Raw genomic sequence first — 57,671 nt, 5'->3', positions numbered from 1 at the left:
TGACCGGAGGTGAGCTAACACAAAGGTGTACCTCCTTGGCCCCCGAATCCCTCAGCATGGCCACGATCTTTTGACTGGTTGTGCCACGAACAATTGAGTCATCCACCATGACTACCCTTTTGCCTTCTAGCACTTCCCGAACCGGGTTTAGCTTAAGTCGAACACCGATTTCACGCATTTGCTGGGTTGGCTGGATGAAGGTCCTGCCAATATAGCGATTTTTCATTAGGCCTTCCTCAAAGGGTATGCCTGACTCCTCGGCATAGCCCCGGGCAGCGGCAGTTCCCGAATCCGGCACCGGGATAACAATATCCGCCTCCACCGGAAACTCCCTGGCCAGTTGTCTTCCCATTTCCCGCCTAACCTTATTGACATTAAAGCTATCCATGGTGCTGTCGGGCCGGGCAAAGTAGATATACTCAAAGATACAGTGGGCAGGGTTACAGGCCCTTAGGCCCTGACTGGAGGTGATACCGTTTTTGTCAAAACGTATAATTTCACCCGGTTCCACATCTCTCACAAAGGTAGCTCCTACGGTGGTCAAGGCACAGGATTCAGAGGCTACCACATAGCCATCACCCAGGCGCCCGATACAAAGGGGTCTAAAGCCGTGGGGGTCCCGGGCAGCATACATGCTATTCTCAGTAATAATTAAAAGGGAGTAGGCTCCCTTGACGTCGATCATACATTTCATCAAAGCCTCTTCCACCGTATTGGTATTATATCTGGCTATCAGGTTAACCAATACCTCACTGTCTGTGGAAGATTGAAATACCGATCCTGTTGCAGATAACTGGCTTCTTAATTCTGTTATATTCGTCAAATTGCCATTATGGGCCAATCCCAGCATTCCTCTGGCATAGCGGAACACAAGTGGTTGGGCATTCAAGGGTTGACTTGCCCCGGTTGTGGAATAACGCACATGGCCTATGGCCACATGTCCGGCAAAATTATCAAGGCTATGTCCGGTAAACACCTCGGGCACTAATCCCATGCCCTTGTGAAGTTGTACCTGCTTGCCATCGGCCACCGCAATGCCGGCACTCTCTTGTCCCCGGTGTTGTAAGGCATAAAGGCCATAATAGGTTAATCTGGCCACATCCAGACCCTGACCATACACACCGAAAACTCCACATTCCTCAACTGGTTTATCCGGTAGTACAAAAGGTGTTATTTCGTTAAACATTCAATCGCCCCCCGCCAGGTTTCTTTCATTTTAGATACGGGTAGATTAACCAAATTCCCGCCGCAACCTGTGCAGCCGGGGTTAACTACGTTAATAATCAAAGCACTGCCCGACACTTTACCCAATTGGGTAAAGGGAATTTCTCCCTCCACCAGCTTTTTAACCAGTTCTACCCCCTGCTTACTGTCCACTGAGACAACTATCCGGGACTGGGTTTCTCCAAAGAGCAGTGTATCTCCCCTGAACCTGCGGACCATAGTAATATCCGCACCAATATCCCCGGCAATACAGCTTTCGGCCAGGGCTGCCCCCAGACCACCCAGGCAACAGGGCTGAGCAGATTTAATCAATTCATTGCTTATTTCTTTAAGCACAAAAGCCTGCACTCGCTTCTCCAATAACAGATTCAGTGCAGGTGGTTTTCCCACTTCTAGGCCAAAGTGCAATTTAAGGTACTCACTGCCACCAAGTTCAGGCAGATTGTCTCCCAAAAGGAAGATAAGATCCCCCTCGTCTTTAAAACCTGGTCCAGTATAACTATTTAATGTATTAGCAAGGCCTGCCATTCCAATAACCGGCACCGGGTAAGCATGGCTTTCTTCCACAGCCTGCCGGCTAACGGCTGATATGCCTAAAGATTGCCTGGCTTCCTCAAGACCTTGCTTGCATTGTTCCAGAGACCAATGGGACTCCGGAGTATCCATAATACCATTATTCAGGCAAATACCGGCATTAACAGGCTGAAGCCCCGCACATACAAGCCTGCGGGCCATCCCTGCCATTGCTATAGCAGCACCTCTCCTTGGGTCAAGGAAGCAATAGCGGGGGAAACTGCCTAAGGTTAGGCCCACATTGTTAAAAGCTTCTATTTTAATCACTGCTACTGAAGACCAGTTTGTCACCGATTCTCCAAGGTCATTTCGGCCAATTATTTGTTGAAACAAGGCTCCCTTACCGGCAATATTTGGTGATGCCAGCAACTTTAACAGCAGTTCATTATAATCATCAGGAAAATTTAATGTATCAAGATTGTAGTTCCAGGTACTTTGCAGATTAGCAGGTGGGGTTGGCAATAGTTCAGCTTCATCAAGGATAATATTATTAGTCAAGTCTTCATCAGCCTTGTCACTCATGCCCACCAGCATAACATTTACGATAGCCCTTTCATGGAGACTATTAGAAAATCCCACTTCTCCAGCCACAGGTAAATCTAACCGACCGGCCAAATTTGCAACTTGGTCCGCTGCTTCATTAATTTTAAGATATGTCTCTGGACTAGTGGGCTTATCAAAAAAGAAACCGGCCAGGAGGGCCAGGGGTGTGGCCCTCCTGTAATTATCTTGCAGGTTTTTTTCAAATTCACCCTTTTCCTTTGATAAAGGCTTGATACTTATAATCATGACCATCCCTTTTCCGGCAAATCTTTCGCCTGCTATTCTCCGGTCAATCTCCGCAGTACTTCCTGGTATGCACCTTCCACATTGCCCAGGTCACGGCGGAAGCGGTCCTTATCAAGCTTTTCACCTGTATTCTTATCCCAGAAGCGGCAGGTGTCCGGCGAAATTTCATCACCTAGTATAACCTGACCCTTGTGAATGCCAAACTCAAGCTTATAGTCAATGAGATCGATATTAACAGGAGCCAGATATTCCCTCATAATGTCGTTAACCTTTAGGGCAGTTGTCCTGATAAATTCCATTTGCTCGGGAGTAGCTAAGTCTAGGGCTGCTATATGGGAGGCATTAATCAAGGGGTCACCCAGGGCGTCATCTTTGTAGTAGTATTCCAATACAGTTTTGGCCATTACAGTACCCTCTGCCAAGCCCAATCTTTTAGCCAGAGAGCCTGCAGCAATATTCCTTACCACTACTTCTACCTTAATAATTTCCAGAGCCTTAACAATCATCTCACGATCATTGACCAGTTCAACAAAGTGGGTAGGTATGCCTTTACTTTCCAGCATTTTGAAGAATACAGCGGAAACCTTGTTGTTTACTACACCCTTATTGTCAATGGTTCCCTTCTTCTCACCGTTAAAGGCTGTGGCATCATCCTTATATTCCACCCAAAAGAAGTCCGGGCTGTCGGTACGGTAAACCTTTTTAGCCTTACCTTCATAAATCATCTCTAATTTATTCATCTTAATATCCTCTCCCTACGATTTATAATCCAAACCGGGCATAAATATCATCAACATGCTTCAGGTGGTAATTATAGTCAAAGAGTCCGGCCAAGTCTTCCTGGTTCAAATGCTCCATAACTTCAGCATCCCCTTCCAGAAGTTCCTGAAATTTAGAGCCTGTACGCCAGGCCTCCATGGCATTACGCTGTACTAGCTCATAGGCCTTTTCCCTCACCAGCCCCTTATCCACCAGGGCCAGCAGGACACGCTGTGAAAAGACCAGACCAAGGGTTTTCTCCAGGTTGCGCATCATGTTTTCCGGATAAACCAAAAGTTTTTCCATAATGCCTGTAAACTTATAGAGCATGAAGTCAAGGGCGGTGGTGCTGTCAGGAAGTACCACCCTTTCTGCCGATGAGTGGGATATATCCCGCTCATGCCACAGGGGTACATTATCCAGACCCACCAAGGCATTGGCCCTAACCACCCGGGCAAGGCCGGAAACATTCTCAGCAGTAATAGGATTACGCTTGTGGGGCATAGCTGAAGAACCCTTTTGGCCCTTATTAAAGTATTCCTCCGCCTCCAAAATATCGGTTCTTTGTAAATTTCGTATTTCAGTGGCGAACTTATCCAGGGAGGATGCAATAATTGCCAGGGTGCAAAGGTACTCAGCATGTCGATCCCTTTGGAGGATTTGGGTTGATACCCTGGCCGGTTTTAAACCAAGCTTCTGGCACACGTGGGCCTCGATGGCCGGCTCGATATTGGCATAGGTGCCCACCGCTCCGGAAATGGCCCCAACACTCACGGTTTTAATGGCCTTTTGTAGCCTTTCCATATTTCTCTCTGTCTCAGCAACCCAAAGCAGCATTTTGAGCCCGAAGGTCATGGGCTCTGCATGGATACCATGGGTACGGCCAATCATTAAGGTTCCCCTATGTTCTACCGCCTTCTCCAGTAAAACCTGGCGCAGTCTTTCCAAGCGCTTAAGGAGAAGTTCCCCTGCCTCCTTCATACGGACACACTGGGCAGTATCCACCACATCCGAGGATGTCAGACCCATGTGTATATACTTAGAGTCCTCTCCCACATTCTCTGCCACACAGGTTAAAAAGGCTATAACATCATGGCGGGTAACAGCCTCAATCTCCAGTATACGTTCTACTGAAAAAGCAGCCTTTGCCTTGATATTCTTCAGGGCCTGCTCCGGGATTTGGCCCAGCTTAACCATTGCTTCACAGGCAGCAACTTCAACGTCCAACCATTTTTGAAACTTGTTCTCATCAGACCAAATTTGCTTCATTTCCGGCAGTGAATAACGCTCAATCATTTAACAGAACATCCTCCAATCATAAGTGCAAAACTATTTAAACGGCTAGATAACCCTCCACACCCAGTTCCTTCACTTTGGCGTCCTTTGCTTCAACTTCCTGGACCATTTCTTCTTTATACTGGTAGAGTTTTTCCTTAATAGAGTTGTCGGTGGTGGCAATGATTTGGGCAGCGAGAATGGCAGCATTCTTGGCCCCGTTGATGGCTACCGATGCCACTGGGATTCCAGGGGGCATCTGGGCTATGGAATATAGGGCATCAACTCCGTCCAGCGCACCGGATTTTACAGGCACTCCAATTACAGGCAGCACTGTGTGGGCAGCAATAACTCCAGGCAGATGAGCAGCCAGGCCTGCTGCGGCGATGATGACTTTCATCCCCCTGGACTCGGCAGCCCTTGCATAATGGGCAGTCTTATCCGGGGCCCGGTGGGCAGAGGAAATATTCATTTCATAGGTGATACCAAACTTTTCTAATACCTTTACTGCATCCTTCATCATCGGCAAATCGGAGTCGCTGCCTAGTACAATACCTACCATAGCTGTCATTCTAATAAATACCTCCTATATCTTTTATTCGCCGCCCAGGAAGAGATAGCGGCTTACCACTAACACAAAAAGTATATACATCATCCAGTGAACTTCTCTGGCTTTACCAGACAAAACCTTGAGGGCAGTATAAAAAACAATGCCCGCCGCAATACCATTGGCAATACTAAAGGTGAAGGGCATCAATGTAATTGTCATAAAGGCCGGAAAGCCCTCGCTAAAATCATCAAAATCAATTTCCCGCACCGCTGATACCATCAGCACCCCTACGATAATAAGGGCCGGGGATGTGGCGGCACCCGGTATAAGCAGTGCCAAGGGCGCTAAACCCAGGGCCAGTAGAAACATCAGGCCTGTGGTAACCGCAGTTAAACCGGTACGTCCGCCCTCACCAATACCTGCGGCACTTTCTACATAGGCAGTGATGGTGCTGGTTCCCATAAGGGCACCAAAGGAAACCCCCATGGCGTCAACCATCATAGCTTTGCCGATTTTAGGTGATTGTCCATTCTTGTCCAACAATCCAGCCTTATCTGCAGTACCCACCAGGGTGCCAAAGGTATCGAATAGCTCAACAAAGGTAAAGGTAAATACCACCGTCCAGATACCTAGATTTATTGCTCCCATGATGTCAAGCTCAAACACATGTAGGTTCTCAAAATCAGGCAAGGCAAAGGGAGAGAACTGCTCAGGTATTACCGTTACTCCCATTGGGATACCTATCAAGGTGGATGCCAATATACCTATCAAAAGGGAACCTTTCACCCGATTAGCCATTAATATTGCAGTAATGGCCAAGCCTATCAGGGTAAGTAAAGCATTGGGGTTATGAAAGGAACCCATTAGGGTATTCCACTCAAAGGACTGTAATGTAGCTACCCCGTCAGTTTCTAGGGCTTGTAAAGTTGGTGGAATCACAGGGCCAATCTTTACAACAGTCAGTTCAGCCATTTTTAGTCCTATAATGGTAATAAATAAACCTATACCAACTGTAATAGCCCGCTTAAGGGAATTAGGTACTGCTTCTACTAAAATCTGCCTAACCTTGGTTACTGTAAGAATTACAAATATTACACCGGAAATAAATACTGCACCCAGGGCTACTTGCCAGGGAATTCCTACCCCCTGTACTGCCACCGCCGCGAAGAAGGCATTTAGTCCCATGCCTGGTGCTAAGGCTATGGGGAAATTTACAAATAGACCCATGGCTATAGTAACAACACCGGCGGCCACTGCCGTGGCAAAAAATACTGCATTTTTATCCATCCCGGTAGCGGAAAGAATGTTGGGGTTAAGGAAGAGAATATAGGCCATGGTCATAAATGTTGTGAGGCCCGCAATAATCTCTGTCCTTACGGTGGTTTTGTTCGCTTTTAATTTGAAAAGTTGTTCCAGCACCTGGCAAGTCCTCCTAGCAAAAAGTCTGTTGCCAAGTATTATTACCTGCTGGAAAATAGTAATGCATTAACAGGAAGGGTGTGCCCTTCAGTATCAGGAAAATCAGCTATAAGTACAAAAAAGCCCAGAACGATAAGTTTCATTCTCAGCGAGTGAAACCTACCGCCTGGGCTTTTATCCCTCTGGTGTAGCGCAAATGCGCCTGTACCGCTTGGACCGAACCAACTCCCTATGGAGCTGTGGAACCCTAGGTACACTTTCCCTCCCGTACTCAATACCGGTACACCCCCGGAAATATACGGAATATAGATTAAATTGTACAATCACATACTAGCAAGCCAGTCAAAGTTTGTCAACTGAGCAAAGGCAAATTAAATCAAAACTTGACAAGATTTTAACGCAACTTAATATATATTTAAATTTGCCACTTAAATATTAATTTAAATAAAGTAACCAACTCCTTTCCGCAGCCAAAATATTATTTCTGAGGATAAAATTAAATATATTTTGGTTCTAAAAAGCAAGAACTTTCATATTAATAATATGTAGTCTTTGTAAATGACTAAAAGGAAAATCATTCCTTAGTTGTAGACACGTAGTATTTTTTATGATATTATGATATACTATCTTAGTAAAGGAGGGATGAGTGTGACGAAGGAATTAATTAATAAGATTCTTGAAGAAATCGGGTTAGAAGTAATACCCAAAGAAAACACAAACACAGAGTAAAAAAGCCGGAGGCTAGACTGAAGAGTTACGCCTTCGGCTTCTGTGTTTTTATTATTCCTCCTCAACCGTCCATTCTTCATCCCAGTTCATTATTTTACTGATTTTCTTTGAGTTATGATTAATAAACCTGGTTGCAAACCTATCAGCATCCTCTTCGGATTTTTCATCATCATTTCTTAAATAGTTATTTACCAGTTGATACCTATGCCTTAGTTCATGGGCTAAAGCGTGCAAGGAATATAGCTGCTTACTATGCAGGTCATCGCCGTCATCAGTCTGGGCAAAAATAAAAATATATACTATATCCAGGCTTTCATCATAACAACCTTCCAGCTCACCCCTAAGCTCCTCCAAAGAAAAGTTAAAGCATTTGGAATAAAACCTGAGAATGTCTAGTTTCGTTTCATAAATAACGATTTTTCTAGGTTTATAATCCTGACCCATTAATTTGATAATATCTTCCAGCTGTTTATTTGTAATATAATTTTGGTTGTTTAATATTTTCATGACTTTATGATGCCATTTTCCAATAATAAATACAATGGAGTAAATAATAAAACCTCCAAGAATTGCTTTACTGCCTATTTATATTGCATTTATTATTTACAATTGATAATTCATTAGTACTTTAGTGGATTTTCAGCGTTCCATGTCACTGAAATCAGCAAAAAAATCAGGCTTCTAAAAATATTAGTTTTTAGTACGCCTGATTTACTTATAACTATATTATTTTTATTGTCAACTTCAGTTATTTTAGCTGCTTTGTTACATCCATCTTAGCATACAAAATTCTGTGGATTTCAACAATTTGTTCCTTCACAATATAAAAGACCAGATACTTATCAATCACCATTCGCCTGTAACGAAAGCCCATGACTTCAATCGGATATTCTCCACACATAAAAGGAAATTCCTTTAATGTGTTAATTTTGCCAATCACCCTGTCATACTGCTTCAGAGATGTTTCTGGACTGTATTCAGACAGGTAATCAATCATATAGCCCAAATCAATCCGAGCAGCAGGAAGCATCTTGATTTTATAACTTTTCAAGAAGTTTATTCCTCATTTCGGATGCCACTTCATCAAAATCATACCGAACATCAGTCGTTTGGGCTTCAACTGCCGCTTGCTTCAGCTTATCATAAATCATAACTTCTAACTGCATCTTTTCATAGGCTTCAATGCTCATGACAACCATATCACCATATCCGTTCTTGGTCAAAAACACAGGTTCAGCGGTTTCATGCACCAATTTGGAAATATCAGCAAAATTATTCCTCAAATCAGATACTGGTCTTATATGTGGCATACGCTCACCCCTTCATTAATTTATCATAATTTTATCATAATCACGATAAACGAACAATCATGCCTCCTGCGGAACTCTTATGTTTTGGGCAACTGTATAAATCTTCTGTTAGAATTCTTCTAGTGAACTTCTAAGTACTCAAACCTTATCGGATACAGTTACTTTATTTCGTAAGGGTTAATATTCAGGTGCACTGATGTAGATTTGTAAATTAAAATGGTACAAAATAGGCATTTTTTTCTCAAATGGAAGATTTTGGCCCAGTCGGCTGTCATACCGTCGTGGCTGTATACGCTGCTTTCTTTTCTTCCCTTGATTTTTATTAACCTAAATTCTTTTAACTCTTTCACTATATACCTGACTGGTAACTACCAAATTAATTTGAGAATCAACAGCTAATCTGCCACATTGATAACATGCAATCCTTTTCGCCTTGCATATCTCACTGTTCGATCTGTACCGCTAAGTGTATGCAACAAAGCACAAATGCAATAAGCTGAGCAATCAACGATATAGCGATTACGTTTTTTCATACAGCCATTATGGTATTCTTCCAATACATAAATAATCTCATCAGCTTCTGCCAATAGATTATTATAGAGTTCCCTTTGCTCTGCACTCCAAAGTTTATCCTGTTTTGCAAAAATTAGCCTAACACCTCTCCCCATTTCTTTCTTGGCAATAATTAGTGAAGCTGCAACTTGCTCAAACCCAAAAGACCCACCGGAAATAAAATTTGTTACGCCTTTACTTATGAGGTTATCTATCTCATGGTTGAGGCGCTTTATTATGTGTTCAATTTTCTCTTTTGGTAGCTTGCGGTGTCCGGTGAAGCAGCAGGTATTTAATTTGTTCACTTCATTCTACTCCTCCACAAAATATTGTGCACTTAATTTTAGTGCATATGCTAATACTATCATAAAATGCACTTAGAATAAATGTGTAATTAGTGCATTATTAGTTGGTGAGGTTGATTGAATTGAATAAAAATAAGCACATCAGTATTAGAATCGATGAAAAAGTATTGCAAAAATTTCATTATGTCGCAAAATACGAAGACCGTTCCGCAAGTGGTCAGATCATGTTTCTTATCAACAACTGCATCCGAGAATTTGAAGAAAAACACGGAAAAATTGAAATACACGATAAGAGATAATTTGGCAAATTAATTTATAGGAGCATAAAACCCGTAATAACTTATAAAAATCTAAATATGCTTACAAACCAGTATCCAGAAAACTGAGAGTGCCTTAACCTTCGTATCAGGTTGTTATCAACAGATAAAAAAAGACCCCGAAATCCTTGATTTACCGAGGTTTTCGGGGTCTTTTTTTTATTCCACTCAATGGTGCCAGGAGGCTTGAAGGTGATGTCATAAACCACCCTGCTTATTTCTTTAACCAGTACTAAGTGTTTTTACGCTGGTAATCCTCCTCCAACCACTGATAAAAGGAAAATTCAATTCAATTTTGATAAACTTTAATATACCTTTGAAGAAAAACATGGACGCAGTTTTTATAGGACTAATTTCCTATTAAAAATTAAAGTAACTATTTAGATCTATTTAGATTAACCGAATATATAGTAAAAAATATTGCTTGGGAGTATGCAATGAGAATAGTACATAATGTGCTAGCACTTAACTCAGTCAACAAATTAAAAAATATTAATAAAAATCTATCCAAATCAGTTGAGAGGTTGTCTACTGGACTTCGGATAAACAAAGCCGCTGATGATGCAGCAGGATTATCTATTTCTGAAAAGATGAAGGCACAGATTAGGGGACTTCAGCAGGCACAAAGAAATATTCAGGATGGTATTTCTCTTATTCAAACTGCTGAAGGAGGGCTTGCAAATATACTTGAACCACCCCTTCAACGAATGAGGGAACTTGCTATTCAAGCAGCAAATGATACATTATCCTTCGAAGATAGACAAGCAATACAGAAAGAAATATCACAAATGATTTCTGCAATAGATGGTATTGCAGATAATACTGAATTTAATGGCATTAAGTTATTAAATGGTAATGTCTCCGATGAGCCGGCAAGATGTAGGTTTAGCGGATATATTTCACACGCTTCAGCAACAGAAAATACTCCTACTGGTGAATATATGGTTGATTTTACAGCAAAGGCGACAAATGCAATAATTACTGGAGATTATATTGATGTTGCTACTGGTATTTTAAACGATCAAAAAATAGCCGTTAATGGAATTGAGATTGACTTAGAAGCCGGAATGACATTGGCAGAAGTTGCTGTTAAAATAAATAGCGTTGCATCTATATCTAAAGTCCATGCAAATATACATGTTAATGGTACAGCACAAAACTTAATCCTGGAATCAGTTACTCCCGGTTCAAAAGGACAAATTAATGTAGAAAGTAAAACCATAGGAATAACCCTGGATAATATCGGTTTAGGAGCTTTAATGACTAGAACTGAGGATGTGCAAGGTATTGACATTGCGGGTAATATAAATGGTGAAGCTGCCATTGGTGACGGGTTAACTTTAAAACTTCACAATGGTCTGGAAGTTACAACGTATAGTGTAGGTACTACCGGGTATATTCTATTTCTTCTTGGTAATGACTTGGATTATATTAATTCTAATGCCGTTACAAAGGATGGTATAGTGTACTTAAATGGTGTTTCCGTTGCTGTTGAGGAATCTGACAATATAAATGATTTAGTTAATAAATTTAACGCAGTAGGTTCTCAAGCAGGCGCAAAGGCGACCTTTAGATTTGACACTTTACTTAATCAATATGTATTTGAATTTACAGCCTTTTTTTCAAGTCAGGGAGATAATAGCTACATTGAAGTAAAAAGTGATGGGGAAGCAAAAATAATTAATGATATAGCTATAAATAGTAGTGGTCATGGTCAAAGTCACCTAGACTTTTCACCTGGAACCACTGATGGGGTAGTAGTTGTTGAAAATCCTAATCCAGTTTTTTTACAAGTAGGTCCTAATACTGGCAACATCATAAAAATCGGTATAAACGATATGAAAACAAATGCTCTAGATATTGAAGATATTAATGTGTTAACTCAAATTGCAGCTGAAAATGCAATTAGTAAACTTGATAACGCAATTAAAATCGTATCAGGGGAACGTTCAAGGTTAGGGGCATATGAAAATAGACTCAATCATATTAGTAAGAATGCCTCTAACTACGAAATTTGTTTAACTGCTTCAAATTCAAAAATTACTGATACAGACATGGCTAAAGAAATGATAGAAATGGTCAAAGGAAATATTCTCTCTCAAGCTGCACAAACCATGTTAGCACAAGCAAATCAATTTCAACAAACTGTCCTTCAATTGTTAAAATAAAATCTATGGATTTTTATAAACAGACATAAAAATATCCCCGCAAACCTTAATTTCCCAAGGTTTGCGGGGTTCCTTTTTTATTCCCACTCAATGGTTCCTGGGGGCTTGGAGGTGATGTCGTAGACCACCCTGTTGATTTCTTTGACCTCATTTACCAGGCGGGTCGAGATATTGCCCAGTATTTCGTGGGGGATTTTGGCCCAGTCGGCTGTCATGCCGTCGTGGCTGTATACCGCCCGTACAACGGCAGCATAGGCGTAGGTACGCCCGTCTCCCATTACACCCACACTCTTCATATTGGGGAGGACGGCAAAGTACTGCCAGATTTCCCTGGCTAAGCCGGCTCTTTTAATCTCATCGGTAACTACAAAATCTGCTTCCCTCAGTATTTCTAGCTTATCTCTGGTTATCTCACCTAAAATTCTAACGGCCAGTCCTGGCCCGGGGAAAGGCTGACGCCAGACAATATCCTCAGGCAGGCCCAGTTCCTCCCCTAATCTACGAACTTCATCCTTAAATAACCAGCGTAATGGCTCCACCAGCTTAAACTTCATATCCTCGGGTAAGCCACCTACATTATGGTGGGATTTAATTACAGCTGCCGTGGCGGTACCGCTTTCCACAACGTCTGGATAAAGGGTTCCCTGAACCAGAAAATCAATTTCTCCAAGCTTTCCTGCTTCCTCTTCAAAGACTCGTATAAATTCCGTTCCTATTATTTTTCTTTTTTCTTCCGGGTCAGTAACACCCTTCAGCTTTCCTAAAAAACGGTCCGAAGCATCCACATGAATCAGCTTTATATTAAACAGATTTCTAAAGGTATCCACTACCTGCTGGGCCTCATTCTTTCGCAGCAGACCGTGGTCTACAAAAACACAGGTCAGCTTGTCACCAACGGCTCTGTGAACCAGCACTGCCGCAACGGATGAATCTACTCCACCGCTCAAGGCGCATAAAACCTTTTTATCGCCAACCCTTTGACGAATATCGACCACAGCCTCTTCCAGGAATGAGCCCATATTCCAGGTACCTGAGCAGCCGCAAATATCAAAAAGAAAACTCTTTAATACTTCCATTCCTTTAGGTGTATGCACCACTTCTGGGTGAAACTGAACTGCATAAAGCTTATGTTCCTCATTAGCCATAGCTGCAACAGGGGCTAATTCCGTTTTAGCTGTAACCACAAACCCTGGGGGAACCTCCTCTACCCGGTCACCGTGGCTCATCCAGCACTGCTCATCGGGTCCTAGCCCTTTTAATAGGTTGTCACACTGCATTACCCTCAGATTTGTACGACCATACTCAGCCTGCTCGGCAGACACAACTTTACCCTTAAGCTGGTGGGTCATCAACTGCATGCCATAGCAAATACCTAACACAGGAATACCTAGTTCATACACTGCCGGATCAACGGAAGGGGCTTTCTCCCCATAAACACTGGATGGTCCTCCGGAAAAAACAATACCCAGTGGATTTTTTTCCTTTATTTTCTCAATGGATGCATTGTGTGGCTCAATTTCACAATATACGTTGCAATCCCTAATTCTCCGGGCAATCAGTTGAGTATACTGGCCACCAAAATCAAGAACCAGTATCAGTTCCTGCTCAGCTAAAGACATTTCCCTTCACCCTTTCAAAGGATATATTGTTAAACTTGATATATCTCAGGTTTTAGCACAGCGATATAGGGTAGATTCCTATACTTTTCACCGTAATCCAAACCATAGCCTACAACAAATTCGTCAGGTATGCTAAAACCATTGTAGTCAATCTGTACATCCACTTTACGGCGGCTTGGCTTGTCCAGGAGTGTACAAATCTTAAGACTGGCAGGACCCCGGGACTTCATGTTTTCCACCAAGTATTGCAGGGTTAAGCCTGTATCTACAATGTCTTCAACGATTATTACATGTCTGCCTTCGATGCTTTTGTCCAAGTCCTTTAGAATCCTTACAGCACCGGAAGAGACTGTACCTGCTCCATAGCTGGAAACTGCCATAAAGTCAAAGTAAGTGGTTACATCAATGTTGCGAACCAAATCCGCCAGGAATATCATTGCTCCCTTTAGAATACCTACCATCAAAATACTTTCGCCCTTGTAATCCTGGCTTATTTGCTGGCCCAGTTGAAGGACCCGTTCTTTTATCTGGGCTTCATCTAATAATATTTTTTCCACATGGGGATGCATTATCTTCACTCCTTGCCAATAATTGCCCACCATAAGAGCATAACAAATATATTGTTTTTTCGTCAATAGCTGATATTTTTACTTATATTAGACTCTCCTAGAATACCATAAAAAATGCCGCCATTTAACCGGCGACATTTTTTCACTATTAAATTAAGTTCCCACTACTGGGGGATATCTATTTTAAGATTCCTATTATAATCCCACATTTTAATAAATATTTCTAACCCATTAACATCTCCTAGTGTCTTATTTGCCCGTATGGTTGCCTGTCGGATGGTTTTACCTTTAGGATCCACCCAGACCTTATAAAAGAAATCATTAAACTGCTCTTCTAAGAAAATATTTTCCACATTGGGCCTTAGTTCATAGGCCAGGAGTGTCTCCCCATTGATCTGTTCTTCCCCTCGATAGGACAGTTCTGGAATATCCTTAAAGTTGAAATTGGATAAAGGATTTAACTCGGTAACAAATAATTCAGCCTGGGACATTCTTACATCGTTAAGGGTAATCCATTTTCCAGAAAAGGGGTCCCTCATGTATGTGTTATTCTGAATCTGGGTGAATTCAACGGGTGTTTTAAGAATAGTACCTTTAATATGAACTTTATCCGGCATTACCCTTTCCCCTTCAACCTTGCTATAAAATTCGTTTTCCCCTAACAGTTTGGACTCCACTGTAAAACGAAAGCTTTTACTGGCAAAGGTATTATAAAGGGCTGTATCAAAGGTTTTTTGAGCATCAATTTGACTTCTGCTTGAAAAAAACATTCCCCCTAATACAAGCACAAAAATCAATACCCCAAGCACAACCGCTATGGGTCCTATTCGATGCCTGTTTAACATTAACCATCTAGGTGTAAGCACAAAAACCCCCCCAGACTAATTTCTTTTCTAATAAATACTGACTTGGGTTACACTTTATACCAATAACTTTCCCTTTATGGCATATCCCAGCTGTTTATGGTATTAAAAAGTACCCGGGGGTAACAATAACAGGCATAAAATGGTATAATTACCCTGAAGTTCTTACCGGGAGGGATATTGTGAGCCTAAAGGATATGCAAAGTGATGTCCATGAGTGGATAAGTCAATTTGAAGAGGGGTACTGGCACCCACTGTCCATGTTAGCCAGATTAACAGAAGAAGTGGGCGAGCTGGCGCGGGAAGTCAACCACTTGTATGGGCAAAAACCTAAAAAAGAAGGAGAGCCTGAGGGAAACCTGGCCCTAGAAATGGCAGATATATTGTTTATCATGGGCTGCTTTGCAAACTCAATGAATATTGACTTGGACAAGGCCTTCAAAGAAATGATGGAAAAATATAGACAGCGTGACAGCGATCGCTGGACTCGCATTAAAGTTGATCCAGAAAAACAGTAACATCTGGGAGGGAGCATATATGAACAAAGTAGTGCTGCTGAAAAAAGCCAGCTTACACCCGCTATCCCTTGTGGGCCGCTTGGCAGCTGATTTTATTCAGGAAGACTTTATACTTTCCCGGGGAAACAGTAATGTTGAAATATTAATGAAGAGAATGCAAGCCCTGTCGGAGGGAAAGAGCGGCATCAAACTACCTGTATTTGCTATTTATGCCGGGGGAGATTGTGTGTTTATCCAAACTCTGAAGGAAGGAAGTCCTTTAATTACTTCTTTGAATAATAAACTGGAATCAACTGCGCGGGACTTTGAACTGTTAAAGAGAGAAGTTTTGCCAGCTGTACTTGGTCTTAATCCTGAACAGTTAGCGGATAGCTTAGATGTAAGTTCAGATCTTGCCCAGGCACTGGTGGCTGTTGACGAAGACCAATACCAGTATTTGTTTCTATTAAATTAAGTAGCTGGAAGACTCAAAGGAATCGACCCTTGATGTTAGAAAGAGGTTAGAAGTAAGTAGTCCAAAGCACTCACTTCTAACCTCTTTTATGATCCAAGCCGTTTGATTCTCTCTATAGGGCTGATAATATTGGTCAAGCGCACACCGAAGTTTTCATTTACCACCACTACCTCTCCGGTGGCCACTAGAGTACCATTGACTAGTACTTCTACCGGCTCATTGGCAAGGGTATTAAGCTCAACCACTGTACCAGGAGCAATTTTTAGAACATCCTTAATAGGACGCTTTGTTCTCCCCAGGACTACACTTACCTTAAGGGGGATATCAAGAATGAGCTCGAGATTTCTTTGTTCAAGGCTCCCAAGGGACGGGGCCTTGGCAGCAGGCTGTTGTACGTTAAGGGTCTCGTTATTAACCATAGGGGATGGACTAGTATAGAGTGGCTCCTGGGTAGTTATTTCATCCGGCACATCTATAGCCAGTTCCTCTAGCTGTTCGGGAAATTCTTGCTCTGGTATTGCCGATTCCGTTATTTGTACCTGTTCAGGAGGCCCACCAACCAAATCCATCAACAAAAGGCTAGCCTCTTCCTTAGCTGTTTCAACTGACATAATTTGCATTATTTCAGTGTCCACCAAGTCACCAATTGTCATATTGAAGGATACAACTACAATGGTATCCTCAATTTTCTCTGGCGGGCTAGCTAAAGGGTCATCCTTCGTTCTTAATAGTGTGCTTTCTGGTGGAGAAATATTAATTGGTCGATGGAACATCTGGGAAAGGGAGGTTGCCGAGGTCCCTATCATCATGTTCATTGCCTCGGACGCAGCACTGATTTCCATTTCTGATATTTCCTCGGACATGGGAGTACCATCTCCACCCATCATCAGGCTGGCCATGGTTGCCGCATCTTCAAGACGGATAATCAGTAAATTATAGCCATTAATACCTTCACTAAAGTCAACTTTAATAACAAGATAGGGTACAACAAAGGAGTCAAACAACTCAGCCTTTGTTATAATTTTTACCTTTGGACTGGTTATGTTAACTTTTTGACTTAGTATCTCTGACAATGTTGTAGATGCAGAGCCCATTGAAATATTTCCCACTTCACCCAAAGCATCTATTTCTTCAAGAGTCATCAACTGTACTAGGTTCGGACTAGCATCCTCATTAATGGCCTCTGCAGAAGAACCCGCCTCAACACCTGGTAAGACCAACTCTTCAGAACTACCTGGGTTATCCCCAGTTGCCTGGGCATTCATTAGAGCATCTATTTCTTCCTGGCTTAATAGTCTAGACAATTTCCCATGCCTCCTCAGCCAATGAGGTCACCTGAATTGCCAAGGTCTGGCCAACAGTTCCCACTTGAGCTTTGTACTTTAGTTCATCATTTATGTAGACATCCAGATCCTGATTGAAATTCCTATTCAAAGGAAGGACATCTCCCACCTGAAGTTGTAAGAAATCTTTTACACTTATTTCATTCTGACCAACGTTAACAGCTAATTCCACATCAGCTTCTCCCAACCAAAACTCCAGAGCTTTAATATCTGTTTCATTTTGTTCGTTATCTCTCATAAACTGATTGGTAGCTGAAAAACGGGATAATACAGGATCTAAAAAATTAAAAGGCAGACAAAGGTTAATTAAACCTCTTACTTCCTCCCCCACACCGGTAGAAAAAGTGATAACCGCAACAATATCATTAGGTGACATTAGCTGGTGTAGGTGAGGATTCGCGTCAATAGACTCTATCCTTGGGGTTACTGCAGCAATATCCTTCCAGGATATTGTCAGATGGTCAAGAAGTCTTTTAATAATGCGGTTACATACAGACAACTCAATGTCGGTTAGTTCACGCACCTTAAGGGGCATTTCACCAGGGCCTCCAAATTGAAGATCAATAATTGGAAAAAGAAACTGGGGATTTGTTTCCATTAAGGCGTTCCCTTTAAGGGGTGAAAGACTGAAAATTGTCATTACAGTCGGACTGGGAACCGAATTAACAAATTCCTCATAAGTAAATTGACCTATTGAGGCCACTTCTATAGATATATTAGTTCTAAGGTAGCCAGATAAAAAATTAGAAAGCAACCTTGCATAACCTTCATGCAATACCTGCAGGGTGCGAAGCTGTTCCTTGGTAAACTTGTTTGGTCTGCGGAAATCATATACCTTTAATTTTTTATTTTCCTTGATTTCCACAGGCTCTTCCTCAGGAACTGAACCTGATAAAAGGGCAGCTAATAACGAATCTATTTCTCCCTGGCTTAATACTTCCTTGGACAACTTTACACCCCCTTTAACCAGAGATATTCACTATCCTAGGCCCTTGAAAGTACTCGTTCAATGGCCTGGAGTATACGATCTTGCTGAAACGGTTTAACAACAAAATCCTTAGCACCAGCCTGAATTGCTTCCATAACCATAGATTGTTGTCCCATAGCGCTGCACATAATAATGTTAGCATTAGGATCTTCTCCCCGAATAGCCTTAACACCTTGAATACCATCCATTTCAGGCATTGTGATATCCATGGTTACTAAATCTGGTTTAAGTTCCTTATACAGTTGCAGAGCAACTGCACCATTCTCTGCCTCCCCAGCAACATCGTAACCGTTTTTAGTTAAAATGTTTTTAATCATCATGCGCATAAAGGCTGCATCATCAACAACAAGAATCCTCTTACCCATTTCTAATCCCCCTATGATTAAATTGATAGTCCTAAAGAATTAAATAAAGTGTTTAGTGCATGTTGCTCGGTAATTAAGAAAAAGTGTCCTTTGATCTGTTCATTATCTTCAAATAAAAGGGTTTCAATCATTAAAATGTGCTCTTCTACGTATCCTCCAGCCACCAGGGAGGCACTAAGTACTGCCCCCAGCATATCGATTGCAAACATGGGAACAGTGGGAATCATGTTCAGGCCGGTCATGGTGCCTATAGCACTGACAAAGGATCCTGTCAAAACATTACCTACCTCTTTTACTACTGATTCACCCATTTCATCCATTATGTTGGTTGTACCTTTCTCCATACCCATCAACATATCAACAAGGTTATAAGTGCTTTCTAAATTGAATAAAAATAATATCTGACCGGGTACATCTCCGTCCAGCCGGAGATTTACACAGCATACAACTTCCTCCAAGCCACCCACCAATTCCATTACCTCTTCTAATGAAAGAAACCTGCTCTGGGGAACGGCCATATCAATTTTCTTATTAACCATGGTAGCTAGGGCGGTTGCCGCATTGCCAAGTCCAATATTGCCTATCTCTTTAAGTACATCTAAATGAGTATCTGTTAGCCCCCGGTTTTCGATCAATTTTATCCCATCCTTTCGGCTACCAGTTAACTGGTTACTTTTTACGGTAAAAACAAGGGGATACCTTTTCGAAACCTAAGTCTAAATAATTGAAAATAGTTTCACTACCTCCTATGAATAAGAATCCACCTTTATTAAGGGATTGGGCAAACCTTGAGTTAACCTTATCCTGTGCCTCCCTAGTGAAATATATTGTTACATTTCTACAAACAATAAGATCATAGCCTATGGGATAGTTATCGGACAAAAGATTATGTTGCTTGAAGGTAACTTTCCCTTTTATTTGCTGGCAAACATTGTATTTGCCGTTGTCTAAAGTGAAGTACTTACTTAACCTGTCTTTATGGATATTACGTACCGAATCTGCTGTATAGGAGCCGGCCAAAGCAGCCTGCAGAATTGTTTTGTCCAAATCTGTAGCATCTATTTGGTGTCTTTTCCCCATTGATATCTCATTTAATATGATAGCAATTGTGTATGGTTCACAACCATTTGAGCAAGCAGCACTCCAGATTTTTAAATTACTTTTTGTTTTTAATAATTCTGGAAAAATATTTGTTTCAAGTGACTGAAACATTTTAACATCTCGAAAAAATTCGGAAACATTTATAGTTAAATAATCAAGAAATTCAGGCCATGCCTTTTTTTCAAGCTTAAGGTGGTTAAAAAAAGACTGGTAATCAGAAAAATTCTTACGGCTAAGCATACTGTCCAAACGTCTTTTCAGTTGGTTTTCTTTATAACTATTAAGGTCCAAGCCAAAGCTATTATATACCATTTCTTTAAAGCGAAGAAATTCTGACATATTATATCACCTTTAGCGGGGTCCCAATAGTTCTTATAGTAACCTGTCCATTTGTTGTGTCAAAAATCATTGTCCTCCCCCTGTTCCCCCCTAGTTCTTGAGCTAAAACAGGGATGCTTAGTTTAGCAAGAACTTGTTTAACCATGGCTGAATTTCGCTGACCTATATTTAAAACAAATTTTTCATCTAGGCCGGAAAACATTTGGGCCCCTCCCGCCAGCTTTGCAGTTAAACGGCTAGGATTACCTCCAAGCTTTCTTATTTCCTGTATCATAAGAGGTATGCCTAAATCGGCAAATTTTGCGGGCTTATTAACATTGCTAAACTGTGTACTATCAGGAAGCATAATGTGTAAAAGCCCCCCTACCCTTGAATTGGAATCATATAGAGCCACCCCAACACAAGAACCCAAACCCAGGGTTATCAATCGTTTGGGGGAAACAGCAACCTTGTAATCGGCTATCCCAACCTGGATTTCTACTACTCCCTTTGCCAGTTCCATGCCTGCCTCCCTTTAGGCTAATTTTTATTATTACTTACGCAAATTATTGGCCTGGCTCCACATCTGGTCAGCCGTCTGAATAGTTCTGGCATTTAATGAATAAGCCCTCTGGGCTTCAATCATACTCACCATTTCTTGGGTCAGATCCACATTGGAGTTCTCTAAGAAGCCTTGCCTAATAAAGCCAACTCCTTCTTCCCCGGCTTCACTAGAAACTGCTTCTCCACTAAATTCGTTCTCCGAAAATAAATTATTCCCCTCAGATAAGAGAGCTGCAGGCGCAGGGAAAGTATACAATTCTATGATTCCCACTTCTTGTTCAGTCCCATCGCTTTCAATAACCCTGACCACTCCTTTGGGGTCAACCGAAAAGGATCTAATTCCTTCTTCCAGAATAAAATCAGTTTCTAAGCGATAACCACCACTTGTAACGATTTCTCCTTCATTATTGATATTGAAGGAACCATCCCTGGTATAATACTCTCTGTCATCTGATGAGATTACCTTAAAATAACCAACACCGTCAATAGATAGGTCCAGGGGACGATTGGTTTCCAATAGGTCCCCTTGATTTAGCACTCTATGTACAGATATAACTTGAACACCGCTACCCTCCGCAGGCCGGGGATTATCAGCTGCAGGGATCCCCTGATCGCCAATGGCCTGCCTAACTACTTCCGAAAAGTTTGCTTTGCTCCTTTTATAACCAACAGTTTGAACATTTGCAATATTATTACCTATAATATCCATTTTAAACTGCTGAGCCCTCATTCCTGAAACTCCATTGGATAAAGTTTTAATCATTTTATCACCCTGCTTTTTTAATAGGATATTTAGATCTATTACTTAACTCGTCCTACTTGATTGATAGACTTGTCCAACAACTCATCATTAATTTGTACTAACTTGTGACTAGACTCATATATCCTAGCTGTAGCAATCATACTAGAAATTTCCTTAACCATATCTACATTTGACTTTTCTAAGCTTCTCTGGGAAACTCTAGTATTCTCTGCTTCCGTTCCAGTATTGTCAGGATCTGTAAAATAATTGCCGTCTACCTTTCTCAATAATGAAGTATCTTCAAACTCTACAATTCTTAGCCTGTCTATCTCCTGGGCATCCTCGCCTTCACCTTCTATAATTGTACCATCTTCCTTGACGTAAAAACTATTTGGCTCACTTATTATGATGGGTCCTCCCTCACCTATTACATAATAGCCCTCACTATTTAACAAATAGCCATCCCTATCCAGTTGGAAAGAGCCATCCCGGGTATAAAATTCTTCTCCTGTAGGAGATTCCAGTGTAAAATATCCCTGCCCTTGAAGACCAAAATCCGTAATTACACCGGTATCAGTTAATATCCCCTGGGAATTTATAATTACTTCCTTGGATACCATGTTACCTAGGTTGGCAAAACCCAATATTTCTCTCCGCTCAGCAGATCCCTTTTCCAAGGCAAGCTTAAGGGCGTGGGGAAAGTTGCCGACTTCTATATCATTCTTCTTGTAGCCCGGTGTATCAGCATTGGCCAAGTTATTTGAAACGGTATTTATTTTAGCCTGCTGAACATTAAGACTGTTCATGGAAATATATAAGCCTCTTAACATTTTCTTTCCTCCTTAGTTAACTGGCTAGCATTTCAATCAAACTTTTTCTCAACCTCTTCATAGCTTGACTATGAAGCTGACATACCCTTGACTCAGTAACTTCTAAAACCTGGCCGATCTCCTTTAAGGTCAAATTATTAGTATAATATAATGAAAGTATCAGCCTGTCCCTCTCTCCCAAATTATTAATGGCCTGGGACAATAACCTTCGTGTTTCCTTTTCTTCCACAATACTTAAGGGATCAGGGCTGTTCGTATCCTCTACCAAATCAAGTTTGCGAACCTGACTGCCATCACCGCCAACAACTTCCTCATCCAAGGATGCTAAATACATTTTGTTAGCATTAGACTGAACTTGATTTAATTCTTCTATATCAATTCCCATTTCTTTAGCCAAAATATCCTCTGTTACTGTCCGGCCCAGTTCTCCCTCTAAACGTTCCTTGGTACTCTTTAACTGTTGAAATTTCTGCCATGCAGTCCTAGGCATCCAGTTCTGCCGACGAACCTCATCCAGCATGGCACCACGGATCCGGTGATAAGCGTAGGAATCAAAGCTGTTCCCAAGGGTATGGTCATACTTATCCAGGGCTTCCATCAGCCCGATAACTCCATACCCCTCTAGATCTTCCCGTTGAATAAAGGTAGGAAGCTTTACGGCGACACGTCCTGCCAGGTGTTTAACCAGTGGCAGATGATGTAATACCAGCTTCTTTCTACTTTCTTCATCGCGGCAATTTATAAATTTTTCCCATGCCAGTTCAATAGACATATTTTCACTTCCAGTTACTTACGGCGTTTTATTTCAATCATGCGTTCGAATACATAGGCCATTATTGCATCTTGCTGCTGCGGTGTTATATCTAAAAATTTTATCCCAATATGGTATGTACCCATGTCCTGATCTACCAATTCACATCGGATAACCTGCCCCCGGGTTGATATAACCTGCTGCTTCTTTTTTGCCTTATACGCTATCGTAAAACAAAGCAGAAGTTTTTGCCCCCGGTTAAATGGTTTTTTAATAGCTAATTTTATACCCCCGCCACTCAAATCTACCGTAAAGACTTTTTCAAATACCGCTGGTTCATCTTTTTCAGGAGGTAAGGCATATTCTACTTCAAGCATTATAGGAACCCTTGCAAATTCTCTAAGCTGAAACCTGGTTATTTCTGTATCAAGTGGATATCTAAATATGTACATGGGTAGTTTGTCCTTTTCATTCACCCTGCCAATGGCCTGGGTGCGAAACATAAACCCACCGTTCTCAGTCATATATTTAACCTGAATCTCCTGCTCCCGTGTAAGTATCAAGGGTTGAGAATTAGCAAAGGGTATGGGAACATAAATCCCCTTATCGTCCATATCATAAACGGAGCTTATGTATTGTTCCTCTCTGTCCAGAGGAATCACAAAGATTTTTTGCCCAATTCTTAGCTTTTCTATAGCCACACACTCATCTCCCTAACTAAATAAACGCATAAGCTTGCCAAAAAATCCTTTGACACCAGATTGTTCACTATCTTTTCCAGTAACTAAAAGCTGGGCTACTTTTGCCATACTTTTTGCTACTTTTGAAGATGGACTCATCAATGTATAGGGAAGCTGGTTTTTTACGGCTTTAACCACTGAACTGTCCTCTGGTAAATAGCCTAAGTTGACTAACTTAATATCAAGAAAGCGGTTGGCTGCAGTTTCTAGCCTTTGATAAGTGCCTTTGGCTTCCCTTTCGTCCTCTGCTCGGTTAATAACCACCATAACTTCATTATGAATATTGTACTTTGATAGGACTTTGATAAGACCATAAGCATCAGTTAATGAGGTAGGTTCAGGCGTAACCACCACAATAACTTCGTCTGCCGAGGCAACAAAGCCAAGCACTGTTTTGGATATACCGGCACCAGTATCCACCAATACATAATCGTATTTATTATCTAACTCCAATAAACCTTGCCCCAACCTCTTTCTTGACTTCGGATCAAGATTCGCCAATTCAACAAGGCCAGAGCCCCCAGAAATCACTTGAATGCCTTGAGGTGACGTTGACATTATTTCTTCTATGGTATTCCCATTAAACAGGTAATCATAAAGGGTATATTTAGGTACAATACCAAGAAGTACTTCCACATTTGCCATACCTAAGTCGGCATCGAAAACAGCAACCCTATTCCCCTGCCGGTTTAACTCGATGGCTAGGTTAACCACGAGGTTGGTCTTGCCGACGCCGCCTTTACCGCTGGCTACAGCAATTACTCTAGCCCCGCCTGGTTCGGCATTTGAAAAGAAAGCTTTGTAGTTAACCTTTGGACTCCTCATAACGGTCGGCACTCCTAAATATAAGTTTAGCTAATTTTTTGGGGTGAGCCTTTTCCAAATCATCTGGAATGCTTTGCCCATTGGTGTAATAGGTAATGGGCAGGCCCGTCCTGCTTACTACGTTAAGCATGGAGCCAAGGGTTTCAGTCTCATCAGTCTTTGTAATAACAAATTTATTAAAGTGTGCTATACGAAAATCATTAATAATTCTAAACATATCCCTATCCTTGGTACTTGCAGACATTACTAAAAAGATGTCCTGTTCTTCTTCTGGTATAACTTCTAAATAACTCTTTAATTCTAGAACCTGACCTGTATTCTTTGAAGTTCTACCTACAGTATCAATAAGTATATAATCTTTATCAATATGTTTATCTATGGCCTGACTTAATTCTGCCGGTGTCATGACAACCTCCACCGGAACCCTTAAGTTATCCCCGTAAACTTTTAATACATCAGTATTGCCATAACGATAAGTATAAACAGTAATAAGGGCAATTTTCTTTTTATCTAATAACTGAAACCTAGTGGCCAATTTTGTCAAGGTAGTTGTCTTCCCAACTCCTGGCGGCCCAATAAAGGTCATAAATCTGGAGTCATCTTCTTTTCTATAGGCAGACTTTAATATTTCCGCTGTTTTATTGATTAAGGTAATATTTATTAAATCATCGGACACGTTTCCCTTAAGTTCCCTAAAGGAAGCATCTAACAATGCCCGGGCCACGCCTGCCTGCATATCTATATCTACTAAAATAGTCAACCAACGCTTGTAAATTTCGTTCTCATCATTGTGTATAACTTTAGGAATAGCCGGTTTTACCTTTGTTTCAAGATCCGTTTCCGCCATGGCTAGCAAAGCTTGATCCAACAAGGGTTGAAAACTGGTCTCAGGTAGATTTATCTTCTCTACACTTCCAGAATAATTATGTGCATCAGAACTCTGACTGCGAACGACTTGGTAATTTGAAATACTGACCTCTTTAGATTCCTTTCTTTCGGGCACAACTACTTTTTTTTGCTCTGGTATTGCCTGGGAATACTTCTTAGCCTCTTGTTCCACTTCCCTGGGTAATGCTTTTACCCTAGGTTCAGGTATGTCGTCAAGTACTGCGGTTACTTCTAATATTCTCTTAAACCATCCGGTCCAACCAGGACCTTTGACTTTATGGCTGCTTACAATAATTGCTTCGGGACCTAATTCCTTTTTAATTAATTGTATGGCATCCTGCATTTCTGTAACAGTGTATTTTTTTATTTTCAATCAATGCTCACCGTCCCGATGGCCTCAACTTCCATATTAGCCGGAATTTCGTTTAAAGAAAGTACTGCTAAATTTGGCAGGTATCTCTCAATAAACCTTCTAAAGGGGAGTCTCACCCTAGGAGAGCAAAGAATTACCGGATTTGCACCCCTCATTGTTATATCCTCCACTACGCTATTTAGTTTATCCAATAATCTTCTAGCTAACTGTGGGTCCAAAACTGGGTAAGCTCCAAACTGAGTTTGCTGAATAGATTCCTGAAGGTTTTGTTCTAATCTCGGATGTAAAGTTATTACCGATAATTTGCTATTCTCATCAACGTAACGCTGACAAATTGTTCTAGCCAGCCCTTGACGAACTGTATCTGTTAAATAATCCACATCCTTGTTTAGTCTGGCCCCATCTGCCAGGGACTCTAAAATTGTTACCATATCTCTGACCGGGACTTTTTCCTTTAAAAGATTCTGTAAAACCTTTTGAATTTCACCTAAAGAAAGCATATCGGGGATCAATTCATCCACCACTGCAGAGTTCTTTTCCTTAACCATATCAATTAATTCCTTAACTTCTTGCCTTCCCATCAATTCATGGGCATGTTGCTTTAGTACTTCGGTCAGGTGGGTAACCAGGACGGTGGAACAATCAACAACAGTAAAGCCGTTAAGTTCAACAAACTCCCTAGCTTCACCATTTACCCACCAGGCCGGTAAATTGAAGGTAGGCTCCGTGGTTGGAATACCGTTAAATTTCAAATCCTGCCCCATTGGGTCCATCGCCAGATGATGACCCGGCATTAATTCCCCACCACCTATTTGAACACCACGAATTTTGATTACATAGCTGTTATACTGAAGTTGCATATTGTCTCTAATTCTTATTGGTCTAACAAGAATTCCCATCTCTGAGGCACATTGACGTCTGACCGCCGCCAACCTCTGCAGAAGGTCCCCTCCTTGGGATTCATCGGTTAAGGATATTAAATTATACCCTATTTCAATCTCCAAGGGATCAACTTGGAAATAATTCAGCACATTTTCTGGTTCCCGCTTTTGTTGTTGGGACTGAACAGCAGCAGCCTGCTGCTGTTCTTGTTTAGCCTGTTTGTCCCTTTCTTGGCTCAAGGTTCTTGCTGTATATAGCAATAATACAGCCATGGATAAGAATAAAAAGTTAGGCATGGCTGGAATTAGTCCGATTACAAATAAAATTAACCCTGCCAGTAGAAGTACCTTTGGAAAGTTTAAAAATTGCTTTGATACATCCCTGCCAAAGGTTCCCTCCGAGGTTGCCCTGGTAACCAAAATACCCGCGGCAGTAGAAATTAATAGAGCCGGAATTTGACCCACCAAACCGTCACCAATGGTTAATAGAGTGAACCTTTGCAGGGCCTCACCCATGGGCATACCCATCTGAGCAACCCCGATTACGAAACCACCAAGAATATTGACTAATATTATTACGATTCCGGCAATGGCATCACCACGAACAAACTTACTGGCACCGTCCATTGCACCGAAAAAATCTGCTTCCCTCTGTAAACGCTCCCTTTTAGCCCGTGCCTCATCCTCGGTAATCAGTCCGGAATTCAAATCTGCATCTATACTCATTTGTTTACCGGGCATGGCATCTAAAGTAAAGCGTGCCGCTACTTCTGCCACCCGGCCTGAGCCGCTGGTAATAACTACAAATTGGATTACAGTAATGATAATGAAAACAATTCCACCGACTACATAATTGCCGCCCACCACAAACTGGCCAAAGGCATCAATTACCTTACCTGCTGCTCCATCCCCCAATATTAGTCTGGTGGAAGAAATGTTTAGTGACAGCCTGTAAAGGGTAGTAACCAACAGCAGTGAGGGAAAAATAGAAAATTGTAGTGGTTCGGTAGTGAACATTGTAATAAGCAGGATAACCAAACCCAAGGACATGCTGAGGATAAGAAAAAAATCCAAAGCCCCTGGGGGGAGTGGAATGATGATAAGCAACACAATGCCGATAACTAATCCGGCAATGATAAGATCTGTATACTGTTTAATATTTTCTGTTAGGGATATCTGCGCCACCTACCGTTAACCTCCAACCTTTAGTGACCTGTGCCATTAATTTGCTTTAAGTCGGTAGACCATGGCTAATATTTCTGCCACTGCCTGATACATCTCTATTGGAATGGACTGTCCCACTTCCACATTAGCATACAGAAAGCGGGCCACATCAACATTTTCTATAATTGGTACACTGTTTTCCTGGGCCACTTCCCTAATATATTTAGCCATTTGCTCTGTCCCCTTGGCTACTACAATTGGTGCTTCCATGTCCGGAAGATACCTAAGGGCCACTGCAAAGCGGGTAGGGTTTGTCACAACCACCGTAGCCTCTGGAACCTCTTTGCGAACCAGATTCATCATCAACTGCCTCTGCCGGCGGCGTAGCCAGCTTTTGATTTGCGGGTCGCCTTCAGTTTGTTTGAATTCATCCTTTACTTCCTGCTTGCTCATGCGCATTTCCTTTTTAAAAGCATAGCGCTGATACATTAGATCTATCACTGCAAGACAAAAGTATACAACAGCTCCCCACATAAGAATTTTTAGGGCAATGGCTAATACCTGGCTCAAAACGGTTCTGGGGGGTGAATGATATATTGCTAAAAGGTTAGGTAATTCTCCCTTTACCCCAGCGAAAATTACCCACCCGATAATTATCACTTTTAATAAGGATTTAAATAATTCGAAAAGAGATCTCGTACTAAATATTCTTTTAAGGCCACCAACTGGGTTAATACGCTCAAATTTTGGTTTAATGGCCTCTGGAGCAAAGAGAAAACCAACCTGAGCCAAATTTATCCCAAGGGCAACCACCATAAGTACAATAAATAACGGTATAAATATGGTAAAAACATTGAGGATAAAGCTTATTAAAATTTCAGGCAGCCGACTATCCGGCTGATGAGTCATAACAAAGCTGTTGAAGTGGGTGTACAGATACATCTGAGTCTTATTGACCATGGTATCTTTGTAAAGTAACGCAAACAAACCTGTAATTAGCAGCAGGACAGCCCCGTTTAAATCAGCACTTTTAGCAACTTGACCTTTACGTCTGGCTTCCTGCAACCGCCTGGGCGTCGCCTGTTCGGTTTTTTCCTGTGAACCACCCTGTGACATCAGGCTAACCCCTTCATTAACATAAATAAATCTTTCTGTAAGGTATCGAATAACATTTTAAATATAGAAGCAAACGCCGGCATTAGAATTGCCAGACATGAAACACCTACGGCAATTTTCAAAGGAAACCCGAGCATGAATATATTCATTTGTGGTGCTGTCTTCCCAATCAATCCCATGGACAAATCCGTAATAACCAGTACTGCAATAATTGGAGCTGCTATTTGTACTGCCAGTGCAAAGGTATCTGTAAAAATCCGCAATACCAGCAAGGTAACTGGTCCATTAATACCGGCAGCAGTCAATGGAACCATTTCAAAACTACTTACCAAGGCCCGAATTAGCATGTGATGTCCATCTATATTAAGAAATACCACCAAAGTTAGAAAGTGCAAAAATTTTCCTACCAGTGTATTCATACCTCCGGTCATAGGATCCATCACCGCAGACATAGCAAAGCCGATTTGGAAATCCATCATTTGACCAGCTATTTTTACAACATTAAATACAAAGGTGCAAACAAGTCCTAGGGCTAACCCTACTCCGACCTCACTCATTACCGCCAAGAGAAAACCCCACATCCCTCCCGGAAATTCAATAGGCGCAGGCTGCACCAAAGGTGTAACCAAAACTGCCAATATAAATGAAAGCCCGGCCTTTACCAAGGGGGGAACTCCTGACATGCTATATAGTGGGCAAGAAAACACAAATGAGGCCATCCTTATAAACACTAAAAAAAAGGTGGTAATTAAAGCAACATCCAGCACCTCTTTGCACTCCTAGCGGACAATATTGGGAATCTGCTCAAATAACCTGATGGTAAAATTGGTGGCAATATTCAATAGCCATGATGCTGCGATAATTAGGGTAACAAAAACTGCTACCATCTTAGGCACAAAGGTAAGGGTTTGCTCCTGAATTTGAGTAGTTGCTTGTACAATACTGACCATTAGTCCAACCAACATAGCCACTCCTAGGGCAGGTAGGGCAAGAATTACTACCATCATTAAAGCCTCTCTGGCTATATGAAGTACAAAAGCTTGGCTCACTGACTTACCTCCCTACCTAAAGCTCTCTAAGAGAGATTTAACCACTAGGTACCACCCATCTACCATTACAAACAACAGTAGTTTAAAAGGCAAAGCCACCATAACAGGAGGCAACATAAACATACCCATGGCCATTAAAGTACTGGCTACCACCATATCTATGACTAAAAAAGGCACAAAGAGAATAAAACCAATTTGAAATGCTGTCTTTAATTCACTAATGACAAAGGCCGGTACAATAATTGTCATAGGCACTTCATCAATATTATTGGGCCTGTCCACATTAGCCACACTCAAAAACAAACCCAGATCCTTCTCTCTTGTTTGTCTAACCATAAAATCCCTTAAAGGTTTAGCAGCATTCTCTGTTGCTTGCTCATAGGTCAATTGATTAGCTATATAAGGTTCAATGGCATTTTGATTAATATCCTGATATACAGGAGCCATAATAAACAATGTTAGAAAAAGAGCTAAGCCAATTAAAACCTGGTTAGGTGGGGTTTGCTGTGTACCTAACGCACTGCGCAGAAATGACAGCACCACCACAATTCTGGTAAAGGATGTCAGCATCATTAAAAAGGCAGGAACCAACGAAAGCAGTGTAAGAAAAATAAGTAATTTAACACTATCAACCACCTGCTGTGGTTCTGATGCTGTTTCAACATTAAGGTTTATATTAGGTATTGGTATAAGAGGTTCAGCCGTTACACCCGTCGGAGCTAAAAACAGGAACACTGCTGTCATCAGTACCATAATAAAAGGGCTAAATTTCTTAGTATTACACACTATCCGGATACCCACTCCCGCTTTCCCCCGTTCTAATCGGTGAAATTACAATTTATTATTTTAGCTTGCGGTTCAAAATATCCCGAAAGGAACCAAAGGTGTCTGGGCCGGGGCTCGAAAGTGGTTCAGGTAATTGTTCAAATTCTTTAAGAAGTGATATATTGTTCTCCTGAAAGGCCACCAGATAATAACGGTCTCCAATTTCCACCATGGCTAGCCCCCCTTTTTGTCCCAAAGGTAGATACTCTACCACCCTCATATGTCTCGAACCGGAGACAAACCCCTTGTTACGGGACAATCCATATTTGATGGTAAAGTAGGCCAACACCAGCACAAGGGGTAAAACAATTACCAGCCTAATAAAAAGCCAAATGGTTTCATTATCCATTACTACCCTCACGCCTTAGGTTTTTTGGAGGATCTAAAGTATTAAATCTTACTGCAAAACCGTCATTTACTACAATTATTTCACCTAGGGCTACCTTTTGTTCATTAATATAAATATTTATGGCATCCCCAGCGGACTTATCTAGGTTTATAATAGAACCTACATCTAGATTAAGTACCTCGCGAAACTTTAAAATTTTATCTCCCAGTTCTGCGCTAATGGTTATCTTTATGTCTTCCAGGTGGGCCAGGCTGGTTTTCATGGTTCTTGCCTGCTGAAGGGAATCCAGAGGAGGAAAGCTGACCTTTTTAATGGCCGCTTCCCCCTCAACATTATTTCCCAACTCACCCAGAAACATTTCTATTTCTTTCTCTGTCATCACATTTATCACCCTTACTGAGTGAGATATTCGGCAAAATATACCCTGTGTATTTGACCGTCTTCCAAGTTCTTGTTAACTTCATTTTTCAATTCATTTGCTATTTTGTCAATACTATCTGGCGGTTGGACGTCAGCTAGACTTTTTGTTCTAATAGTGCGGATGATGCAGTCCTGAAGAACGACTTTTTTTCTATTTAGTTCTTCCGGCAATTTTTTGTTTACCTTATTTTTTTCGTATTCAAGAACCGGAGTGAGTCTCATAAAGTTACTTCCACCCGGATCAGCTAGGTTAACCAGCAGGCTGCCCATGTTTAGTGATATTAACTTTTCCGGATCAGGCCCTGTTCTGGCATCAGCCTTATCTGTGCCTATAAAGTAGATATACCCCCCTAGCCCGGTACCAGCTAATACCAAAGAACATAATAGTGTAATAAGTACATTTTTAAAAGTAAATAATTTCTTTGGTTTTTGCACCTGGGGTGCTGTATCCTGTGGCGATGCCGGCAACTTTACTCACCCTTTACATATAATTTGTTAGTTAATTATACTACCTTTTTAGATTTACCAGTTCTTCCAATAGACTGTCGGAAACAGTAATTACCCGGGAGTTAGCCTGGAAACCCCGCTGGGTAACCATCATATCTACCATTTCCTGGGATAAATCTACGTTGGACATTTCTAAGTAACCAGAGATAACAACATTGTCACTATTGGGAGCCCCTAATGTCGGAGTCCCCGAAGCCATGGTTTCAAGGTATCTGTTATTACCGGCCTTTGCTAGACCTTCTCTGTTGGCGAAGGTTGTAATTCCTATTTGAGCAGTGGCTGTAGTAGACCCATTCTCAAATATCTCCCCTAATTCGTTAATGGAGAGCTGATTAATAGGTGGGGTTAGGGTAATAGGAGATCCCCCATCATCCACAACTAAATAGCCATCGGAATTAACCAATTCCCCTGAGGCATTTACAAAGAAAATCCCCTCCCTTGTATAAGACAGATTACCGTTAGCATCCTGTAAAGTGAAAAATCCATCGCCTTGAATGGATAAATCAAGGGTTCTACCGGTATTCTGCAGGGGGCCCTGAATAAAGTTATTATTTATACTGGCCACCTTCATACCGGTACCTACTTGGTTCTGCCCGATGGCGGCATTGTTACTATAGTATTGGCTTAGGGAGTCCTGGAAGTTTACGCGGCCTGATTTATAACCAGTGGTGTTAACGTTAGCTATATTGTTTCCCACCACATCCATGCGGGTTTGGTGGTTTCTTAAACCTGAAATACCGGAGTATAGGGATCTTAGCATTCTTTTTCCTCCTCTTTCATATTGGCTGCCTCAATCGGTCAGCAGCCTGCAGCTTCCTTCCGGGCCGGCTGCTTATTTTATGATTACTGCACTATCTATATTGGTGAATACATGCTGCTCCATATTCTTCCCATCTATGGCTGTTACCACTGTACGATTGGTAATGCTGGTTACCAGGGCTAAATCCCCATATAGCAGTAAAGAATCCCGGGAGCCTTTGGCAGCTGCCCGTTGAACAGCCTTGTTTATCTTATTAAAATCGTCCTCTGACAGGGAAACATTTCTTTCCTTCAGTCTTTTTTCGGCATGGGCCGAAAGTTTAACTTCTGATTGTCGGTTAACTTCCCGCTGAAGATACTCCTCGAATAAAACCCTTTGGGGCTGATTAACCTTCTGAACCTGATTGTGTGCCTCCTGTTGTGTCTTCACCCTCTTGGGTGCTATCTGTTTGTCCTGGGTTACTATCGGGTATACCTGATTCTTCAGTTCCACCTACCACCCCTCCTTCTTCATCCCCCTGCTGCTGTTGGTTGGTTGGCTCACTGAAGGCCCAAATGTTTTCAACTGCTGAAATCGTGCCAAGCCCATAGGGTACGTTATCCACCCATATCCTTACCCCTGCAGAATCTGCAGTTACCCTTTGTACTACGCCATTGATAATACTATCCCCTTGATTTAGGGTTACTTCGCATCCAATTAGTGATGTAGCATAACTGAATTCCTGCAGAGCATAAAGCTGTAATATATTAGTGTTTAAATTAGTTATCTGCTCTAATGTTGTAAAGGAGGACATTTGCTCAATAAATTTATTGGTATCCATTGGACTAGTGGGATCCTGATACCTAAGTTGAGCTATCATCAATTGAAGAAAAGCGTTTTTATCTAGTTCCTTAACCGGCTCCCTTTTGTTTCTATCTTCATAATAATAACTATTATTAGTTTGATTTACCTCCATTTTTTAGCTCCTTACACTACAATATTAAGTCCCTGCTCAGTATTATTAATATGAGTAGCGGAAGTTCCTTCAGACCCTTGAGCATCATTGAAAAGGCCCGCCTTATATCTTATTGGGCTTTGATATTGCCAGCGGTTGTTTTGGCCATTCCCCTGTTCCCATTGACCCGTTTGCTGTTCCATAAAGACTGCGGCCTCACTTAGACGAATATCCTGCTGGGACAATAACTGCTTTAATTGAGGAAAGGCCGATTCCAGGGCCTCCTTGGCCATACTTGTAGCTGTTATAAAATGGGCGGTCAACTCACCCTTGCTCCAGCTAAGTTTAACATTAACCTCGCCCAGCTGTTGGGGCAGCAGTTTAATATTTATAATTGTTTGGCCTGGGTTTTGCTGCAACATCATTGATTTCACCATTTCAGCAATCCGTTGGGGATACTGGTTAACCTGTACCTCTCCAGCTGCCTTTACCGGGGAAGTTGCCTCTTGTCTATAATGGTTAAATTCCAAAGGTTTGGCCTGTTCTCCTTGAACTTGTTCCCCCAGCTTTATATTCATTTCGGTATTTTGTACATTCCTTTGCATATTGGGCCTTTGTTGGGTGGGTTCTTGAACAGAAATTTCTTCTATAGAGCTAGGCTTCTGTACATTATTGACTTGATTTAACCCCTTATGCTCAGAGGATGGAAATTCATTGGATTCCAGAGGATTAATATTCCCCCCCTGATTATATGCTACGTCTTTTCTAGTCCCCTGGTTATGATTTTGATTGCCTGATATGCTGTTAGCGGGCGTACCCTGTACAGCTCCTTGGAGAATTACTTCTTCCTGGGCTAATTGAATGGGCTCGTCCAATTTCATATGGTATTCATTTTCCATATTTTGTTGTGGAGGAACTTCTTCAACTATTAGTTTGTCACTTTGATTTTCTGGCTCAGGCTGTAACTCAATAATTAAGGATTCGCCTTTCACTTCTGCTTCAACTTGTTCCTTAGGGAATATTGGCATTTTTTCCAATGGCAGCTCATCAAGCAAAAATCCATTGTTTTCATGTACAGCAAGGTTTCCTTCTCTTAAAATTTCTCCTGAAAATTCCTGCTGTTCTCCATTTAACTGGCTTGTCATCAATAACTGAAGCAGCAGCTCAAATCCTTGCCCTTGGGTGTTTGAGTCTATTTGCTTAGGCATGCTAAGCTGATTAAAATCAATCTTGTTTACCTGCACCTATTCACCTCCTTTCAATTTAACATATTTATTGTACATCCCTTAATTTTCCCCTGCTGAAGCCAATAGTTGCTAACTCATCTACTTCCTTCTGCTCCAGATAATCCTGGAGCTTTACAAAATTGTCATACTGCTTTTCTTTTAACTTTTCCAGTACCATTCTGTCCTGTCTGGCTTTAACGGTGGAGTCGATACGCAGCTGTAATATTTCTTCAGCCCTCTGCAATAGTTTGCTTTGCCGCCGGATATTGGCCTGAAGCTGGTCCCGGTACATAAGCAGGTGCATCTGTTCAATGGGTATAGGAGTTATATATGAATTATGAATTGTATTTTCAAGTTTTTCTGTAAACTCATTAAGTTGCTCCCGGCATTTTAGACATTCCTGCTGGGCTCTAACCTGTTCCTGAAGGGCTTTTTCTTCATGCTCGACCCTATTTTGTAATACTTGCTCAAGTTTAAATTGAAAATTTTTCAAGGCTACATGCCCTCCTCAACTAGTGAAACTAAGCTTCCGAGGGTATCCTCATAGCTGCTATACTCAGTAGGGGATTGTTTTAGAAAAGCCACAATTTCTTCATATTTGGCCAAGGCCCTATCTATTTTGGGATTTGAGCCGGAGGAATAAGCACCGATATTTATTAAATCCTCCGATTTAAGATAGGTCGCCAATAACTCTTTAATCATCCCAGCCCTAGACTGATGCTCATTAGAGGTTATATCCGGCATAAGTCTGCTGACACTTTGTAAAACATCCACAGCGGGAAAATGATTTCTAGAGGCCAGTGTTCTGCTCAGGACAATATGTCCGTCTAAAATCCCCCTGACAGCATCAGCTACCGGCTCATTGAGATCATCTCCATCAACCAACACTGTATAAAAAGCCGTGATAGAACCCTTATGCCCCATACCTGAACGTTCCAAAAGCTTCGGTAGAATTGCAAATACAGAGGGTGTATAACCCTTGGTGGCCGGTGGTTCTCCCACCGCCAAGCCTATCTCCCTCTGAGCCATAGCAAAACGGGTTACTGAGTCCATCATAAGTGTTACATCCAGTCCTTGGTTTCGGAAATATTCAGCAATGGCTGTGGCCACAAAGGCACCCTTCAATCTTACCAGAGCCGGTTGGTCAGAGGTAGCCGCCACCACAATGGATCGTGCCATTCCTTCCGGTCCAAGATCTTCTTCAAGAAACTCCAAAACCTCGCGGCCACGTTCGCCGATAAGGGCAATAACGTTAACATCAGCACTTCCATTCCGGGCAATCATGCCTAATAATGTACTCTTGCCTACTCCACTGCCGGAAAATATCCCAATACGTTGGCCCTTGCCACAAGTTAATAATCCATCAATGGCCCGTATTCCAGTAACAAGTACTGTCTTAATACGCCTACGTTTTAAAGGGTTAGGCGGGGGATTATCCACCTTGAATTCTTCGCCTTGATTTAAAACAGTTTTATCTTCAATAGGTCTTCCCAGTCCATCTAGAACCTTTCCCCACAGGTGCTTTCCCACCTTTATGGTAAGGGCTTTTCCACTGGGTACAACTGCACAGCCGGGATAAATACCTTTAAGTTCACCTAGGGGCATCAGCAAAGAAAATTGATCGCGAAAGCCAACAACTTCTGCCTGAACTGGTTCAGGCTCATCCTGAACCACAATTTCACACACTTCACCAATCCGGGCAATGATACCTTGCACTTCAATCATTAACCCAATTACTCTAGTTACCTTGCCTATGGGCTTTATTACCCTAGCCAGCTTCACCCGTTCCTTGTATGGATTAAGGTTTATCTCAACCTTAGTTTCCATAATCATTCCTCCAGGCCATACAGAGACTTAATCATTTCACGCCAGCGAGTTTCCATGGTTGCATCTACCTGCCCCTGGTCAGTTTCAATACGGCAACCACCGGGTTGAACCTTGGCATCAGCCAGAATATTAAGCTCCACTTTGCCCGGTAATCCTTGAAGTAGCTTATTTTTGTCTTTTTCAATAATTTCCAAATCCATCTCACTGACATATATATTAACAAGGGGACGGTTCTTAACTGATTCTACAGCTTCTCGAACTATTTCCATCACTGTCCCCGGTTCCACCGACAGCTGAGCCATTACAACCCGTCGGGCAATTGCCAGAGCCAAGTCTACCACTTCCCCCTCCATTTTATCAATGGTTTGCCGATGTATTTCCCAAGCTTGTCCAAGGACTTGACGGGCCTGTTCTCTGATTTGATCAGCCTCTGCCTCTGAAGAGTCAATCCCTTCCTGCCAGCCCTGCTGTCTGGCCTGCTCCTTGATAGAATGGCCTTGCAGTTCAGCTTCTTTTTGGGCCTCTTTCATAATTTGTTCTGCCTGCTTCCTTGCAGCATCCACAAGCTGCTCTGCCTCCCGGCGGGCTAGACTGATCAGTTCCTCGGGGGAAAGCTCCTCCTCTTCAAGGGGATTTTGGGGTACTGGCTGATCTATTTGTCTTAAACTTAGCAGTTGACCCTCATCCCTAACCGGGGCACTTTTTATGATCTTAAACAAGAATTGCATCCTCCCCGCCCCGGGATATCACAATTTCTCCAGCCTCTTCCAATCGCCTGATAACGTTAACTATTCTCTGCTGGGCCTCTTCCACTTCCTTAAGCCGGACAGGCCCCATGTATTCTATCTCTTCTTTCAGCATATCAGCAGCACGTTTAGACATGTTTTTGTAAATACGGTTATGTACCTCTTGGTTAGCACCCTTCATAGCCAGGGCCAGATCCTTATTGTCCACTTCACGCAGCACCTTTTGTATAGCCACATCGTGGAGTTTTACTATATCTTCAAAAATAAACATCATGCGGCGAACTTCTTCGCTTAAATTTGGGTCAGCATGTTCTAGTTGTTCAAAGATACTCTTTTCGGTAGAACGATCTACTCTGTTTAAGATATTTACCAAACACTGGACGCCACCCACCACAGTTTCTTCATGTTGGGCCACCGAGGAAAGCTTTTTCTCCAATACCTTTTCCACTTCTTTTGCTACATCGGGAGAAATTCTGTCCAGGATAGCTACTCGTCTTGCAACCTCACTCTGTATTCTGGGATCAAGCTCAGCTAATATAACAGCGGCCTGATCCGGTTTGAGGTAGGACAAAACAAATGCTATGGTCTGAGGATGTTCTTCCCTAATAAAGCTTAGGATATGTCTGGCATCGGTCTTGCGTAGGGAGCCAAAGGGTACTGACTGCATGGTAGAGCTAATCCTGTCTAGGATCTCGGAACCCTTTTGATAGCCATAGGTTTTTTCCAACAGTTCCTTAGCGTAGTTAACACCACCATTTAATATATAATCCCTAGCTTGGATTAGATAGATAAACTCTTCAACCACCTGCTCCTGGATCTGATTTGGCACCTTATCCATTTCAGCAATGGCTCCAGTAATTTTCTCAACCTCATCTTCAGCAAATTCGTGTTTTAATATCCTTGAGGAAATGTCTGCCCCGAGGGATATCAGCAATATTGCAGCTTTTTGCTCCCCCGTTAGTTTTTCATATTGCATATTCATCCCCCCTTATTCCCGGAGCCAAACCTTCAGTACTGAGGCAAGGTCATCAGGACGTTCCTGAGCAATATCCTTAAGTTCCTTCTGCTTATCTACCGGAGGAGGAAGTTCCCATTTAGGGGTCTGTGTTTCTGACTGCGGCTTTTCAACTTCTTCCGCCACAGATTCAGTAATCAAAGACTGTTTTTTCCTTCTTCTTCGGATAAGAATAATAATAAATAAGAGCAAAAGCAGTAACCCTAAAACTATAGCCCCAACAATTATGTATAGTTTATAAATTTCGTATTGGTTGGCCTCTTGTTCAATTTCCTGAGCCAATTCTAACTGACTCTTATCAAAGGTCAGGGCTGAAACGGTAATCTGGTCGCCTCGTTCAGTATTAAAGCCAATAGCAGCAGCAACAATACCTTCGACCTGAGTCTTGTCCAGATTTTTAACTGACTCATCAAGAACCACCGCCGTGGAAAGCCTTAAAACTTGACCAGGTGCCTGAATCACCGATTGAACTCTTGTGCCATGCTGGTAATTCCTAATGTCGTCAGTCTTGGTGTAAGAACTCTCACCATTACCAACAAGCCCCGGAATACTTTGGCCGGGCATCTGTGCGTCGGAACCAGCTACTCCCCCGTCTCCAGCACTTCCACTACCTTCTTCATTGACGCTACGCTCACTAACAATCTCACCAGGAATTACTTCTGTCAGGCTGGTCTGCTGCTGGTTGAAATCCAAATCAGCTGTAACCATGGCCACTGCCTTGTTAGGCCCTAGCACCTTGGTAAGCATTTGCTGTACTCTAGATTCCAATTCCTTTTCAAAGGACCTGCGTATCTGCTGCTGCCTCTCAACGGCACTGCTGGAAAAGTTACCAACTATCTCAGAACCCGCTGGATCCTTAAGAAATTCATTTAAGACATTGCCTTCCGTGTCAATAATATGAACGTTTTCAGCCTTTAGACCTTCCACACTGCCAATAATTAAATCATTTAGACCTTTAACCTGTTCGGGCTTCAACCTAGCATTAGGCTTGAGTTTAATTACCACCGATGCCGAGGCTGTACCTTCATCACTCAGGAACACACTTTTTTGAGGAATCACCAGGTGAACTCTGGCTTGGCTAACTCCCTCAACTTTAGTAATGGTGCGCCTAAGTTCCTCTTGCAGTGCCCTCTGGTAGCTTATTTGCTGTTCAAAATCTGTTTCTCCAAATTTGCTGCGATCAAACAGTTCAAATCCGTGGCCTACCCCTGTAAGCAGGCCATCACTGGCCAATTGAATTCTGACAGCATCAACTTGATCTTTGGGAACCATAATTGTCGTTCCCTGATTGACCAGTTGGTATGGAATTTTTTCGCTTTTTAATTGTGCAACAATATCGCCGGCATCTTTCGGTTCCAAGTCCCCAAGCAGTAAGGCATAGTTGGTTCTAGTTACAACCTGCCCCAGGTAGATTGCACCTGCCAGGATAACGGCACTGACTAGGATTATTAAGATTTTTCTATTTTGGCTTGTCTCCTGCCACCGCTGTTTTAATCGTTCCAGCAGGTCTCGATAATTCAAAAGTACCACTCCTCAGAGGAGGATTATATCTGCATACGCGATATTTCTTGATAAGCCTCTACAACTTTGTTCCTAACTTCCACTGCCAACTGCATAGTAAGCTTTGCCTCCTGCAGTGCAATGGTAACCTGGTGAATATCTTGTACTTCACCCACTAAAAAATTTTCCATTACCTGTTCAGCCTTCAATTCAGTTGTGCTGATTTTTGACACAGCCGAATTCAAAATATTGGCAAAATCCGGCACCCCATTTGCAGTCTTGCTAGGACTTGCTTCTGGTATTTGCTGGGGTACAGACACAGGCATTATTATCATGATTCGACCTCCTAACCCCGTGATATTTCCAGAGCCTTAAGGGCCATCCCTTTGGCTGCATTAAGGGTGGTTACGTTAGCCTCATAGGTACGGCTGGCAGTAATCATATCCATCATTTCGTTTACAATATTTACATTTGGATAAGCTACAAAGCCCTTTTCATCAGCCATAGGATTATCCGGATCATGCACCAGCCTTGGCGGTGCCGGATCTTCAAGGATTGCCTTCACCTTCACTCCATTCCCTTTAAATTCTCCTGCCATCGAAGCAGCTTGACGCAACTGCTCTGCAAATACAGGCACCCGGCGCTTATACACCGGACTGGCAGGATCATTCGGTCGACTGGCAGTATTCATATTTGCTACGTTATTGGCAATTAAGTCCAATCTAAGTCGCTCGGAAGTCATTCCGGAAGCACTTATACTAAAAGTATGAAATAAACCCACTACAATTACCTCCTGCCACCGATTACAATACCTAACACATTAAATTTGTCCATTAACCCCTGCGTTATGACATCATATTGTATTGCTGCTGCTGCCAGATTTACCATTTCCTCATCAATGTCCACATTGTTTCCGTCAAAACGCATGGTGGTTTTATCAACCTGTACTATCTCAGGTTTTACTCCATTTAGAGCACCCATATGCAGCGGATGCGTTCCTTTGAGACTCCCACCGCCACTCATAGCTGCCTTTAATTGATCCTCAAAGCTGACCTGGGATTTTTTAAAACCAGGGGTATTGATATTGGCAACATTATTGGCAATGACTCTCTGTCGCATCGCTCCTGCATCTAAGCCCTGTTTCAAAAGGTTAAACATGGGGCCGTCAAAAATATTCATCTTTCATCAGTCCCTTTAATTATTCTGAAATAAGGTCTAAAGAATCTTTTAATAATGCCGATGTATTAATGGGTATATTTTGCCAATAATATAAACATAGAGACCTTACCCTTTAATACCAATACATCTTCAACAATCTTCTACAAAATCCTTCTAACTTTGATGATCTGCTTACAATATTTCAAATTTTTTACATTCATTTAATAATGTCCTTTACTCCAATAGTAAAGACGTATTTTGGGTTACGTTTGTTCATTAATTCGACAATAATTATGATTATTTGAAAATTATTGTCGTTACAAACCGTATTTTGTTATTATTTTACATGTCTGCGGGCAAAATGTCCATCGAAGCGCATAATGCTTAAGTCTCTTTCTTGGTAGGACTAAAGTCCCATTTTGTTGTCATTTATTAAACTTCTGTACTAGCTTCTTGAGGGAACTAACAATGCACATTGTGATATTATTGTCGAATGATGGTTGTATAGGCAAATTAATGACTCTACTATAAAACTCCTCCGCCCTGGGACAAAGGGGACCTTCGATAGTACAAACGTCAGGGTGTCCTTGCCATAAATATATGGGGTGTAGATATATAGGGTAATACTGCACATCAGCCTGAATACCCATACCCCTAAGTTCTTCTATAATCTCCCTACGATGACTGATTAATTTTCTTCCCTCAAGTACAACTGGGAAGGAATACCAAGCGCTAGTGCTAATCTCATTAGGATTTAAAAATGTTATACCTTCAATCTCAGCCAGTTCTCTGAAATATATTTCTGCTGTTTCTTCCCTGCCTGTTTGCATTTGCTCCAACTTTGGAAGCTGTCTTAATCCAATTTCTGCCTGCATGCTGGTCAGACGATAATTATATCCTATTTCCTGAGCCTCATAGTACCAAGGCCCTTCCTCCTTAACCAACTCATCTCGGTCATACATCATACCCTCATCCCTAAACAAGCATAGCCAGCGATAGTATTCCAGTGAGTCAGTAACAACCATTCCGCCTAACTCAGTGTAAAGGCTCTGCTCAAAGGAAAAATCAAAAATTGTTAGCGGGCTTATGGTACCTATCTTTCTACCCTTCCAAACGGCTCCCAAGGCTTGTGAGGCATTTTCAATGAGGACTACCTCTCTCCCTCCCAATACCTGATTTAAACTATCAATATCGCAAGGAATTCCTGTGTAGTGTGTGGCAATAACTGCTTTGGTATTTGAAGATAGACGCATTTTCACAGCCTTTGGATCAAGGCAACCAGTCAAGGGATCTATATCTGTATAGATGGGTACACCATCCAAATACCTAATTGCATGGGCTGTTTCAGGATGAGCTAGGGGGGATAGGATAACCTCGTCCTTATGGCTTATTCCTGCTGCATATAGGGCTGCGTGAAGAGCTGCTGTTCCAGTAGCACAGGAGACCGCATAGCTTGCACCTAATTGTTTTGCAAAGTTTTCTTCAAACTCTTTTATTTTGAAATTGATTTTCTTCATTGAGATACTCCTTATAGATAAACGATATAAACAGTTTTTTACATTATAAAACAAAAAACCAGCAATTATTGTCTGGTTTTTATTAATTATTTATTACATTTTCATAATTAAGCAAACTTATCAACCATAAAACCAAGCATTTCCTTAAAATAAGCAACCATATCCAATACCTTTTCCGGTGGAATCTCCCGGACCACAGTATCATCCTTTGGATTAATAATTTTAACAATATACTCTCCGCTCTTTTCATGTAGTTGAAAGCGCAGCTCAGTATTATAGGTTTCCATTGTTTTATTCATTTTATCAACAGCACTTTTTGCCTGATCATAATTTGCTTTCGGAAAAGATTCTTCACCTGCAAGTTCAGAACCTCTAACCCCTTCTCCTGGAAAAACAGCTGGTTCTGATTGCCGAGAGCTGATTTGAGAATAACTTGGCTGAATGTTGTTAATTGGCCCTACTCCTGCCATACTATCACCCCCTTTTAACTTCTGCCTTAACCAATTTTTATTTTTTCAAATCCACAAAATAGCCAAAGCTTGATTGTTTGCTTGGGTAATAGGCATTTCTTAAATTGTTATTGGCCTTAATATCAGTTATCTTTTGTTTAAGTGCCAAATATTCCCCTTTAAAGAGTTTGTTATTTTTTTCATCAACCAAAATAATTTGCCCTAATATCTTTTTACATTCGGCTTTCTTCGATTCGATTCTGACATTATTTAATTTTATATTGCTTGGGTTCCCCTGATAAAGATCATTTATTAGGTTATTTATTTCATCAACTTTCCTCATTAATACTTGCCTTTCTGAAAGTAAATCCTCTAATTGACTTATATCTTGGTTTTTAATTGCTTCTTCATGTTTTTGAGTATTATTAAGGATCAAAAATAAAGTTGATTTCTTCTCTTCATAAAATGAAATTAATCTTGGCATTTCGTTATCCAACTGACTCACCTGTTTTAACCGCCCGGGAAGCCTTTCCCCACGCGTCCTTTATTTCCTCAACATAACCTATAACCTCTTGAATGATTTCCGTGTTTTTTTCAATATTTGCTTCCTTCAACCTTCGATTCATATAATCATACATAAGCAACAAACTTTTTCCGACGTCAAGTTCTGTGTTCAAAGTACTCATTAGATGCACTAATATATCCTGAGCGTGAATCAATGAGTTATGAGTATTCTGGGTATCTTTTCTTTCAATAGCATAGATAGCCAGTTTTAAGTCTTTCAATAATCGATTATAAAGTAGGTTAACCAATTCTTCCGGCCCAGCACTCAAAACAGAATTTTGCTGGTAACTTTCATAGGGGTGTTTTGACATTTGTTTTTTTCCTCCAAGTAATAATTCCAAGTACATGTTTCCCTGGAACAATAACAGGACTTCATACAGATTATCGGGTAATTTACTGTTAAACTTAAGCCATATATGATAAATTAAAAACTATTAAGGTTGGTTATCTTAACATTGAGGAGAGAAGTCTACCATGAAAAACAGTAAAACAAATGCTTGTATTACTTTTGAACAAGGACTACCTGGCTATGAAAACTTAAAATATTTTTCCTTAGATCAACCCTATAAAGAATATCCATTTTTCAGTCTGGATTCTTTAGATCACAAAGATATTTCTTTTATTATTATTAATCCCTTTCAATTTAATAAAAAATATGAATTTAATTTACCCGCCTTTGCAAAGGAGTATTTAGATTTCCAAGACTTATCCCATTTAGCAGTTTTTACTATTGTAAACTGTCACAACGGCTTAAATAATGCTACTATCAATCTGAAGGCCCCTATTGTAATAAACAGTGAAAATAAAAAGGGTATCCAGATAGTGTTAGAAGGTCAATTTAACATTAAAGAACCGCTACAAAATTTCCTGCGGACGGAGGTATAGGGATGCTGGTACTTTCACGAAAAAAGAACGAATCCATTCATATAGCAGGAAATATTAAGGTAACAGTTCTGGACGTATCCGGAGATATCATTAAGCTTGGTATAGATGCACCAAAAAATATAGAAATCTACCGAAGCGAAGTATTTCAAGCTATTCAAGCTGAAAATCAACAAGCAGCTTCATCTAAAACTGACATTAACCAGCTTTCAAAATTGTTGTCAACAATTACCGAGGACCTTAAAAAAAGCAATACTTAACCAGTTCCTTTTGCAGACATTTTAGTACATAACGTTAATAGAATAGATATGTTGAAAGAGATACAATTGGGTTTTAATAATCCCGAACAGCGACATTCGAGGCAGTGGAAACAGCGCTTCGCGAGGCTGAGGATGCGAAAATGGGTGAGCGGACAGGACGTCCGCGAAAGCCTGAGGTAAACACGATGTTTACTCGAAGGCGGCCCATTTTCGCCCGAAGCAAGCGATTAGCGCTGTCCACTGCGGAGAGAGGAGTCGTGAGGGATTATTAAAACCCGAAGGTAGTTTCTCGAAAATCTGAGGTTGGGAGTATATCCCAACCTCTTTCATTATTGCCCTCCACCAAATTGCTGTGCAAGCCAGGCAGACTGGGATGACATTCGCTGGATGGCGGTTTCCATGGCGCTAAACATCTTATAATACTGATTTTCTTTGTCAATTAACTTTTCAAGCATTTTGTCAATCATTTTTTGTTGATCTTCCATTTGCTTGGTAATGTAGTTTTGTAAATCGGTGGTGTCTCCATCCATACCAGCTTTTTGCAACAAGGCTCCCTTATTACCCTGGCTATCCCGAGTTACTCTGATATTGTCCTCTATTACGTCAAACAAGCGCCAGGCAATCCCCTCTTGTTTTATCCTGGTGGCCCTGTTAGCACCATCGTCATAACTAATTGAGGATTGTTGAGTAAATAAGGTAACCACCTTATCGGGCATATCCTGGATAGCTTTCATTAGCTTTTGCTCATCAATGACCAATTTGCCCCCATCCAACCAGTTATCAGATGTGGTTATCCCTATATCATAAAGGCTAATATCTAATCCTTCCACTTTTTCATATAATACTCCCCGTAGTGAACTCAGTGCCTTTTGTAAAAGCGGGTCTGAACGCAGCAAACCACTTCTAGCCTTTTCCTCCCATAATTCGATGTCTTTTTCCGACATTGAACTCCTTTCTTCGTCGGTTAAAGGCTTGTACGCAGACTGGCCCTTAGTCGCGTACTGGTAGGATTTTTCAGTTAATGCACCGTTGATCTTGTCAATTAGTTCGTTGTATTTGTCGATAAAACCTTTTATATTATCCAAGAGCTTGCCGGAATCCCCAGCAATGCTAACTGTAATAGGAGTCCCGCCGGTTTCTTCCTTTAACTCATATGACACTCCGTCAATAGTAAAGAAGTTTGTAGACCTGGAAACAGAGGTGCCGTCTATGGTTACCTTAGCGTCATCTCCATACCTAACTGTTGTGGTATCAAGCTTTAATGACTCAAAAAAATTCCCTTCAACATCTTTTATGTCTACCTTTGCGGCCAGCCCTGTTTCTTTGGATTCAATTACAAACCTATCAGTTAGGGAATCATATCGCATAGTTACTCCAGCCGCACTGGAATTTATTTTATTGATGACAGAAGAAAGGCTGTCACTACTGGAAGCTTTGATAGTGACCCCGTTTATTGTAAATTCTACATTCCCCTCCGAATTGTATGGATCTAGTCCGCTGCTTAGATTAGCTGATACATCTTCAAGGGAGGCAGATAAGTCAAGCTTGGAGCTACTGGTACCTACAGTAAACCCCAGTTCATCACGAAGCCCGTCATCTCCCTTTTGCAGCACAATCTCATGTTCAGGGTACGAAAAACTAATTTTACCGTCTATAACTTCTACTGTTAAACCTGCCGGTGCTGACTGAGAAGCCAGTTGGGCTTCAATAGCACTTTTTATGGCTGCATCATCACCAGCCACAAAGTCAGTAGTAAAATCAATGATATAAGAGCTAGATGTATTTCCGTCACTAACTTTAATTACAAAATCCTTTCCAATATCACTGGCACTATAATTAATTGTCCCGCTCAGGGGATTTATCACTTTGCCACTGCTAACTCCTATTTTAGCCAGCATATTGTCGCTTTCCCCTGCTAATACACTGACTTTTTTTGTTGTGTCCAGGGAGATAAGCTTAATTTTATCTGCATTTTCAGGATCGGCAATAGCCTTGAGGGAAGAACCCAACCCTTTATCGGCTAGTGCAGCGTTAATATTAGCAAGAAAATCACCCAGGTTGGCAGCACCTTCAACATTTATTTCTACTGCGTCATCGTCACCAATTTTAACTTTAAAATTTCCCCCGGAAAAATCCGTAATACTGCCACTGGTAATAGAGTTGCTTTGACCGTTGCTAAAACCAAGGGTACTCAAATAAGTGTTGGTGGCATCCCCTATCTTCAAAGTACTGCTCGCTAACGCAGGTTTGAATGTCAGTTTATTACCTGCATCTACTGATATTGTTATATTTCCGGTACCAAAGGCACTATTAACCAACGTCTGCAGACCGTTAACCAATTCGGCTGGTGTTTTTGAGCTGTAGTCCTGGTCAAGGGTAATGGTTTTAGTAACGCCATTAAGGTTAAGTGTAAACTGCTTGCCTTCCTTCATCTTCTCCATATCTACCGGATTAGTGGCAGTCAATCCTGCTTCAGTCCCTTTGCTTACCCCAGTCTCCCCTGTTGTACTGGCTTTCTTAGCTAGGGATATAATGTCCAAAGTGCGGGTTCCTGCCGTCGCGCCGGCTCCCGCATTAACTACCACTTTGGAGGAGTCCGATGTAGTAACATTAAAAATGGCAAAGGCTGAAGCAGACCTAAAGTTAGTGCTTGGCTTTAATATGTCAAAATATTGTTCTTTAAAAGAACGAAAAGCATTGGTTATCCCCCGGTAGCTATCCCGTTTCCAGGCTAGTAACTGCAGGTTTTGCTTTAGAATATCAACCCTGGTTTGTTCAGCTTTCATTAAATTCTTAATAGTTCCCTCAACATCAAAACCTGTTAGACCTGTAATTCTATTAACCATCCTATCCACCTCTTTAAAACCCTTTTTTCTTAGTGTTATTTTCGACCGATAATAGAAAATATTAAGCTCTATTATTAATTAGTCTGTATAAAAAATAAACCCAGGAGCATAAACTGCCCTGGTTTACAAACAAATTTATTAATGTAAATTAGCTAAATCGCAGATTATATTTAATTAATTTTAATATTTAGCAACCTTTGTAAAGCTGGCGTATAAGCTCCGCATTTCTTATAATATTTTTTAGCTTCTGCCATATACCCAAGGCATTCGTAAATTACACCAATATTGTAGTTAGGCAAATAGGAATTAATACCCTGAATTTTACCCTCTACGCTTCCGATACACATTTTAAAGCTATCTGTGGCTTGCTGGAACATGGCATTATTCATATATATTAGACCCATTAAGAAATTATAATCAGGGGACTTTTTATAAATCGAACTATATAATTCCAGGAATAACGCCTGCTCATATTTACCTGAATTAATCAATGAATAACCGTAAGTCTCTAGTAAGTCCTGGATATATTCATATTTTAAGTTAATTTTGAGATTTACTGCTCTTTCAAAGGAATCAGCAGCCAGATTATATTCCTTGGCCATATAATAAGATTTGCCTAATTGGTAATGAAGATATGGATCTGCAACATCATTTATTATTGCAGCGTTAAGTAAAGAAATATTCCTTGAGAGTTTATTGGTTTTTTGAACAACTTCTTTGGTATAACCAATATGATCCAGTACAATTTCAACGTTCTTTGTTTTATAAGGAAAATCTTTTTTTGCTACAATTTGTTCATGAATTATTCCTTGATAACAAAAATTGTTTCTATTAAAAAGTCTATTAACTCTCTCAATATATTTTTTAACCCCAAAATTATCTTCGAAGGGATTTATCCGCTTTAATCTACCAATACAATAGGTATCATTTGTTATAAACCGGTTTATCGAATCTTGATTATAATCTGTAACTATCTCATCAGCATCCAAAACGAGTATCCAATCATTAGCGGCTTTAGAAATGGAATTATTTCTGGCTGCTGAAAAATCATTACCCCAGGGAAAATGATACACCAGTGAGGTAAATTCTTTAGCTGCCTCAATAGTCCTATCATTTGATCCGGTATCAACAATCACAATTTCATCTACATAGCTCCGAACGCTATCTAAACATTTTGGCAAACTTATTTCTTCATTTTTTACTATCATACATAGACTAATTTTTTTATCAAACATTTAACCCACCATCATCAATAATATTCTGCCCTGTAACATAGCTTGAGGAGTCTAAGTCTAAATAAATCAGTGCCCCAACCATTCCATCTCTATAAGCCATTCTACCTAGAGGCAGGTTTTTAGTACTCGTGATTACTCTAATAATTCCCAACTTAATGGAGTACCCATTTTAACATTCTTCCTAACCTTTTTACCTAACAAATAATCGTAGAACTTAGGTGGTAAGCCGAATCCAGGTCTCACCACTCTAATGTTATCTTTTGTAAAAACTTCTCCTGCCTTCATATCCTTTGCTACATATAAAGAGCGGCGAAACTTTAGTGATAATTTTTCTTTTTCTGTCGGTCCGTATGTAACTCTTCCAAGTGCTTGCCACGCTTGCGTACTCTCAGAAACAAGCAAACTAAATTCATCTGGCTCCATAGAAAATGCAGCATCCACTCCCCCATCTTTTCGAGACAAGGTAAAATGCTTTTCTATCACTGTTGAACCCAGAGCAATACTAGCAACAGCGACTCCAATACCTAATGTATGATCTGAAAGACCAATCTGGCACTGAAAAAGTTCCCCCATATGCGGGATAGTAGAAATATTGCTATTGTCAGGTGTTGCAGGATATGTGCTTGTGCACTTTAGTAAAATCAAATCTGTACAACCTGCCTCCCTTGCGACACGGATTGAATCATCCAATTCAGCAACGGTAGCTAGACCGGTAGACATAATCATTGGCTTGCCGGTTGATGCAACTTTACGAATTAGAGGCATGTCGGCATTTTCAAAGGAAGCTATTTTATAGCAAGGAACATCCAGTGATTCTAAAAAGTCCACAGCTGTTTCGTCAAATGGTGTGCTAAAACAAATCATTCCACGTTCTCTGCATCTGTCAAAAATAGGTTTATGCCATTCCCATGGTGTATAAGCCTGTTGGTATAATTTATATAGTGAATTTCCGTGCCATAAACTGTCAGGGTCATCAATATAAAAATCCCTTCCATCTATGTCCAACGTCATTGTATCAGCAGTATAAGTCTGAAGTTTTATGGCATGAGCACCAGCCTTAGCGGCTGCTTCAACAATTTCTAAAGCACGCTCCAATGATTGATTATGATTGCCTGACATTTCTGCTATGATAAAAGGTGGGTGCTCAGAGCCAATTTTCCTTCCTGCAATTGATATTGTATTCATCCATTAAGAACCCCTTTAGATAAATATATTTCTTCCCAAAACAAAAGCTTCAGCAGCTTTAACTCCAACACTTGCTCCACGCCAACGCGCAAGATATTCCACAGCTTCGATGGAACGTGCATGTGGCCAGGGTCTCATTTCACATTGATATTCTTTTAATGCTTCTAGTTTTAATTGCATAGTGTCTGTTATGTTCCTAAACCAGTTTGGCTCAAATTTCGGCCCAGAACCCGGAAGTTGCCATTCTGTACTTGAAGGAACCTCAAAAAACAAGATAGTGTGAACAGGACAATTTGGAGCAGGCCTGCAAGCTGTTACAACTGCTTCATGGATTCGCCTGTGATCAATATTAACATCTCCAAAGTGATGAGTATAAACAATCTGAGGTTTATGCTTATCTATATGCGTTTCAACTTCCTTTATAATATCTAGGCGTTCAAGGGAATCCATACGGTTATCTGGAAAATTGCTAAGTGTTAAAGAAGAAACTCCAAGAATTTTATTTGCATTATGTGCCGCTTGGGCTAATTCTGATAACTGACTCGTAAATTTTTCTCGAAATCTTTTTTCTCCTCTACTAGTTATGCCTTCCGCTAGAATAACCACATGAACTTCATCGCCCATACTTGAATGCCTGGCAATAGTTCCACCACAACCCAGAACCTCATCATCTGGATGTGCTGCAATAACTAAGATTTTATTAGTCATATTTTACCTTCTTTTTGTGATTTTAACATCTGCAATAACATAGTCATTTTTAAGGGAGGCTCTTTGAAATTCAAACCTAAAATTCCCATTTTCTAAAAAAGCCCTAGGGTAGTCTTTAGCATCTAACATTCTTATATAGTTAAAAACCTGTTCCAGATCTGTTAAGTTAGCAATATTCCCGTCTTCTTGCTTACGTCTGTTAAAGTATACCACTTCCCCTTGTTGTTTAACTGGGTTTGGTTCATTTTCTATTATATAAACTATCATTTCTTCAATCTCTTTAGCAGCTCTTATATATATCTCCTCGGCTGAACCAAACAAAGAAAATGGTCTTTTTAAGTAAACCGGTCCAGCATCAAGATCTTCCTGACACATTAAAGCAGAAATTTTTGTATCGAAAATACCTCTGGCAATCAAGTTTTGCAAGGGACTACCACCGCGACCAAAAGGAACATCTGTCATATGAAATATAACTGATTCATAATTTTCATATATTTCCTTGGGTATAATAAATGACCAATGCGGAAAAAATATGTATCTAGGTTTTATATCTTGTAATAGCTCAAAAGTTAAATCTTCTTTTTTATCTATCAATATGAATTCTTGTTTAGTAAGTGCTGCTAATTTTACAGGCATATTTTTATACCATATACGATTTGCAGCAATAACATATTTCATTTGGGTTTCTCCTCAATTTCTAATCTTCGTTCTATTTTCAAAATATATCTATATCCGTTTATATCAAAAAAGGCTGGATAATTTTCGTTATCAACTACACGTAATAAATTAAACTGTTCTTGTATTGTTTTATTTACATCTAACCTACTATCTTTTGGTGTTCGCCTTGGATAGTATGTCGATTCACCCTGTTGTTTAACACCATACTGTATTATATCTGGGTATCTATCCACAAATTCTAAGCACATTTTAATAGTTGTTTCTGCTTGTATTTTTCTTAAGTCATCTACTAATTCTAAACCCTGAAACTTCATAACATCCTTTAAATACACAACTCCGCTATCCACTTTTTCTCCTGCTTCAAAGAGTGTTATGGGTATCTCATTCTTACCCTCTAATATCTGCCAGGTTAAAGGAGACCACCCTTTGCCATTAGGTAAATCACTCTCGTGTACAACTAAATTATGTCGGTTCTTTGATAGAATTGACATAGGTACGAGTTGACTGCATCCTAGGTAAAAAGCAAAATCTCCTTCTGAGATATCTTCAGGCATATGTACCCATTTTATTGAATGTCCTTTTTCTTGATATTTTATTACTAATAATGGAATATATAAATTTATCCAGCTTTTGGCATCTGATAAAATAGTTATTTTAAATGGTGATATGTTTATCGCGTTGACAACACGTTCAACACCAAATCCATCTACCAGTTGCTTTCCCTTTTCTGACATTTCGGTCAATGATTTACTTCCCTGAATATGTTCTTTTACAGCACGTACAATAATTTCTGTATTAACTTCCTCAGCACGACCTAAATAAGTTAATGCACCATAATCCGCTACACTTGTTGTTAACTGTTCTTGGTTTTGTGCAATACTTAAAACAATACTAGGTAGTCCTAGGCAACTCCGCTCCCACGTTGTGCTTCCACCTGCACCTATCGCTAAATCTGCATTAACCATTAATTCGGCCATATTATTTACATGGGTGTGAAGGGTAATATTCGGTTCTAGCATGCAAAGGTCTCTTATCTGATATTTATGTGGATTTGATTGTCCGACAACAATGTCAAATTGAATATTTGATTGATTAAGTTGTATAATTGCGTCCAACACCTTTTTAGTTTCGTTTGTTGGATCACTCCCACCTAAAAACACCAAGACCCTTTTTATATTGTCATCTCGATTTCTTAGGTTTTGCCTGGCTGTAATAAATTCCGGACGTAGTAACGCATATCTTGGGCCAATTAATGTTATACAGTTCTCAGAAACTAATTGCCTATATTTATTTGCATTTTTACAAAGATTTTGATCCAGTAATAAGTCACAGTCATGGGGACGATCTGCTAAATCATCTATGACCATAATTTTTTTTACATATGGCCGCAACTCTTTTTCCCAATTCTGATCTAAAGAATAGTGGTCAATAATAAACCAGTTAACAACTAGTTTTTCATTGGATAGGATATTTACCGTCTCAAATACATCATTCTGCCAAGTTGTTCCAAGCCAATGGGAATGGTTATTAACATTCGTTACATTACTGCCCTGTTCTTTATTGTAGGGTAACCTATATACTTTAAATCCTTTATTCTCAATAAAATTATTTAAATTTCCCGGTAATTCACGACAAATAAATCTAACATCAAATCCTTTTTTCCATAAGGCCTCTGCTAAGGTCAGACATCTCATTACATGACCAGATCCTATTTCATACGATGAATCGGTACGAATAAAAATTTTCATTTTCCATACGCCTTTTGTTCGATGTGTTTATTTATTCTTTCCCATTCGGGATATTTTTGTAATAATTTCAGACAATCCTGCATACTGAATTGCGGGTTTATAGGGTAAAGATTAGATAATATTTTTTTAATTAGCTTAAAATCCTCTATTGTGTCAACTGTCCACCTGTAATGACTTTTATCGCTCATCATTTTTACACTTTCCAAACTGTATTTTTCTGGACGATGATAGATAAATGGTGTTACATGTTCTCTTTCTGGTAACTCAACTGCATTTTTAAAGGCTTCTTTTAATACTTTATAAGAGAAGACCTCAGTATCCATCCCCCTGGGGTAGGTTCTATCCATAGTGTTAGAAACATAATCACATTCATTACTAATATAATAATCAATAACTTCATCAATTACTGTAGGGTCAATGAGAGGACAATCTGAAGTTACACGAACAATAGCATCAGCCCCATACAAAGTTGCCGCTTCATAATACCTTGCTAATACATCATCTTCTGAACCACGATAATATGGAACAGAGAGGCGTTGACAGAGATCAATTATTGGTTGATCAGTGCTGTTTATTGTTGTGGCAATAATTATCTGTTCAGCAAGTTGTACCATTTTTAGTCTTTCTATTTGATACTCTAAAAGTGCTTTCCCTAGGACAGTCTTCAGCACTTTTCCTGGGAGCCTGGTTGATGTCATTCTGGCTTGTACAATAATAACTGTTTTCATTGTAAGACCTCTTTAAGAACTTGAATCACATAATCTTGTTCTTGCTCAGATAAACTATAGTACAGAGGAAGACTAATAGCTTGCCTGTAATATTTTTCTGCTTCTGGAAAATCACCTATTTTAAATCCTAATTTTTTATAATAGGGCTGCGTATGAACTGGTATATAATGTAAGTTAGCATTAATACCGGCGCTTCTAATTTCTTCAAATACTGTCTTATGAGTCTTTGATAGCTCTTCTAGTTTTAATTTAATAACATAAAGGTGGTAAGCGGAGTAGGTGTCTGGGTGCTGCCACGGTGTAGTCAAAGGCAAATCCTGTAATAAATTATTATAACGTTGGGCTAGCCAATGTCTTCTTTGAATGAACTCATCTAAGCGTTTCATCTGGCTAACTCCAAGTGCAGCTTGTAAGTCAGTAATCCGATAATTAAATCCTAAGTCAACCTGTTGGTAGTACCAAGGACCATGAGACTCACCATCCATAAATAATGGATCACGGGTTATGCCATGCGTTCTTAACCGGATAAGTATTTTATAAAGATCCTCTCTATTTGTAAGGATCATACCTCCTTCACCAGTGGTGATAATTTTTACTGGATGAAAGCTAAAAACAGTCATATCCGAAATGGCACAAGAACCAATCTTCTTACCCTTATACTCTCCTCCAATGGCATGGGAAGCATCTTCAATAATAGTAATACCGTAAGGTTTGACCAAATTTGCTATTTTCTCCATTTCACATGCTTGTCCAGCAAAATGAACGGGGATTAATATTTGAGGCAATTTTCCCATACTGCTGGCTAAATCTAGTTTTTCCTGCAATGCCTGTAAACTCATGTTATAAGTTTTGGGATCTATATCAACAAAATCTACACTTGCCCCACAATATAAACCACAATTAGAGGAAGCTACAAAAGTATTTGGAGAAGTCCAGAGTATATCCCCAGATTTTAGTCCTACTGCTAAGCATGCGATATGTAAAGCCGCCGTAGCATTACTGACAGCAACAGCAAATTTTGCACCACAATATTCAGCAACAGTTTTTTCGAATCGCTCTATCATCGGTCCCTGGGTTAACCAGTCAGACCTAAGTACTTCCACCACTGCTTTGATATCTTCTTCATTAATATTTTGTTTTCCATAAGGGATTTTTAACACTGACAATTCAGCTCCCTTAATTCTTCTACAGTTAAGAAGATGGGGTTAGTACCTGAATTATATTCAAAACCTTGCTTTACAGGTTCCCCAATTTCGCCAATTCTATTTTCCTTATAATCAACAGGTTGGTTAAAAACTATACTAGGTCTAATTACATAATGATCATGAAATTCAAGCGTCAAGTGAGAATCATCTGCAGGACACATTATCTCATGTAATTTTTCCCCGGGCCTGATTCCAATCACTTTAGTTGGTATACTTGACGCTAATGATTCAACTAAATCCATAATTCTCATAGAAGGAATCTTTGGAACAAAGATTTCCCCTCCTTGCATCCGTTCGAAATTTTTAAGCACAAAGTCGACTCCCTGTTGTAGGGTAATCCAAAAGCGAGTCATGCGTGGATCGGTAACTGGGAGTTCCTTAGCGCCTTCATCAATTAACTTTTTAAAAAAAGGTACTACAGAACCCCTTGATCCGACAACGTTGCCGTATCGAACGACAGAAAATCGTGTTCTCCTCTCGCCGGTAATATTATTAGCTGCTACAAATAATTTATCAGAAGCTAGCTTGGTGGCGCCATATAGATTGATTGGATTCGCCGCCTTATCAGTAGATAAAGCTATTACTCTTTCAACTTCATTTTCTATGGCTGCAGTAATTACATTTTGAGCCCCGTGAATATTTGTTTTTATACATTCCATAGGATTGTACTCTGCCGCTGGAACCTGTTTCAAGGCAGCAGCGTGGATAACGTAATCAACCCCTCGCATAGCCTGCCTCAACCGTTCAGCATCTCTGACATCACCAATGAAATAACGCATTTCCGATGTGTTAAATTCCTGCTGCATTTCAAATTGTTTAAGCTCATCCCTAGAGAATATAATTATTTTTTTAGTTTTGTATTTGTTTAATATTGTTCTGACGTATTGTTTACCAAAGGAGCCTGTGCCACCAGTTATTAATATGGACTTGTTATTAAGCAAAATAAACACCTCAACTGGAAGTTTGATTTGTTCAATAATATAATGGTTTTTCAGGTGAGTCTTATGGCTATTGTGCTAGAATTCGGCCATTGTTGTCTTATTTACTTTTCAATAATATTTTAATATATATTTATATTTTACTCTTAGATATTATATCATTTGATCTGTGTTTGACTAAATAGATATTAAGCATTTGGTAGGTAGTGAATTTTTCCAAACTTCTTAATACGGAGTATAAACTTTCCTATGATCATCTAAAGATTTCTCCACTATTTTTCTAGCCTCATTAAACGTATCAATAAACTGTTCACCTATGTTAATTATCTCTTTAATAAGTTCCTGTTGTAACTTTATATTGTTAAGTAAAACATCTATACTTAGTTCCTCAATGCCTTTTCCTAAAAGACTTACTTTAATGGCAACTATTCTTAATGTATATTGATAAGCATGCATAAACACATAGTCACGGGTAATATCTTTAACCATATTTTCAACAAATTCAATGCTGTCATATAATTTATCAAGCTGTTCTTCCGTATAAACATCCTTATTAAAATTTTTAGTAGCCTTCTTAGCCATAATCTGTGCTTTTTTAGCAGTTTTAATTAGTTTTTTAAATTTACTAATCTCTTTGTCTATTAATTTAATATAGTTAACATAGCCGTTCTCTACTTCTGCCGAAGTAGTGTTGTATGATTCAACCAGTTTATATACCGGGATTATATTCTCGTCATTGCTACAATACTGCTCAATAACATCCTGCAGCTTCATGATTTTTGTCCCATTTATATAAGCCCCACCTTCGGTAGCATCAATACAAAGTGCATCGCATTTGTCAATATACAACTCAAACTGGGCTAGGAAATTACGCCATACATATGTAGAAGGTATATTATTACCATCATAATCTTTAACATATACTGTATTCTTATTATTTATAATACGTTCTCGAATTTCAACGCCTTCTGCATGTGAGTATCCACCCGACGAATAGGCTAGGTCCTGACCTACTAAAATAATAGGATCAGCGCCGACAGCTTGAGCAAAGGAAAAACATAAATGGGCCACAGATGTTCCAGCATTTATTTTTCCTTTTTGCGGAACAACTTTTGACATCCATTCATTTATTCCTTCCCCTTTTCTAATGCTGACAATCTTCCTGTTATCTTTAAAACACTGGAATATCTCTTTTCTAATTACAGGAATAGTCATAAGTACTGTATTAGGAGGAATCTTTTTATTTTCATAAAATGCTTGATAGGTTTTAAATATTCTTTCAACGCTGGAAACTACATGGGGTTCTATACCATTTTCCTGTAACAATGAGAGAGAACCATCACAGGCAATGATTAATGCTTTATCTTGAATTTCTTTCAAGAGATGAATGTTCTTATTTAATGAAGGGCCGGAAGCCACAATAACAGCCG

The 57,671-nt window shown here is 40.4% G+C and carries 66 protein-coding genes and 1 riboswitch (2 of these 67 cut by a window edge); of the genes, 6 read left to right on the top strand and 60 right to left on the bottom strand.

What is annotated here, in order from left to right; genetic code table 11:
* From purF to P6N53_RS14230, 10 genes are all read right to left on the bottom strand, one after another.
* On the bottom strand, positions 1 to 1,186 hold the 5' portion of the coding sequence (gene purF, locus P6N53_RS14275) for an amidophosphoribosyltransferase (RefSeq protein WP_304544325.1). Its footprint begins 239 nt before the window's first position; 1,186 of the gene's 1,425 nt are visible here — the first part of the coding sequence; it begins with the start codon at positions 1,184 to 1,186; the stop codon falls past the left edge of the window.
* Entirely contained in the window at positions 1,171 to 2,586 is a 1,416-nt protein-coding gene (locus P6N53_RS14270) for an AIR synthase-related protein (protein ID WP_304544323.1), read from the bottom strand. The genes purF and P6N53_RS14270 overlap by 16 nt, the downstream gene beginning before the upstream one ends.
* A gap of 32 nt (positions 2,587 to 2,618) precedes the next feature.
* Positions 2,619 to 3,326, bottom strand: a complete 708-nt coding sequence (gene purC / locus P6N53_RS14265) for a phosphoribosylaminoimidazolesuccinocarboxamide synthase (RefSeq protein WP_304544321.1) — start codon at positions 3,324 to 3,326, stop codon at positions 2,619 to 2,621.
* A 22-nt stretch (positions 3,327 to 3,348) separates the two neighbouring features.
* Complete coding sequence (purB, locus tag P6N53_RS14260) at positions 3,349 to 4,641, bottom strand: adenylosuccinate lyase (RefSeq protein ID WP_304544319.1); 1,293 nt, start codon at positions 4,639 to 4,641, stop codon at positions 3,349 to 3,351.
* A gap of 37 nt (positions 4,642 to 4,678) precedes the next feature.
* The gene (gene purE, locus P6N53_RS14255) at positions 4,679 to 5,191 is read right to left on the bottom strand and encodes a 5-(carboxyamino)imidazole ribonucleotide mutase (RefSeq protein WP_304544317.1); all 513 of its coding nucleotides are present in this window, start codon (positions 5,189 to 5,191) and stop codon (positions 4,679 to 4,681) included.
* 24 nt (positions 5,192 to 5,215) lie between these two features.
* The gene (locus P6N53_RS14250) at positions 5,216 to 6,589 is read right to left on the bottom strand and encodes an NCS2 family permease (protein WP_304544316.1); all 1,374 of its coding nucleotides are present in this window, start codon (positions 6,587 to 6,589) and stop codon (positions 5,216 to 5,218) included.
* A gap of 161 nt (positions 6,590 to 6,750) precedes the next feature.
* A riboswitch (guanidine-I (ykkC/yxkD leader) is annotated at positions 6,751 to 6,851 on the bottom strand.
* A gap of 518 nt (positions 6,852 to 7,369) precedes the next feature.
* Positions 7,370 to 7,825 (bottom strand): hypothetical protein, encoded by a 456-nt coding sequence (locus P6N53_RS14245; RefSeq protein ID WP_304544314.1) that lies wholly within the window; start codon positions 7,823 to 7,825, stop codon positions 7,370 to 7,372.
* Between the two features lie 241 nt (positions 7,826 to 8,066).
* Positions 8,067 to 8,369: a type II toxin-antitoxin system RelE/ParE family toxin gene (locus P6N53_RS14240; protein WP_304544312.1), complete on the bottom strand. Its 303-nt coding sequence runs from the start codon at positions 8,367 to 8,369 to the stop codon at positions 8,067 to 8,069.
* A complete protein-coding gene (locus P6N53_RS14235; RefSeq protein WP_304544309.1) occupies positions 8,356 to 8,628 on the bottom strand; it encodes a type II toxin-antitoxin system Phd/YefM family antitoxin in 273 nt (90 codons plus the stop codon). The genes P6N53_RS14240 and P6N53_RS14235 overlap by 14 nt, the downstream gene beginning before the upstream one ends.
* Positions 8,629 to 9,023: 395 nt before the next feature.
* Positions 9,024 to 9,485 carry an SLOG family protein gene (locus P6N53_RS14230; protein ID WP_304544308.1) on the bottom strand — a complete coding sequence of 154 codons (462 nt, stop codon included), beginning with the start codon at positions 9,483 to 9,485 and terminating at the stop codon, positions 9,024 to 9,026.
* 122 nt (positions 9,486 to 9,607) lie between these two features.
* Between P6N53_RS14230 and P6N53_RS14225 the strand changes: the two genes are divergently transcribed.
* Positions 9,608 to 9,784: a hypothetical protein gene (locus P6N53_RS14225; protein WP_304544306.1), complete on the top strand. Its 177-nt coding sequence runs from the start codon at positions 9,608 to 9,610 to the stop codon at positions 9,782 to 9,784.
* A gap of 41 nt (positions 9,785 to 9,825) precedes the next feature.
* Here P6N53_RS14225 and P6N53_RS18775 read toward each other — a convergent pair whose 3' ends face one another.
* Positions 9,826 to 10,032 (bottom strand): GMP synthase (glutamine-hydrolyzing), encoded by a 207-nt coding sequence (locus P6N53_RS18775; protein ID WP_373323059.1) that lies wholly within the window; start codon positions 10,030 to 10,032, stop codon positions 9,826 to 9,828.
* 207 nt (positions 10,033 to 10,239) lie between these two features.
* Here P6N53_RS18775 and P6N53_RS14220 point away from each other — a divergent pair, with 207 nt between their 5' ends.
* Positions 10,240 to 11,970: a flagellin N-terminal helical domain-containing protein gene (locus tag P6N53_RS14220; RefSeq protein ID WP_304544304.1), complete on the top strand. Its 1,731-nt coding sequence runs from the start codon at positions 10,240 to 10,242 to the stop codon at positions 11,968 to 11,970.
* Between the two features lie 77 nt (positions 11,971 to 12,047).
* Here P6N53_RS14220 and guaA read toward each other — a convergent pair whose 3' ends face one another.
* From guaA to P6N53_RS14205, 3 genes are all read right to left on the bottom strand, one after another.
* Positions 12,048 to 13,589, bottom strand: coding sequence for a glutamine-hydrolyzing GMP synthase (guaA, locus tag P6N53_RS14215; RefSeq protein WP_304544302.1), 1,542 nt, complete (start codon positions 13,587 to 13,589; stop codon positions 12,048 to 12,050).
* Positions 13,590 to 13,618: 29 nt separating this feature from the next.
* Positions 13,619 to 14,158, bottom strand: coding sequence for a hypoxanthine phosphoribosyltransferase (gene hpt, locus P6N53_RS14210; protein WP_304544300.1), 540 nt, complete (start codon positions 14,156 to 14,158; stop codon positions 13,619 to 13,621).
* Between the two features lie 164 nt (positions 14,159 to 14,322).
* A complete protein-coding gene (locus tag P6N53_RS14205) occupies positions 14,323 to 15,024 on the bottom strand; it encodes a hypothetical protein (RefSeq protein WP_304544299.1) in 702 nt (233 codons plus the stop codon).
* A gap of 179 nt (positions 15,025 to 15,203) precedes the next feature.
* Between P6N53_RS14205 and P6N53_RS14200 the strand changes: the two genes are divergently transcribed.
* Together P6N53_RS14200 and P6N53_RS14195 are read left to right on the top strand one after the other, a co-directional pair.
* The gene (locus P6N53_RS14200) at positions 15,204 to 15,539 is read left to right on the top strand and encodes a nucleotide pyrophosphohydrolase (RefSeq protein ID WP_304544297.1); all 336 of its coding nucleotides are present in this window, start codon (positions 15,204 to 15,206) and stop codon (positions 15,537 to 15,539) included.
* Positions 15,540 to 15,558: 19 nt separating this feature from the next.
* Positions 15,559 to 15,993, top strand: a complete 435-nt coding sequence (locus P6N53_RS14195) for a hypothetical protein (protein WP_304544295.1) — start codon at positions 15,559 to 15,561, stop codon at positions 15,991 to 15,993.
* Between the two features lie 86 nt (positions 15,994 to 16,079).
* On the opposite strand, the gene fliY is transcribed toward P6N53_RS14195, so the two are convergent.
* The 36 genes from fliY to fliS all read right to left on the bottom strand — a co-directional run bounded on the left by fliY (position 16,080) and on the right by fliS (position 44,139).
* Positions 16,080 to 17,297, bottom strand: coding sequence for a flagellar motor switch phosphatase FliY (gene fliY / locus P6N53_RS14190; protein WP_304544293.1), 1,218 nt, complete (start codon positions 17,295 to 17,297; stop codon positions 16,080 to 16,082).
* The gene (gene fliM / locus P6N53_RS14185) at positions 17,290 to 18,285 is read right to left on the bottom strand and encodes a flagellar motor switch protein FliM (protein WP_304544291.1); all 996 of its coding nucleotides are present in this window, start codon (positions 18,283 to 18,285) and stop codon (positions 17,290 to 17,292) included. Before fliM ends, fliY begins: the two co-directional genes overlap by 8 nt.
* Positions 18,286 to 18,320: 35 nt before the next feature.
* Positions 18,321 to 18,689, bottom strand: a complete 369-nt coding sequence (locus P6N53_RS14180; RefSeq protein ID WP_304544289.1) for a response regulator — start codon at positions 18,687 to 18,689, stop codon at positions 18,321 to 18,323.
* Between the two features lie 17 nt (positions 18,690 to 18,706).
* Complete coding sequence (locus tag P6N53_RS14175) at positions 18,707 to 19,324, bottom strand: chemotaxis protein CheC (protein WP_304544287.1); 618 nt, start codon at positions 19,322 to 19,324, stop codon at positions 18,707 to 18,709.
* Positions 19,325 to 19,358: 34 nt separating this feature from the next.
* The gene (locus P6N53_RS14170; RefSeq protein WP_304544285.1) at positions 19,359 to 20,129 is read right to left on the bottom strand and encodes a CheR family methyltransferase; all 771 of its coding nucleotides are present in this window, start codon (positions 20,127 to 20,129) and stop codon (positions 19,359 to 19,361) included.
* Between the two features lies 1 nt (position 20,130).
* Positions 20,131 to 20,631, bottom strand: coding sequence for a chemotaxis protein CheD (locus P6N53_RS14165; RefSeq protein ID WP_304544283.1), 501 nt, complete (start codon positions 20,629 to 20,631; stop codon positions 20,131 to 20,133).
* Positions 20,632 to 20,661: 30 nt separating this feature from the next.
* Complete coding sequence (flgG, locus tag P6N53_RS14160) at positions 20,662 to 21,435, bottom strand: flagellar basal-body rod protein FlgG (RefSeq protein WP_304544280.1); 774 nt, start codon at positions 21,433 to 21,435, stop codon at positions 20,662 to 20,664.
* Positions 21,436 to 21,473: 38 nt separating this feature from the next.
* On the bottom strand, positions 21,474 to 22,244 hold the full coding sequence (locus P6N53_RS14155; RefSeq protein WP_304544278.1) for a flagellar hook-basal body protein: 771 nt from the start codon (positions 22,242 to 22,244) through the stop codon (positions 21,474 to 21,476).
* 16 nt (positions 22,245 to 22,260) lie between these two features.
* A complete protein-coding gene (locus P6N53_RS14150) occupies positions 22,261 to 23,016 on the bottom strand; it encodes a sigma-70 family RNA polymerase sigma factor (protein WP_304544276.1) in 756 nt (251 codons plus the stop codon).
* Between the two features lie 14 nt (positions 23,017 to 23,030).
* On the bottom strand, positions 23,031 to 23,696 hold the full coding sequence (locus P6N53_RS14145) for a flagellar brake protein (protein WP_304544274.1): 666 nt from the start codon (positions 23,694 to 23,696) through the stop codon (positions 23,031 to 23,033).
* Between the two features lie 12 nt (positions 23,697 to 23,708).
* Positions 23,709 to 24,560 carry a MinD/ParA family protein gene (locus tag P6N53_RS14140; protein WP_304544272.1) on the bottom strand — a complete coding sequence of 284 codons (852 nt, stop codon included), beginning with the start codon at positions 24,558 to 24,560 and terminating at the stop codon, positions 23,709 to 23,711.
* Complete coding sequence (flhF, locus tag P6N53_RS14135; RefSeq protein WP_304544270.1) at positions 24,541 to 25,821, bottom strand: flagellar biosynthesis GTPase FlhF; 1,281 nt, start codon at positions 25,819 to 25,821, stop codon at positions 24,541 to 24,543. Before flhF ends, P6N53_RS14140 begins: the two co-directional genes overlap by 20 nt.
* Positions 25,818 to 27,887: a flagellar biosynthesis protein FlhA gene (gene flhA, locus P6N53_RS14130; protein ID WP_304544268.1), complete on the bottom strand. Its 2,070-nt coding sequence runs from the start codon at positions 27,885 to 27,887 to the stop codon at positions 25,818 to 25,820. The genes flhF and flhA overlap by 4 nt, the downstream gene beginning before the upstream one ends.
* A gap of 36 nt (positions 27,888 to 27,923) precedes the next feature.
* Positions 27,924 to 28,982, bottom strand: coding sequence for a flagellar biosynthesis protein FlhB (gene flhB / locus P6N53_RS14125; protein ID WP_304544266.1), 1,059 nt, complete (start codon positions 28,980 to 28,982; stop codon positions 27,924 to 27,926).
* A complete protein-coding gene (gene fliR, locus P6N53_RS14120; protein ID WP_304544264.1) occupies positions 28,982 to 29,749 on the bottom strand; it encodes a flagellar biosynthetic protein FliR in 768 nt (255 codons plus the stop codon). Before fliR ends, flhB begins: the two co-directional genes overlap by 1 nt.
* Positions 29,750 to 29,761: 12 nt before the next feature.
* Positions 29,762 to 30,031: a flagellar biosynthesis protein FliQ gene (gene fliQ, locus P6N53_RS14115; RefSeq protein WP_304544261.1), complete on the bottom strand. Its 270-nt coding sequence runs from the start codon at positions 30,029 to 30,031 to the stop codon at positions 29,762 to 29,764.
* Between the two features lie 12 nt (positions 30,032 to 30,043).
* Positions 30,044 to 30,784, bottom strand: a complete 741-nt coding sequence (gene fliP / locus P6N53_RS14110) for a flagellar type III secretion system pore protein FliP (RefSeq protein WP_373323058.1) — start codon at positions 30,782 to 30,784, stop codon at positions 30,044 to 30,046.
* Positions 30,785 to 30,872: 88 nt separating this feature from the next.
* Positions 30,873 to 31,205, bottom strand: a complete 333-nt coding sequence (gene fliO, locus P6N53_RS14105; protein ID WP_304544259.1) for a flagellar biosynthetic protein FliO — start codon at positions 31,203 to 31,205, stop codon at positions 30,873 to 30,875.
* On the bottom strand, positions 31,198 to 31,584 hold the full coding sequence (locus tag P6N53_RS14100) for a FliM/FliN family flagellar motor switch protein (protein WP_304544257.1): 387 nt from the start codon (positions 31,582 to 31,584) through the stop codon (positions 31,198 to 31,200). Before P6N53_RS14100 ends, fliO begins: the two co-directional genes overlap by 8 nt.
* Before the next feature lie 14 nt (positions 31,585 to 31,598).
* Complete coding sequence (locus P6N53_RS14095; protein ID WP_304544255.1) at positions 31,599 to 32,093, bottom strand: flagellar basal body-associated FliL family protein; 495 nt, start codon at positions 32,091 to 32,093, stop codon at positions 31,599 to 31,601.
* 40 nt (positions 32,094 to 32,133) lie between these two features.
* Positions 32,134 to 32,892, bottom strand: coding sequence for a flagellar basal-body rod protein FlgF (gene flgF, locus P6N53_RS14090; RefSeq protein ID WP_304544253.1), 759 nt, complete (start codon positions 32,890 to 32,892; stop codon positions 32,134 to 32,136).
* 72 nt (positions 32,893 to 32,964) lie between these two features.
* Positions 32,965 to 33,321, bottom strand: a complete 357-nt coding sequence (locus P6N53_RS14085; RefSeq protein ID WP_304544251.1) for a TIGR02530 family flagellar biosynthesis protein — start codon at positions 33,319 to 33,321, stop codon at positions 32,965 to 32,967.
* Positions 33,278 to 33,847 carry a flagellar hook capping FlgD N-terminal domain-containing protein gene (locus P6N53_RS14080; protein WP_304544249.1) on the bottom strand — a complete coding sequence of 190 codons (570 nt, stop codon included), beginning with the start codon at positions 33,845 to 33,847 and terminating at the stop codon, positions 33,278 to 33,280. Before P6N53_RS14080 ends, P6N53_RS14085 begins: the two co-directional genes overlap by 44 nt.
* Positions 33,848 to 33,858: 11 nt before the next feature.
* Complete coding sequence (locus tag P6N53_RS14075) at positions 33,859 to 35,070, bottom strand: flagellar hook-length control protein FliK (protein ID WP_304544246.1); 1,212 nt, start codon at positions 35,068 to 35,070, stop codon at positions 33,859 to 33,861.
* 28 nt (positions 35,071 to 35,098) lie between these two features.
* Positions 35,099 to 35,545, bottom strand: coding sequence for a flagellar export protein FliJ (locus P6N53_RS14070; protein ID WP_304544244.1), 447 nt, complete (start codon positions 35,543 to 35,545; stop codon positions 35,099 to 35,101).
* Positions 35,546 to 35,547: 2 nt separating this feature from the next.
* Positions 35,548 to 36,879, bottom strand: a complete 1,332-nt coding sequence (gene fliI, locus P6N53_RS14065) for a flagellar protein export ATPase FliI (protein ID WP_304544242.1) — start codon at positions 36,877 to 36,879, stop codon at positions 35,548 to 35,550.
* 2 nt (positions 36,880 to 36,881) lie between these two features.
* A complete protein-coding gene (locus tag P6N53_RS14060; protein WP_304544240.1) occupies positions 36,882 to 37,607 on the bottom strand; it encodes a FliH/SctL family protein in 726 nt (241 codons plus the stop codon).
* Positions 37,591 to 38,601: a flagellar motor switch protein FliG gene (gene fliG, locus P6N53_RS14055; protein WP_304544238.1), complete on the bottom strand. Its 1,011-nt coding sequence runs from the start codon at positions 38,599 to 38,601 to the stop codon at positions 37,591 to 37,593. Before fliG ends, P6N53_RS14060 begins: the two co-directional genes overlap by 17 nt.
* A gap of 12 nt (positions 38,602 to 38,613) precedes the next feature.
* Complete coding sequence (fliF, locus tag P6N53_RS14050; protein ID WP_373323053.1) at positions 38,614 to 40,161, bottom strand: flagellar basal-body MS-ring/collar protein FliF; 1,548 nt, start codon at positions 40,159 to 40,161, stop codon at positions 38,614 to 38,616.
* Between the two features lie 23 nt (positions 40,162 to 40,184).
* A complete protein-coding gene (gene fliE / locus P6N53_RS14045) occupies positions 40,185 to 40,475 on the bottom strand; it encodes a flagellar hook-basal body complex protein FliE (RefSeq protein WP_304544234.1) in 291 nt (96 codons plus the stop codon).
* 11 nt (positions 40,476 to 40,486) lie between these two features.
* Positions 40,487 to 40,921 carry a flagellar basal body rod protein FlgC gene (gene flgC, locus P6N53_RS14040; RefSeq protein ID WP_304544232.1) on the bottom strand — a complete coding sequence of 145 codons (435 nt, stop codon included), beginning with the start codon at positions 40,919 to 40,921 and terminating at the stop codon, positions 40,487 to 40,489.
* Between the two features lie 5 nt (positions 40,922 to 40,926).
* Positions 40,927 to 41,319: a flagellar basal body rod protein FlgB gene (gene flgB / locus P6N53_RS14035; RefSeq protein WP_304544230.1), complete on the bottom strand. Its 393-nt coding sequence runs from the start codon at positions 41,317 to 41,319 to the stop codon at positions 40,927 to 40,929.
* A 404-nt stretch (positions 41,320 to 41,723) separates the two neighbouring features.
* Positions 41,724 to 42,815 carry a DegT/DnrJ/EryC1/StrS family aminotransferase gene (locus P6N53_RS14030; protein ID WP_304544228.1) on the bottom strand — a complete coding sequence of 364 codons (1,092 nt, stop codon included), beginning with the start codon at positions 42,813 to 42,815 and terminating at the stop codon, positions 41,724 to 41,726.
* 107 nt (positions 42,816 to 42,922) lie between these two features.
* The gene (locus tag P6N53_RS14025; RefSeq protein ID WP_304544226.1) at positions 42,923 to 43,285 is read right to left on the bottom strand and encodes a flagellar protein FlaG; all 363 of its coding nucleotides are present in this window, start codon (positions 43,283 to 43,285) and stop codon (positions 42,923 to 42,925) included.
* Positions 43,286 to 43,322: 37 nt separating this feature from the next.
* A complete protein-coding gene (locus tag P6N53_RS14020) occupies positions 43,323 to 43,769 on the bottom strand; it encodes a hypothetical protein (RefSeq protein ID WP_304544224.1) in 447 nt (148 codons plus the stop codon).
* A complete protein-coding gene (gene fliS / locus P6N53_RS14015; RefSeq protein WP_304544222.1) occupies positions 43,753 to 44,139 on the bottom strand; it encodes a flagellar export chaperone FliS in 387 nt (128 codons plus the stop codon). Before fliS ends, P6N53_RS14020 begins: the two co-directional genes overlap by 17 nt.
* A 163-nt stretch (positions 44,140 to 44,302) precedes the next feature.
* Between fliS and fliW the strand changes: the two genes are divergently transcribed.
* On the top strand, positions 44,303 to 44,713 hold the full coding sequence (fliW, locus tag P6N53_RS14010; protein WP_304544220.1) for a flagellar assembly protein FliW: 411 nt from the start codon (positions 44,303 to 44,305) through the stop codon (positions 44,711 to 44,713).
* Between the two features lie 2 nt (positions 44,714 to 44,715).
* Positions 44,716 to 44,970: a carbon storage regulator CsrA gene (csrA, locus tag P6N53_RS14005; protein WP_304544218.1), complete on the top strand. Its 255-nt coding sequence runs from the start codon at positions 44,716 to 44,718 to the stop codon at positions 44,968 to 44,970.
* Positions 44,971 to 45,299: 329 nt separating this feature from the next.
* Here csrA and fliD read toward each other — a convergent pair whose 3' ends face one another.
* The 10 genes from fliD to P6N53_RS13955 form a co-directional block, all read right to left on the bottom strand.
* Positions 45,300 to 47,816: a flagellar filament capping protein FliD gene (gene fliD / locus P6N53_RS14000; protein WP_304544216.1), complete on the bottom strand. Its 2,517-nt coding sequence runs from the start codon at positions 47,814 to 47,816 to the stop codon at positions 45,300 to 45,302.
* 170 nt (positions 47,817 to 47,986) lie between these two features.
* Positions 47,987 to 49,051, bottom strand: coding sequence for a glycosyltransferase family 2 protein (locus tag P6N53_RS13995; RefSeq protein WP_304544214.1), 1,065 nt, complete (start codon positions 49,049 to 49,051; stop codon positions 47,987 to 47,989).
* 132 nt (positions 49,052 to 49,183) lie between these two features.
* On the bottom strand, positions 49,184 to 50,236 hold the full coding sequence (pseI, locus tag P6N53_RS13990) for a pseudaminic acid synthase (RefSeq protein WP_304544212.1): 1,053 nt from the start codon (positions 50,234 to 50,236) through the stop codon (positions 49,184 to 49,186).
* Positions 50,237 to 50,251: 15 nt separating this feature from the next.
* Entirely contained in the window at positions 50,252 to 50,944 is a 693-nt protein-coding gene (locus tag P6N53_RS13985; protein WP_304544209.1) for a PIG-L deacetylase family protein, read from the bottom strand.
* Between the two features lie 3 nt (positions 50,945 to 50,947).
* The gene (locus P6N53_RS13980) at positions 50,948 to 51,622 is read right to left on the bottom strand and encodes a formyl transferase (RefSeq protein ID WP_304544206.1); all 675 of its coding nucleotides are present in this window, start codon (positions 51,620 to 51,622) and stop codon (positions 50,948 to 50,950) included.
* Positions 51,619 to 53,370, bottom strand: coding sequence for a UDP-2,4-diacetamido-2,4,6-trideoxy-beta-L-altropyranose hydrolase (gene pseG, locus P6N53_RS13975; protein WP_304544204.1), 1,752 nt, complete (start codon positions 53,368 to 53,370; stop codon positions 51,619 to 51,621). The genes P6N53_RS13980 and pseG overlap by 4 nt, the downstream gene beginning before the upstream one ends.
* Entirely contained in the window at positions 53,367 to 54,098 is a 732-nt protein-coding gene (locus P6N53_RS13970) for a cytidylyltransferase domain-containing protein (protein WP_304544202.1), read from the bottom strand. The genes pseG and P6N53_RS13970 overlap by 4 nt, the downstream gene beginning before the upstream one ends.
* Positions 54,095 to 55,258 carry a UDP-4-amino-4,6-dideoxy-N-acetyl-beta-L-altrosamine transaminase gene (gene pseC / locus P6N53_RS13965; protein ID WP_304544200.1) on the bottom strand — a complete coding sequence of 388 codons (1,164 nt, stop codon included), beginning with the start codon at positions 55,256 to 55,258 and terminating at the stop codon, positions 54,095 to 54,097. Before pseC ends, P6N53_RS13970 begins: the two co-directional genes overlap by 4 nt.
* Positions 55,252 to 56,244: a UDP-N-acetylglucosamine 4,6-dehydratase (inverting) gene (gene pseB / locus P6N53_RS13960; protein ID WP_304544198.1), complete on the bottom strand. Its 993-nt coding sequence runs from the start codon at positions 56,242 to 56,244 to the stop codon at positions 55,252 to 55,254. Before pseB ends, pseC begins: the two co-directional genes overlap by 7 nt.
* Positions 56,245 to 56,466: 222 nt before the next feature.
* A protein-coding gene (locus P6N53_RS13955; RefSeq protein ID WP_304544196.1) for a motility associated factor glycosyltransferase family protein crosses the window boundary here: on the bottom strand, positions 56,467 to 57,671 show its 3' portion. 718 nt of this gene lie beyond the right edge of the window; only the last 1,205 of its 1,923 coding nucleotides appear in the window; its start codon lies beyond the right edge, outside the window; the stop codon is at positions 56,467 to 56,469.

Source organism: Desulforamulus aquiferis, assembly GCF_030577015.1.
Taxonomy (GTDB): domain Bacteria; phylum Bacillota; class Desulfotomaculia; order Desulfotomaculales; family Desulfotomaculaceae; genus Desulfotomaculum; species Desulfotomaculum aquiferis.
The sequence above is the reverse complement of the archived record's forward strand: the minus strand, read 5'-3'. Positions and strand labels throughout refer to the sequence as shown.

Bases quoted from the DNA above. Each gene is read 5' to 3' on its own strand.
- P6N53_RS13995 (WP_304544214.1), bottom strand. From the start codon at position 49,051: ATGTTTGATAAAAAAATTAGTCTATGTATGATAGTAAAAAATGAAGAA.
- P6N53_RS13970 (WP_304544202.1), bottom strand. From the start codon at position 54,098: ATGAAAACAGTTATTATTGTACAAGCCAGAATGACATCAACCAGGCTC.
- hpt (WP_304544300.1), bottom strand. From the start codon at position 14,158: ATGCATCCCCATGTGGAAAAAATATTATTAGATGAAGCCCAGATAAAA.
- P6N53_RS14245 (WP_304544314.1), bottom strand. From the start codon at position 7,825: ATGAAAATATTAAACAACCAAAATTATATTACAAATAAACAGCTGGAA.
- flhB (WP_304544266.1), bottom strand. From the start codon at position 28,982: ATGTCACAGGGTGGTTCACAGGAAAAAACCGAACAGGCGACGCCCAGG.
- P6N53_RS14100 (WP_304544257.1), bottom strand. From the start codon at position 31,584: ATGACAGAGAAAGAAATAGAAATGTTTCTGGGTGAGTTGGGAAATAAT.
- P6N53_RS13985 (WP_304544209.1), bottom strand. From the start codon at position 50,944: ATGACTAATAAAATCTTAGTTATTGCAGCACATCCAGATGATGAGGTT.
- purE (WP_304544317.1), bottom strand. From the start codon at position 5,191: ATGACAGCTATGGTAGGTATTGTACTAGGCAGCGACTCCGATTTGCCG.
- P6N53_RS14180 (WP_304544289.1), bottom strand. From the start codon at position 18,689: ATGGGTAAGAGGATTCTTGTTGTTGATGATGCAGCCTTTATGCGCATG.
- P6N53_RS14220 (WP_304544304.1), top strand. From the start codon at position 10,240: ATGAGAATAGTACATAATGTGCTAGCACTTAACTCAGTCAACAAATTA.
- fliI (WP_304544242.1), bottom strand. From the start codon at position 36,879: ATGGAAACTAAGGTTGAGATAAACCTTAATCCATACAAGGAACGGGTG.
- P6N53_RS14150 (WP_304544276.1), bottom strand. From the start codon at position 23,016: ATGTCTATTGAACTGGCATGGGAAAAATTTATAAATTGCCGCGATGAA.
- fliW (WP_304544220.1), top strand. From the start codon at position 44,303: ATGAAAAACAGTAAAACAAATGCTTGTATTACTTTTGAACAAGGACTA.
- fliE (WP_304544234.1), bottom strand. From the start codon at position 40,475: ATGATAATAATGCCTGTGTCTGTACCCCAGCAAATACCAGAAGCAAGT.
- P6N53_RS14170 (WP_304544285.1), bottom strand. From the start codon at position 20,129: ATGTCAGAATTTCTTCGCTTTAAAGAAATGGTATATAATAGCTTTGGC.
- fliG (WP_304544238.1), bottom strand. From the start codon at position 38,601: ATGCAATATGAAAAACTAACGGGGGAGCAAAAAGCTGCAATATTGCTG.
- csrA (WP_304544218.1), top strand. From the start codon at position 44,716: ATGCTGGTACTTTCACGAAAAAAGAACGAATCCATTCATATAGCAGGA.
- flgG (WP_304544280.1), bottom strand. From the start codon at position 21,435: ATGATTAAAACTTTATCCAATGGAGTTTCAGGAATGAGGGCTCAGCAG.
- P6N53_RS14030 (WP_304544228.1), bottom strand. From the start codon at position 42,815: ATGAAGAAAATCAATTTCAAAATAAAAGAGTTTGAAGAAAACTTTGCA.
- purC (WP_304544321.1), bottom strand. From the start codon at position 3,326: ATGAATAAATTAGAGATGATTTATGAAGGTAAGGCTAAAAAGGTTTAC.
- P6N53_RS14235 (WP_304544309.1), bottom strand. From the start codon at position 8,628: ATGCCACATATAAGACCAGTATCTGATTTGAGGAATAATTTTGCTGAT.
- fliO (WP_304544259.1), bottom strand. From the start codon at position 31,205: ATGGATAATGAAACCATTTGGCTTTTTATTAGGCTGGTAATTGTTTTA.
- P6N53_RS14195 (WP_304544295.1), top strand. From the start codon at position 15,559: ATGAACAAAGTAGTGCTGCTGAAAAAAGCCAGCTTACACCCGCTATCC.
- P6N53_RS14060 (WP_304544240.1), bottom strand. From the start codon at position 37,607: ATGCAATTCTTGTTTAAGATCATAAAAAGTGCCCCGGTTAGGGATGAG.
- flgF (WP_304544253.1), bottom strand. From the start codon at position 32,892: ATGCTAAGATCCCTATACTCCGGTATTTCAGGTTTAAGAAACCACCAA.
- guaA (WP_304544302.1), bottom strand. From the start codon at position 13,589: ATGTCTTTAGCTGAGCAGGAACTGATACTGGTTCTTGATTTTGGTGGC.
- pseI (WP_304544212.1), bottom strand. From the start codon at position 50,236: ATGAATACAATATCAATTGCAGGAAGGAAAATTGGCTCTGAGCACCCA.
- P6N53_RS14080 (WP_304544249.1), bottom strand. From the start codon at position 33,847: ATGGAGGTAAATCAAACTAATAATAGTTATTATTATGAAGATAGAAAC.
- P6N53_RS14140 (WP_304544272.1), bottom strand. From the start codon at position 24,560: ATGAGGAGTCCAAAGGTTAACTACAAAGCTTTCTTTTCAAATGCCGAA.
- P6N53_RS14025 (WP_304544226.1), bottom strand. From the start codon at position 43,285: ATGGCAGGAGTAGGGCCAATTAACAACATTCAGCCAAGTTATTCTCAA.
- P6N53_RS14270 (WP_304544323.1), bottom strand. From the start codon at position 2,586: ATGATTATAAGTATCAAGCCTTTATCAAAGGAAAAGGGTGAATTTGAA.
- P6N53_RS14165 (WP_304544283.1), bottom strand. From the start codon at position 20,631: ATGGAACTGGCAAAGGGAGTAGTAGAAATCCAGGTTGGGATAGCCGAT.
- fliD (WP_304544216.1), bottom strand. From the start codon at position 47,816: ATGGTTAATAGAATTACAGGTCTAACAGGTTTTGATGTTGAGGGAACT.
- flgB (WP_304544230.1), bottom strand. From the start codon at position 41,319: ATGAATATTTTTGACGGCCCCATGTTTAACCTTTTGAAACAGGGCTTA.
- fliP (WP_373323058.1), bottom strand. From the start codon at position 30,784: ATGGTACTGATGACAGCAGTGTTCCTGTTTTTAGCTCCGACGGGTGTA.
- P6N53_RS13980 (WP_304544206.1), bottom strand. From the start codon at position 51,622: ATGAAATATGTTATTGCTGCAAATCGTATATGGTATAAAAATATGCCT.
- purB (WP_304544319.1), bottom strand. From the start codon at position 4,641: ATGATTGAGCGTTATTCACTGCCGGAAATGAAGCAAATTTGGTCTGAT.
- pseG (WP_304544204.1), bottom strand. From the start codon at position 53,370: ATGAAAATTTTTATTCGTACCGATTCATCGTATGAAATAGGATCTGGT.
- fliS (WP_304544222.1), bottom strand. From the start codon at position 44,139: ATGTCAAAACACCCCTATGAAAGTTACCAGCAAAATTCTGTTTTGAGT.
- P6N53_RS14155 (WP_304544278.1), bottom strand. From the start codon at position 22,244: ATGTTAAGAGGCTTATATATTTCCATGAACAGTCTTAATGTTCAGCAG.